Origin of the sequence: Martelella sp. HB161492 (assembly GCF_013184775.1) — a bacterium.
Lineage (GTDB): Bacteria > Pseudomonadota > Alphaproteobacteria > Rhizobiales > Rhizobiaceae > Martelella.
Genome location: NZ_JAATVV010000004.1, coordinates 288,357 through 346,027 on the forward strand (window position 1 = coordinate 288,357; position 57,671 = coordinate 346,027).

The 57,671-nt window shown below is 59.6% G+C and carries 52 protein-coding genes (1 of these 52 only partly in view); 15 read left to right on the forward strand and 37 right to left on the reverse strand.

Annotation, left to right across the window (positions count from 1 at the left end; all coding sequences use genetic code 11):
* Positions 1-42 precede the first annotated feature (42 nt).
* Together HCK86_RS08890 and ttcA are read left to right on the forward strand one after the other, a co-directional pair.
* Entirely contained in the window at positions 43-969 is a 927-nt protein-coding gene (locus tag HCK86_RS08890) for a glutaminase (RefSeq protein ID WP_176084097.1), read from the forward strand.
* A 94-nt stretch (positions 970-1,063) separates the two neighbouring features.
* Positions 1,064-1,972 (forward strand): tRNA 2-thiocytidine(32) synthetase TtcA, encoded by a 909-nt coding sequence (gene ttcA / locus HCK86_RS08895; protein WP_176084098.1) that lies wholly within the window; start codon positions 1,064-1,066, stop codon positions 1,970-1,972.
* A gap of 9 nt (positions 1,973-1,981) precedes the next feature.
* Here ttcA and HCK86_RS08900 read toward each other — a convergent pair whose 3' ends face one another.
* A complete protein-coding gene (locus HCK86_RS08900; RefSeq protein ID WP_176084099.1) occupies positions 1,982-2,965 on the reverse strand; it encodes a zeta toxin family protein in 984 nt (327 codons plus the stop codon).
* Between the two features lie 337 nt (positions 2,966-3,302).
* Here HCK86_RS08900 and gndA point away from each other — a divergent pair, with 337 nt between their 5' ends.
* Entirely contained in the window at positions 3,303-4,739 is a 1,437-nt protein-coding gene (gndA, locus tag HCK86_RS08905; protein ID WP_176084100.1) for an NADP-dependent phosphogluconate dehydrogenase, read from the forward strand.
* A gap of 180 nt (positions 4,740-4,919) precedes the next feature.
* A complete protein-coding gene (locus tag HCK86_RS08910) occupies positions 4,920-5,270 on the forward strand; it encodes a hypothetical protein (protein WP_176084101.1) in 351 nt (116 codons plus the stop codon).
* Positions 5,271-5,308: 38 nt separating this feature from the next.
* Here HCK86_RS08910 and HCK86_RS08915 read toward each other — a convergent pair whose 3' ends face one another.
* The gene (locus tag HCK86_RS08915; RefSeq protein ID WP_176084102.1) at positions 5,309-6,403 is read right to left on the reverse strand and encodes a diguanylate cyclase; all 1,095 of its coding nucleotides are present in this window, start codon (positions 6,401-6,403) and stop codon (positions 5,309-5,311) included.
* Positions 6,404-6,682: 279 nt separating this feature from the next.
* Between HCK86_RS08915 and HCK86_RS08920 the strand changes: the two genes are divergently transcribed.
* From HCK86_RS08920 to HCK86_RS08930, 3 genes are read left to right on the forward strand one after another with little or no spacing between them, the layout of a single operon-like run.
* Entirely contained in the window at positions 6,683-7,372 is a 690-nt protein-coding gene (locus HCK86_RS08920) for a fumarylacetoacetate hydrolase family protein (protein ID WP_176084103.1), read from the forward strand.
* A 23-nt stretch (positions 7,373-7,395) separates the two neighbouring features.
* Positions 7,396-7,932: a gamma carbonic anhydrase family protein gene (locus tag HCK86_RS08925; RefSeq protein WP_176084104.1), complete on the forward strand. Its 537-nt coding sequence runs from the start codon at positions 7,396-7,398 to the stop codon at positions 7,930-7,932.
* Positions 7,933-7,935: 3 nt separating this feature from the next.
* Positions 7,936-9,207: a diguanylate cyclase gene (locus HCK86_RS08930; RefSeq protein WP_176084105.1), complete on the forward strand. Its 1,272-nt coding sequence runs from the start codon at positions 7,936-7,938 to the stop codon at positions 9,205-9,207.
* A gap of 89 nt (positions 9,208-9,296) precedes the next feature.
* Here HCK86_RS08930 and HCK86_RS08935 read toward each other — a convergent pair whose 3' ends face one another.
* From HCK86_RS08935 to HCK86_RS08945, 3 genes are read right to left on the reverse strand one after another with little or no spacing between them, the layout of a single operon-like run.
* A complete protein-coding gene (locus HCK86_RS08935; RefSeq protein ID WP_176084106.1) occupies positions 9,297-9,701 on the reverse strand; it encodes a Fur family transcriptional regulator in 405 nt (134 codons plus the stop codon).
* A 1-nt stretch (position 9,702) separates the two neighbouring features.
* Positions 9,703-10,518, reverse strand: coding sequence for a metal ABC transporter permease (locus HCK86_RS08940; protein WP_176084107.1), 816 nt, complete (start codon positions 10,516-10,518; stop codon positions 9,703-9,705).
* Positions 10,511-11,365 carry a metal ABC transporter ATP-binding protein gene (locus HCK86_RS08945; protein ID WP_176084108.1) on the reverse strand — a complete coding sequence of 285 codons (855 nt, stop codon included), beginning with the start codon at positions 11,363-11,365 and terminating at the stop codon, positions 10,511-10,513. The genes HCK86_RS08940 and HCK86_RS08945 overlap by 8 nt, the downstream gene beginning before the upstream one ends.
* 96 nt (positions 11,366-11,461) lie before the next feature.
* Here HCK86_RS08945 and HCK86_RS08950 point away from each other — a divergent pair, with 96 nt between their 5' ends.
* Complete coding sequence (locus HCK86_RS08950; RefSeq protein ID WP_176084109.1) at positions 11,462-12,475, forward strand: zinc ABC transporter substrate-binding protein; 1,014 nt, start codon at positions 11,462-11,464, stop codon at positions 12,473-12,475.
* A 175-nt stretch (positions 12,476-12,650) separates the two neighbouring features.
* On the opposite strand, the gene HCK86_RS08955 is transcribed toward HCK86_RS08950, so the two are convergent.
* The 10 genes from HCK86_RS08955 to HCK86_RS09000 form a co-directional block, all read right to left on the reverse strand.
* Positions 12,651-13,112, reverse strand: a complete 462-nt coding sequence (locus HCK86_RS08955; protein WP_176084110.1) for an RcnB family protein — start codon at positions 13,110-13,112, stop codon at positions 12,651-12,653.
* 10 nt (positions 13,113-13,122) lie between these two features.
* Entirely contained in the window at positions 13,123-13,380 is a 258-nt protein-coding gene (locus tag HCK86_RS08960) for a hypothetical protein (RefSeq protein ID WP_176084111.1), read from the reverse strand.
* 148 nt (positions 13,381-13,528) lie between these two features.
* Positions 13,529-14,581, reverse strand: a complete 1,053-nt coding sequence (gene mgrA, locus HCK86_RS08965) for an L-glyceraldehyde 3-phosphate reductase (protein WP_176084112.1) — start codon at positions 14,579-14,581, stop codon at positions 13,529-13,531.
* Between the two features lie 190 nt (positions 14,582-14,771).
* Positions 14,772-15,905 (reverse strand): Gfo/Idh/MocA family oxidoreductase, encoded by a 1,134-nt coding sequence (locus tag HCK86_RS08970; protein ID WP_176084113.1) that lies wholly within the window; start codon positions 15,903-15,905, stop codon positions 14,772-14,774.
* An 11-nt stretch (positions 15,906-15,916) separates the two neighbouring features.
* A complete protein-coding gene (locus tag HCK86_RS08975) occupies positions 15,917-16,678 on the reverse strand; it encodes a sugar phosphate isomerase/epimerase (RefSeq protein WP_176084114.1) in 762 nt (253 codons plus the stop codon).
* A gap of 35 nt (positions 16,679-16,713) precedes the next feature.
* Complete coding sequence (locus HCK86_RS08980; protein WP_176084115.1) at positions 16,714-19,179, reverse strand: glycoside hydrolase family 2 protein; 2,466 nt, start codon at positions 19,177-19,179, stop codon at positions 16,714-16,716.
* 156 nt (positions 19,180-19,335) lie between these two features.
* Positions 19,336-20,427 (reverse strand): ABC transporter ATP-binding protein, encoded by a 1,092-nt coding sequence (locus HCK86_RS08985; RefSeq protein ID WP_176084116.1) that lies wholly within the window; start codon positions 20,425-20,427, stop codon positions 19,336-19,338.
* 3 nt (positions 20,428-20,430) lie between these two features.
* Positions 20,431-21,327, reverse strand: coding sequence for a carbohydrate ABC transporter permease (locus HCK86_RS08990; protein ID WP_176084117.1), 897 nt, complete (start codon positions 21,325-21,327; stop codon positions 20,431-20,433).
* Between the two features lie 8 nt (positions 21,328-21,335).
* A complete protein-coding gene (locus HCK86_RS08995) occupies positions 21,336-22,229 on the reverse strand; it encodes a sugar ABC transporter permease (protein ID WP_176084118.1) in 894 nt (297 codons plus the stop codon).
* 88 nt (positions 22,230-22,317) lie between these two features.
* Positions 22,318-23,556 (reverse strand): ABC transporter substrate-binding protein, encoded by a 1,239-nt coding sequence (locus HCK86_RS09000; protein WP_176084119.1) that lies wholly within the window; start codon positions 23,554-23,556, stop codon positions 22,318-22,320.
* 519 nt (positions 23,557-24,075) lie between these two features.
* Between HCK86_RS09000 and HCK86_RS09005 the strand changes: the two genes are divergently transcribed.
* Positions 24,076-25,131 carry a LacI family transcriptional regulator gene (locus tag HCK86_RS09005; protein ID WP_176084120.1) on the forward strand — a complete coding sequence of 352 codons (1,056 nt, stop codon included), beginning with the start codon at positions 24,076-24,078 and terminating at the stop codon, positions 25,129-25,131.
* A gap of 117 nt (positions 25,132-25,248) precedes the next feature.
* On the opposite strand, the gene HCK86_RS09010 is transcribed toward HCK86_RS09005, so the two are convergent.
* The 3 genes from HCK86_RS09010 to HCK86_RS09020 all read right to left on the reverse strand — a co-directional run bounded on the left by HCK86_RS09010 (position 25,249) and on the right by HCK86_RS09020 (position 30,982).
* Positions 25,249-25,623: a YbaN family protein gene (locus HCK86_RS09010; RefSeq protein WP_246739516.1), complete on the reverse strand. Its 375-nt coding sequence runs from the start codon at positions 25,621-25,623 to the stop codon at positions 25,249-25,251.
* Between the two features lie 105 nt (positions 25,624-25,728).
* Positions 25,729-29,409 carry an AsmA family protein gene (locus HCK86_RS09015; RefSeq protein WP_176084122.1) on the reverse strand — a complete coding sequence of 1,227 codons (3,681 nt, stop codon included), beginning with the start codon at positions 29,407-29,409 and terminating at the stop codon, positions 25,729-25,731.
* Between the two features lie 169 nt (positions 29,410-29,578).
* Complete coding sequence (locus tag HCK86_RS09020; RefSeq protein ID WP_176084123.1) at positions 29,579-30,982, reverse strand: FAD-linked oxidase C-terminal domain-containing protein; 1,404 nt, start codon at positions 30,980-30,982, stop codon at positions 29,579-29,581.
* Between the two features lie 116 nt (positions 30,983-31,098).
* Here HCK86_RS09020 and HCK86_RS09025 point away from each other — a divergent pair, with 116 nt between their 5' ends.
* The 3 genes from HCK86_RS09025 (at position 31,099) to HCK86_RS09035 (ending at position 34,109) form a co-directional block, all read left to right on the forward strand.
* A complete protein-coding gene (locus tag HCK86_RS09025; RefSeq protein WP_176084124.1) occupies positions 31,099-31,905 on the forward strand; it encodes a fructosamine kinase family protein in 807 nt (268 codons plus the stop codon).
* A gap of 114 nt (positions 31,906-32,019) precedes the next feature.
* Positions 32,020-33,027 carry a Gfo/Idh/MocA family oxidoreductase gene (locus HCK86_RS09030; protein WP_246739532.1) on the forward strand — a complete coding sequence of 336 codons (1,008 nt, stop codon included), beginning with the start codon at positions 32,020-32,022 and terminating at the stop codon, positions 33,025-33,027.
* Positions 33,028-33,035: 8 nt separating this feature from the next.
* A complete protein-coding gene (locus HCK86_RS09035; protein WP_176084125.1) occupies positions 33,036-34,109 on the forward strand; it encodes a Gfo/Idh/MocA family oxidoreductase in 1,074 nt (357 codons plus the stop codon).
* A gap of 166 nt (positions 34,110-34,275) precedes the next feature.
* Here HCK86_RS09035 and HCK86_RS09040 read toward each other — a convergent pair whose 3' ends face one another.
* The gene (locus tag HCK86_RS09040) at positions 34,276-34,431 is read right to left on the reverse strand and encodes an entericidin (protein ID WP_176084126.1); all 156 of its coding nucleotides are present in this window, start codon (positions 34,429-34,431) and stop codon (positions 34,276-34,278) included.
* Positions 34,432-34,791: 360 nt separating this feature from the next.
* Here HCK86_RS09040 and HCK86_RS09045 point away from each other — a divergent pair, with 360 nt between their 5' ends.
* Complete coding sequence (locus HCK86_RS09045; RefSeq protein ID WP_176084127.1) at positions 34,792-35,421, forward strand: exopolysaccharide biosynthesis protein; 630 nt, start codon at positions 34,792-34,794, stop codon at positions 35,419-35,421.
* A gap of 9 nt (positions 35,422-35,430) precedes the next feature.
* Here HCK86_RS09045 and HCK86_RS09050 read toward each other — a convergent pair whose 3' ends face one another.
* Entirely contained in the window at positions 35,431-36,336 is a 906-nt protein-coding gene (locus tag HCK86_RS09050; RefSeq protein WP_176084128.1) for a LysR substrate-binding domain-containing protein, read from the reverse strand.
* 114 nt (positions 36,337-36,450) lie between these two features.
* Here HCK86_RS09050 and HCK86_RS09055 point away from each other — a divergent pair, with 114 nt between their 5' ends.
* Positions 36,451-36,615, forward strand: coding sequence for a hypothetical protein (locus HCK86_RS09055; protein WP_176084129.1), 165 nt, complete (start codon positions 36,451-36,453; stop codon positions 36,613-36,615).
* A 207-nt stretch (positions 36,616-36,822) separates the two neighbouring features.
* Positions 36,823-37,857 (forward strand): GlxA family transcriptional regulator, encoded by a 1,035-nt coding sequence (locus tag HCK86_RS09060; protein WP_176084130.1) that lies wholly within the window; start codon positions 36,823-36,825, stop codon positions 37,855-37,857.
* 63 nt (positions 37,858-37,920) lie between these two features.
* Here the strand turns inward: HCK86_RS09060 and HCK86_RS09065 are convergent, their stop codons facing one another.
* The 17 genes from HCK86_RS09065 to murG all read right to left on the reverse strand — a co-directional run.
* Positions 37,921-38,802: a 50S ribosomal protein L11 methyltransferase gene (locus HCK86_RS09065; protein WP_176084131.1), complete on the reverse strand. Its 882-nt coding sequence runs from the start codon at positions 38,800-38,802 to the stop codon at positions 37,921-37,923.
* Positions 38,803-38,868: 66 nt separating this feature from the next.
* Positions 38,869-39,468, reverse strand: coding sequence for an SCO family protein (locus tag HCK86_RS09070; RefSeq protein WP_176084132.1), 600 nt, complete (start codon positions 39,466-39,468; stop codon positions 38,869-38,871).
* A gap of 90 nt (positions 39,469-39,558) precedes the next feature.
* Positions 39,559-40,035, reverse strand: a complete 477-nt coding sequence (locus HCK86_RS09075; RefSeq protein ID WP_176084133.1) for a GFA family protein — start codon at positions 40,033-40,035, stop codon at positions 39,559-39,561.
* A 36-nt stretch (positions 40,036-40,071) separates the two neighbouring features.
* Complete coding sequence (locus HCK86_RS09080) at positions 40,072-40,560, reverse strand: CreA family protein (protein WP_176084134.1); 489 nt, start codon at positions 40,558-40,560, stop codon at positions 40,072-40,074.
* Between the two features lie 87 nt (positions 40,561-40,647).
* Entirely contained in the window at positions 40,648-42,804 is a 2,157-nt protein-coding gene (gene ligA, locus HCK86_RS09085) for an NAD-dependent DNA ligase LigA (protein WP_176084135.1), read from the reverse strand.
* A gap of 105 nt (positions 42,805-42,909) precedes the next feature.
* Positions 42,910-43,707 carry an endonuclease/exonuclease/phosphatase family protein gene (locus tag HCK86_RS09090; RefSeq protein ID WP_246739517.1) on the reverse strand — a complete coding sequence of 266 codons (798 nt, stop codon included), beginning with the start codon at positions 43,705-43,707 and terminating at the stop codon, positions 42,910-42,912.
* Between the two features lie 95 nt (positions 43,708-43,802).
* Entirely contained in the window at positions 43,803-45,248 is a 1,446-nt protein-coding gene (locus HCK86_RS09095; RefSeq protein WP_176084137.1) for a phospholipase D-like domain-containing protein, read from the reverse strand.
* A gap of 122 nt (positions 45,249-45,370) precedes the next feature.
* Positions 45,371-47,044: a DNA repair protein RecN gene (gene recN / locus HCK86_RS09100; protein ID WP_176084138.1), complete on the reverse strand. Its 1,674-nt coding sequence runs from the start codon at positions 47,042-47,044 to the stop codon at positions 45,371-45,373.
* A 37-nt stretch (positions 47,045-47,081) separates the two neighbouring features.
* Positions 47,082-47,933 (reverse strand): outer membrane protein assembly factor BamD, encoded by an 852-nt coding sequence (locus HCK86_RS09105; protein ID WP_176084139.1) that lies wholly within the window; start codon positions 47,931-47,933, stop codon positions 47,082-47,084.
* Between the two features lie 212 nt (positions 47,934-48,145).
* Positions 48,146-49,084 (reverse strand): UDP-3-O-acyl-N-acetylglucosamine deacetylase, encoded by a 939-nt coding sequence (lpxC, locus tag HCK86_RS09110; RefSeq protein ID WP_176084140.1) that lies wholly within the window; start codon positions 49,082-49,084, stop codon positions 48,146-48,148.
* A gap of 306 nt (positions 49,085-49,390) precedes the next feature.
* Complete coding sequence (ftsZ, locus tag HCK86_RS09115; protein WP_176084141.1) at positions 49,391-51,061, reverse strand: cell division protein FtsZ; 1,671 nt, start codon at positions 51,059-51,061, stop codon at positions 49,391-49,393.
* Positions 51,062-51,119: 58 nt separating this feature from the next.
* Positions 51,120-52,448 (reverse strand): cell division protein FtsA, encoded by a 1,329-nt coding sequence (gene ftsA / locus HCK86_RS09120; RefSeq protein ID WP_176084142.1) that lies wholly within the window; start codon positions 52,446-52,448, stop codon positions 51,120-51,122.
* Positions 52,445-53,362 (reverse strand): cell division protein FtsQ/DivIB, encoded by a 918-nt coding sequence (locus HCK86_RS09125; protein ID WP_176084143.1) that lies wholly within the window; start codon positions 53,360-53,362, stop codon positions 52,445-52,447. The genes ftsA and HCK86_RS09125 overlap by 4 nt, the downstream gene beginning before the upstream one ends.
* Positions 53,359-54,282 carry a D-alanine--D-alanine ligase gene (locus HCK86_RS09130; protein WP_176084144.1) on the reverse strand — a complete coding sequence of 308 codons (924 nt, stop codon included), beginning with the start codon at positions 54,280-54,282 and terminating at the stop codon, positions 53,359-53,361. Before HCK86_RS09130 ends, HCK86_RS09125 begins: the two co-directional genes overlap by 4 nt.
* 347 nt (positions 54,283-54,629) lie before the next feature.
* On the reverse strand, positions 54,630-55,598 hold the full coding sequence (gene murB / locus HCK86_RS09135) for a UDP-N-acetylmuramate dehydrogenase (protein ID WP_176084145.1): 969 nt from the start codon (positions 55,596-55,598) through the stop codon (positions 54,630-54,632).
* A gap of 13 nt (positions 55,599-55,611) precedes the next feature.
* A complete protein-coding gene (gene murC, locus HCK86_RS09140) occupies positions 55,612-57,012 on the reverse strand; it encodes a UDP-N-acetylmuramate--L-alanine ligase (RefSeq protein ID WP_176084146.1) in 1,401 nt (466 codons plus the stop codon).
* Positions 57,009-57,671 carry the 3' portion of an undecaprenyldiphospho-muramoylpentapeptide beta-N-acetylglucosaminyltransferase gene (gene murG / locus HCK86_RS09145; protein WP_176084147.1) on the reverse strand. The gene runs 450 nt beyond the window's last position, so the window shows 663 of its 1,113 coding nt (coding positions 451-1,113); its start codon lies off the right edge, out of view; its stop codon occupies positions 57,009-57,011. The genes murC and murG overlap by 4 nt, the downstream gene beginning before the upstream one ends.

The window sequence follows — 57,671 nt, forward strand, 5'->3', positions numbered from 1 at the left end:
CCTGCGCAATGATCGGCAGCAGCGGAAACCCGGGGGCATGGCATGGATCTTCAAAGTCTGGTCGACGATATCGTCCGCGAGCTTTCGCCACGCCTCGGCGAAGGTTCGGTGGCCAATTACATTCCGGAGCTCGCCAAGGTCGACCCGATGCAGCTGGGGATCGCCATCACCACGGTTGACGGCACCACCTACAGGGCTGGCGATGCTGATACCTCCTTCTCGATCCAGAGTATTTCCAAGGTCTTCATGCTGACGCTGGCGCTGGGCAAAACCGGCGAAGCGCTGTGGAAACGGGTCGGGCGGGAACCTTCAGGCTCTGCATTCAATTCGATTGTCCAGCTGGAACACGAACACGGCATTCCGCGCAATCCCTTCATCAATGCCGGCGCCATCGTTGTCACCGACATTGTGCTTGCCGGCCACAAGCCACGCGAAGCCATTGGCGAATTCCTGCATTTCATGCGGTTCCTGGCCGATGACGAGACCATCGTCATCGACGAGAAGGTGGCCCGCTCGGAGCAGCATACCGGCTTTCGCAATTTCGCGCTCGGCGACTTCATGCGCTCCTTCGGCAATCTCGTCCATCCGACCGAACTGACCCTCGGCGTCTATTTTCACCAATGCGCACTGGCGATGAACTGCGTTCAGCTCTCCCATGCCGGGCTGTACCTCGCCAACCGCGGCACCAATCCGATCACCGGCCTCTCGGTTGTCTCGCCACGCAGGGCGCGCCGCATCAATGCGCTGATGCTGACCTGTGGCCATTATGACGGATCGGGGGATTTCGCCTATCGTGTCGGCCTGCCGGGCAAGTCCGGCGTCGGCGGCGGCATTCTCGCCATTGCGCCCGGCAAGGCCTCGATTGCGGTCTGGTCGCCGGGCCTCAACGAGGTCGGCAACTCGGCCCTTGGTGCCGATGCGCTGGAAATGCTGGCCGCTCGCACGGGCTGGTCCGTATTCGGCACTTGATCTTGGCGCCATGAAAGGGCATGTGCCTCGACAGAGCATCAGACGATAGCGATTGATCGCCCGATGCGACGGATTAGCGACGGCGGAGTTAACCATGGACCTGATGATGCACATCGATGAAAGCGGCGAGAGTGAAGACAGCAGCTCGCCAGCCATCTTTGCCGATGCCCCCTCCTCCGTCTCCTTCAACAAGCTGCGCAAGCGGCTGATCCGCCAGGTGCGTCAGGCGATTGCCGACTTCGACATGCTGAAAGGCCAGAAGCGCTGGCTGGTGGCACTTTCCGGCGGCAAGGACAGTTACGGCCTGCTCGCGGTGCTGATGGACCTGAAATGGCGCGGCCTGCTGCCGGTCGAGCTCGTTGCCTGCAATCTCGATCAGGGTCAGCCGAACTTTCCCAAACATATCCTGCCCGACTATCTCGAACGGATCGGTGTGCGTCACCGGATCGAATATCAGGATACCTATTCGATCGTCACCGACAAGCTTGCACCCGGCTCGACCTATTGTTCGCTCTGTTCGCGCCTCAGGCGCGGCCATCTCTATCGCGTCGCCCGCGAGGAAGGCTGCGACGCGCTGGTGCTCGGCCATCATCGCGAAGACATTCTCGAAACCTTCTTCATGAACCTGTTCCATGGCGGCAAGCTTGCCACCATGCCGGCCAAGCTGTTGAACGACGAAGGCGATCTGATGGTGTTGCGACCGCTCGCCTACGCAGCGGAAGACGACCTGGCGAAATTCGCCGAAGCCATGGCTTTTCCGATCATTCCCTGCGATCTCTGCGGCTCGCAGGACGGTTTGCAGCGCAATGCAATGAAGGCAATGCTTGCCGATATGGAAGCCCGCATGCCCGGCCGCAAGGAGGTCATGCTGCGCGCGCTCGGCCACGCCAACCCATCGCATCTGCTCGATCCGAAGATCTTCGATTTTTCAGCACTGACGAAACAGAGCTCCAGCAAGACAGACCTCACCGAAAGCAGCAACGTCACAACGTCTGACGATTAACCGCTGCCCTCATCGGGGTTTACGCATGTCAGGAAGAGCGTCGAAGATCGCTCTGAATTCCGATTCAGTGCCACCACGGTTCACCAGATCCAGAAAGACACGGCGAAATTCGATACTGCTCTGAGCGAAGTTGTCGCATTCGAAATGAATGCCGTTTCGATCAAGGATAACCGCCTTGCCAATACGCCTGGACAGTTCCAGCGAATGCAGCTGGGAGACGCAGTCGCGGTAATGCATGAAACGATCCAGACTGTCGGCATCCGTCATTCTGCGCGGGCCATTCGCATGGCTATTCTTGAAAGCATCCGTGTCTTCAGCAAAGGCATTCAGCTGGTTCTCATAGCGTACATAGGTCGAGAGACGGCTGATGTCCGCAGGCGTTGCCAAGGCCCAGAGCTCCACGACCGGAAACCGGTCGCCTAACAGGCCCGGTATGTCTCTGGCAGCACTCTTCATCGGAAATGTATTCTCAAAAACGACATTCCGCCCCTCCTCTGCAGCCAAACCAATCACCGCCTCACGCATGCGCGAGGCGAAACTGTAGACCTCATACATCCGCTCGTGGCGAAAGGGTGCGCTGTAGCCCTTTGTGGTGAGCTCATAATAGTTGGGGTGATAGGTCATCAAGGTATCATAGCTGGCGTCGACACACCCCTCCTCACCGAATTGCTGGCGCAGATGCGACATTGCCGATGTCTTTCCTGCTCCGGGTTGGCCGACGAGAAGCACGAATCGAGGATTAGCACTCCGTACTGTACCGGCGAAAAGATCGTTCTTGATCCTGACTTGCAGCATTTCCTGCGCCTGTCGCTCATCGATCGTTTCAAATCGCCCGATGCCACAATTTTTCTCGCGGCTATCAACATGTCCTATTGCAGAGTTACTGCGCCTGATGATGCCTTTAGGTTCACATCCATCGGCACCCTGAATTGAACCCCGACTTAATTCTTTTTCAGCCCCGCCTGAACCACTTCTATATATTTTATCAATCATATACCAAACACATCCTTCGCATATAGAATAAAAGTATACTCTACTTTTGAATTTACCACGTGAAACAAACAATGTTTTACAACCAGACATTAATCTATAATTTAAATTACATTGTTGAAATAGATTTCGATTATGGAATGATTGACCAACAAATTAATATAGAGACGATAAACTGATTTTTTCGGAAATGGATTGGGTGGTGACTTTGACGCTGATGGAAACGCAATTGCACATGCCGGCGCAATGAACAAAACAAACCGATTTGGGCGCTTGAGCCTTGCCGTTTCCGATTTGCAATGCGAAAAAGCCGTAACCATCAAGCACTGGAGGTGACGACGTGGAAAAGGCTGAAATCGGATTGATCGGACTCGGTGTCATGGGCTCGAATCTCGCCCTTAACATCGCCGAAAAAGGCAACAAGATTGCCGTTTACAATCGCACCGTCGACAAGACACGCGCATTTTACAACAATGCCGGCGCACTTGCCGACCAGATCATCCCGACGGAAACCCTCTCGGAATTTGTGGCAGCCATCCGCCCGCCGCGGCCGATCATCATCATGATCAAGGCCGGCGAAGCTGTTGATCAGGAAATCGAAAAGCTCCGCCCCTACCTTGGTAACGGTGACATCCTCATCGATGCCGGCAATGCCAACTTCCATGATACGCGGCGGCGCTTCCAGGAACTGGACGGCACCGGGCTGACCTTTATCGGCATGGGTGTATCCGGTGGTGAAGAAGGTGCGCGCCACGGCCCCTCGATCATGGTTGGCGGCACGGAAGATTCCTACAAGCGGGTCGAGAAGGTGCTGACCTCGATCTCCGCCAAATATGCGGACGATCCGTGCTGCGCATGGCTGGGTCCGGATGGCGCTGGCCACTTCGTCAAGACCGTCCATAACGGCATCGAATATGCCGACATGCAGATGATTGCCGAAATCTACGGCGTCCTGCGTGATGGCCTGAAAATGAGTGCGCCGGAAATCGCCCATATCTTCGGCGAATGGAATCACGGCCGGCTCAACTCCTTCCTGATCGAGATCACCGAAAAGGTGCTGCTGGCGACCGACCCGCATACCGGTGCGCATATGCCGGACGTGATTGTTGATGCAGCCGGACAGAAGGGTACCGGCCGCTGGTCGGTCATCGAGGCGCAGCAGCTTGCCATCCCGGCCACCGCCATCGAGGCCGCCGTTGCCGCCCGGTGCCTGTCGTCCATGCGTGGCGAGCGCAAGGATGCAGAACATCTGTTCGGCAAGAACAATCTTGAATTCGCCATCGCCCCCGGCCCCTGGCTGAACAAGGATCTCGAACTGGCCCTTTTTGCCGCCAAGATCGCCGCTTACGCTCAGGGCTTCGCGGTCATGGCCGGTGCTTCGCAGGAATATGGCTGGAAGCTGCCGATGCCGGAAATCGCCCGTATCTGGCGTGCCGGCTGCATCATCCGCTCGCAGTTCCTGGATGAAATCACCAAGGCCTTCACCGAAACGCCCGATGTGGCGAACCTGATCGTCACACCCGCCTTCTCGGCCATGGTCAAGGAAAGCCTGCCATCGCTGCGTCGTATCGTTTCGGCGTCGACCGCTGCCGGTATTCCGGTTCCGGGGCTGGCATCGGCACTGACCTATTTCGACGCCTATCGTCAGGGTCGCGGCACCGCAAACCTCATTCAGGCGCAGCGCGATTTCTTCGGCGCCCATGGCTTCGATCGCCTGGATGGTCTTGATGTGCACCACGGCCCCTGGGGTTCAGGTGCCAGCGCCGAACGCGGCTGATCATTTCAGCAACAGGCAATTCTGGCGGCGGCTGTTACAGCCGCCGCTTTTTCATATTCACGGGTTTACCATTGACCCTGACAAGTTATTTCCCAACACTCGGCTCTCCAGACGTGCTGCATGGTCCGATTGCGGCGTAGAACCGTTGCGTGCCTTCCCGCGCGCAGACAGGAGATCCGGATGCGACACAGCCTGCCTATCGTCATCATTGCAATTGCACTTGCCAGCTGCACCCAGCGCCCTGACAGGCTGGTGCCGGTCGCCATTCCACCCTCGAACTACCAGGACCTGAATTGCGACGAACTGATACGGCTTTACAATGACAATCATGAAAGGCTCGAGCAGCAGATCGCCTCACAGAATCAGGCAATCGTCGGAGATGTGCGGATTTTCGGCGCCGACGTCGGAACCGTTACCAATCCGGAGCAAAAAGACCTCTCAGGCGATATCCGCCTGTCCATGGGACGGGTGAATGCCATCGACTACACGATGCGCAAGAAGACCTGCAGCTTGCCCAACGGCGAACGCTGAGCCATTGGCGGCGGCCGGGAGCCATTGCGTGAAACGCCTCAGAGATCCGGCGTGAAAAGGACAACCCGGTTTCGCCCCGCGCCCTTGGCTTCATAAAGGGCCCTATCGGCCCGCTTCAGCACATCATAGATGGTTTCATGGCCGTCACCCGAACCTGCGACCCCGGCGCTGGCAGCAACAGAGACCAGCCCCGAATCCAGCATGATCGGCTCTTCGCAGATCCGCTCCCGGATATTTTCAGCCACACGCTGCGCCTGATCACTTGAGGTCGCCGGCATCACCACGGCGATTTCTTCGCCGCCATAGCGAACGACAAAATCGCTGCGCCGCATCCTGGTATCGATGATCGACGCGATCCGCGACAGCACCAGATCACCCGCCGCATGGCCATGCGTGTCATTGAGCCGTTTGAAGTGGTCAATATCGAAGAGAATCACGGCAAAGCGTTCGCCCGCCAGGCTCGGATCGTCCCGCCACTTGGCCGCGATTGCCTCCAGATAACGCCGGTTATGCAAACGCGTCAGCGGGTCCAGCGAGGCCTCGCGCTTGAAATCGGCAAATTCCTGCTCCAGCCGATCTTCCGATGCAAGCGCATAGCCGATCAGCACGGTGCCAAGAAAATTGCGTAGCACCATGGCCAGTCCCGCCTCGCGCAGGAAAGGCAGGATAACCGCCTTGGGCAGGAAGAGGAGGCTGAACATGCTGAAAGACAGCAGGATCCCGAGCAGCGAAAGCCCCTTAAGATCGCGCCTGCGACCGCTGATCCGGGCGTAGGCAAGGCCAATCAGCGCCGACAGAACGATGCCGACAATGCCGGACGCCGTGCCCGCTCCGCCGAGGTAGATACGGTAGATGATCGTCGCCATTGCGCAGATGGCTGCGGCGGAAACGCCCCCGAAAAGAGCAGCAAGAGCGACCATGACATTGCGCAGATCAACCATCACTCCCGGTGCCAGAGCCACGGGGTCGATCATCACGATCAGGGCAGCAACGGCAAAGACCAGGCCGATCGCCGGTCCGGTCCAGAAGATCGGCATCGTCGAACGCCGGATCACCCGATAGATCAGAATGACCAGGGCGGCGATACCAACCTTTTCAAGCAGCAGGATCATAAGATCGAGATTGGCAGTCATTGCTGCTTCATGCTCCGTTCAGCCGATACAGAAACCGGCACATCAGTTTGCCGCGAACGATCCCGCACAACATTCCGCGTGACGACATGTTGGCATGAACGACGCTCTTTGGCCAGCAAGGCCGGCAGGCCCGACTGCAGAACGGAAATCCGAGAGTGACCGAACGCAGTCTGTTGATTACATTGTTGGTCCGATCACTTGGCTCTAGTCAAGATGTCGTTTATGTCGCAACGATTGATCGACGCAACCCATGCCCAATGCTCCAGGAGCCACGCTCTCATGACCGAGACTGTTTTCGCCCGCCCGTTCAGCCCTGAATTGCCGGTTCAGAGGCTCGATGCTGTCTTTCCGGTTCGCAGGGTCTACTGTGTCGGCCGCAACTACGCGGCCCACGCCGTTGAGATGGGGCATGATCCCGATCGCGAAGCACCGTTCTTTTTCCAGAAGAATCCCGACAATCTGGTTCTGCCCGGCGATGATTTCCCCTACCCGCCCCTGTCGGAAGATGTGCATCATGAAATCGAGTGCTATGTCGCGCTGTCTTCCGGTGGCCGCGACATTCCCGTCAGCGCAGCTCTGGAATGCGTCTACGGCTATGGCATCGCCGTGGACTTCACCCGCCGCGACCTGCAGCAGATCGCCAAGGACAAGGGACGCCCCTGGGAAATGGGCAAGGCATTCGAACATTCTGCCCCCGCCTCCGCAATCACGCGCGCGAGCGTGATCGGCCACCCCGCCGCCGCAGAGATCTGGCTGGATCGCAATGGCGCGCGTGTCCAGACCGGCAATCTCGATCAGATGATCTGGAAAGTTCCCGAAATCATTGCCGAACTGTCGCGCTATGTTGCGCTTGCGGCTGGAGACATTATCCTGACAGGCACGCCATCGGGCGTTGGTCCCGTCCAGCGGGGCGACCGCCTCGTCGGACACATTGAGGGTATCGCCGATCTCAGCTTCAGCGTGATCTGACAGGCACGCCTTGGGAGGAAAAGATGACACTTTATGCGCTTGGAGACCGTCGCCCGACACTTCCCGCCAAAGGGCGTTACTGGATCGCCCCGGATGCGGATGTCATCGGAGATGTCATATTGGGTGAAGATGTCGGGATATGGTTTGCCGCCGTGCTGCGCGGCGACAATGAAGCAATCACGATCGGCGCTGGAAGCAATGTCCAGGACGGCGTCATGATCCATACCGACATGGGCTCCCCGGCGGTGATCGGAAAAAACTGCACCATTGGCCATCACGCCATCATCCACGGATGCAGCATCGGCGACACATCACTCATCGGCATGGGCGCAACGGTTCTGAACGGCGCGCGGATCGGCAATCATTGCCTTGTCGGTGCCAATGCACTTGTCACTGAGGGCAAGGTGTTCCCCGACCGAAGTCTGATCGTCGGTGCGCCGGCCAGAGCCGTGCGCAGCCTGGATGACGAGGCGGTCGCGGCGCTGAGCCGTTCTGCGGAAAATTACAGAGCCAACTGGCAACGCTTTGCCCGCGACCTGGCGCCAATCATGGAAGTCTGAGGCATGCCGGATACATTCGCCCAGCGACTGTCCCGCAAGGACCGGGAACGCGACCGCATGATCGAGGAAAGCCTGACGGCGGGCTATTGCATCTTCGGCTTTCCCAAGCCGCTCGAAAGGCTCTACGCCCAGCGGCGCCACACAGAGAATCGGCGGCAGTTCATAACCGCAGCGCTGTTTTCCGTTCTGCTTTATTGCAGCTTCGGCCTGGTCGACATCATCTTTCGGCCCGAGCTTATGACCCAGTTGCTGGAAATCCGGCTGGTGTTCGTGAGCTATTGCGCTGCTGGGCTTGTCATTATCGTGCTGCGCCCGGCGAACATGCTGCTTCCGGGCCTCTTCTCCTTTTTTGGCATCACACTCGCAAGCCTTTGCGCTGGCTTGATGATGTGGCTGCCCGGCAATCCGATCGCAGTTTTCGAGGCCTACGTCTTCATTCTGATGGCGGTTATCGCCAATATTGCGCTGCCTCTGAGTGCCCCGGTGGCAGCGCTGTCAACCTTTTGCAATTTCGCATTGGCCTGTGTCTTCGTGCTCGGCGATCATCAGCTGATGCCGCATGAACAGGCTTCGCCCCTGATCTATCTCGCCGCAACCAGCGTCCTCACCGTTTTTGCCAATAACCGGCTCAACAATGCCGATCGCCGGGCCTTTCTGTTCTATCTGCGTGAAAAAACCTATGCCGAATATCTTTCGACGGAAAATGCGGCACTCAGCCAGATCTCGCGCACCGACTCACTGACCGGCATCGCCAACCGGCGCAGCTTCAATGGCTTTCTCGGAACGAGCTGGCAGGCGGCGCAGGCGCAAAACCGGACACTCGCGCTTCTGATGATCGATATCGACCTGTTCAAGCAGTTCAACGACAATTACGGCCACCCGGCTGGCGACGAATGCCTGCAACGGGTCGCCGGCGCGCTTGCCGCGGTGTCTGACAACGAAAATGAACTGGTGGCGCGGCTCGGTGGCGAAGAGTTCGCCATTATTCTGTCGGACGGAAACGCCATGAGCGCGAAAACAATGTCCATGCGCGTGCATGCCGCAATTGCCGCCCTGTCGATCCCCAATCGTGAAGGCATTGAGGGCAAGCTGACCGTCAGCATTGGCATCGCCGTCATGCTGCCCGGTGAAACGACCGCGGCCAGCGCCGCACTTGTCGCCGAGGCCGACCGGGCGCTCTACGCAGCCAAACAGGCTGGCCGCAACCAAACCGGATTTGAACCGCAGGCGCCGTTCGACATCACGGAGAAACAGGCTTTCACCACAGCGATCTAGTGGCATGCATCCTTTTGGATGCACGGCGCTCTATCTTGTTGAATCGACGCATCGGCTCGAAAATCGATTCCGATTTTCGAGCCGATGCGCTAGTGATCATCGCGGCAGTTCTCGCACAGGCCGCGAATCTCGATGGTCATCTTTTCCGGCTTGAAGCCCTTTTTCCGGGAAACAGCGACAAGCGCGTCCTCAACCTCGTGGGCATGGAATTCAATCACCTTTTTGCAGCTTTCGCAGATCGCGAAGGCTGTCATGCCATGGCGGCAGCAATCCTCCTCGGGATGCGCACAGGCGACGAAAGCATTCATGCTCTCAAGGCGATGGACAAGGCCGAATTCCGTCAGCTTGTCGAGGGCGCGATAGACCTGAAGCGGCGCTTTGAAACCCTCGCCACGAAGCTGATCGAGAATCGTATAGGCGCTCATGGGTTCGTGCCGGTGTGAGAGGCAATCGAAGACCAGCGACTGATTCCGTGTCAGTTTTGCCGTTGTCATCTCAATTTCCTTCCCTTGACTTCAACCTTGAAAGACCGCCCGCAGGCAGCAGTGTCACCACGAAAAGGGCAACGGCTGCAACGACGATGGATGGTCCCGACGGTGTATCATAATAGAGCGAGGCATAAAGTCCGCAAATGACCGCAATCACGCCAATAAGCGCCGCAGCAACCGCCATGGCCTCCGGCGTGCGTGTCAGCCGTCTTGCGCTCGCCGCCGGGATGATCAGCAGCGACGTGATCAGCATGATACCGACGATCTTCATCGCAATGGCAATCACCAGCGCCATCAGCAGCATGAAGACGAAGCGGGTCGTCTCCGGCTTCAGCCCTTCGGCCTGCGCAATCTCTGTGGAGACCGTGGCCGCCAGAAGCGGCCGCCACAACAGCGTAATGCCGGAGAGCACCACAGCGCCGCCAATCCAGACCACGGCAATATCACCGCGCGTGACCGAAAGAATGTCGCCGAAGAGAAAGCTGATCAGATCGACCCTCACCCAGGTCAGGAAGGAGACGATCACCAGACCGATCGCCAGCGTCGAATGGGCCAGAATGCCGAGCAGACTGTCTGCAGAAAGCGCCCGGCGCCGTTCCAGCGCGATCAGCAGCACTGAAACGAGTGTCGCAACCACAAAGACGCTCGCTGTCAGATTGGTGGCAAACAGCAAGGAAAGCGCAACGCCAAGCAGCGCGGAATGGGCCATGGTATCGCCGAAATAGGCCATTTTCCGCCAGACGATGAAACAGCCAAGCGGTCCGGCCATCAGCGCCACACCGACGCCTGCCAGAAGCGCGCGCGTGAAAAAATCGTCAAGCATGGCTCTGCTCCTCCGACCGGTGGTCAGCATGGGTGTGGCCGCCATCATGATCATGATGGTGACCATCGCCGGGATGGCAATGCGCGGTGATCGTGCCATCGGCATGGCGCACACGTCCGTCGGGCAGATGTGTGTGATCGTGGTGATGGTTGTAGAAGGCCAGTGTCCCCTCGGCGCGGCCGCCGAACAGCGACCGGTAGGCCTCACTTTCACCAACCGCCTCGGGCGTGCCCGTGCAGCAGACATGGCCATTCAGGCAGACGACTGTATCAGTCGAGGCCATGACCACATGAAGATCATGCGAAATCAGCAGGATGCCACAGCCCTCTTCATGGCGGATCCTGGCAATCAGTTCGTAAAGGGCGATCTCGCCACTGTAGTCAACGCCCTGCACCGGCTCGTCCAGCACCAGCAGATCCGGCTTGCGGGCAAGGGCACGCGCCAGCATGGCGCGCTGAAATTCGCCGCCGGAAAGGTTCTGCACTTCCGCCGTCTGCATATGTGCCATCCCCACCTGCTCAAGCGCATGTTCGGCAGCCCCCTTCGGCAGCCTGCCGGTGAGCGTCATCATCCGCTTGACCGTCAGCGGCAGAGAACGATCGATCGCAAGTTTCTGCGGCACATAACCGATCTTCAGATCTGGCTGCCGGATCACACGTCCCTCATCGGGAGCCATCACGCCGATTGCCATCTTGGCGCTGGTTGATTTGCCAGCTCCATTCGGGCCGATCAGCGAAACGATCTCACCACGCGATACCGAGAAGCTCACCCCGCGCACCAGAAAGCGACCGGCGCGACTGACGCCGGCATTCTGCAAAGCCACAAGCGGTGGAGCCTTATTTTCCATATGAGCCAATTTTCAAGATCTCCGTCTTGCGACCTTCTATGTCATACGTTATAGCATTACGCAATTTATGTAATAACATAACAATGCGAGACAAGAATGAGACTTTCGATTTCCGCAGTTCTGGCCACGTCAGTTCTTCTCGGCGCCGGCACTGCCTATGCCGACGGTCCGCTGAAGATTGTCGCGACAATCAAGCCGGTCTACTCTCTGCTCACCGCCGTTACCGCCGGGACAGATGCGAAGACCACGCTTCTGGTCAAGGGTGCATCCTCACCGCATACCTACAGCATGTCTCCGTCGGACGCTCAGGCACTGCAGGACGCCAATGTGATTTTCTGGGTCGGTCCTGCGCTCGAGCACTTTCTGACAAAGCCGCTCGAAGCCCTTGGCGGCAATGCCGAAATCATTACGCTCGAGCAGGCACAGAATGCCGCTCTGCTGCCGACCCGTGATGGCGGCGCCTTCGAAGCAGATGAGCATGATCATCACGGCGAAGCTGACCATGACGAAGCCGGCCATGATGATGCCAGCCATGACGAAACGACCTCAGCCGACGACCACGACCATCTGGCCGAAGACCTCGATGATGATGGCATCGACCCGCATATGTGGCTCGATCCGCAAAATGCGCGGGCCTTCGTCGACGACATCGCCGAGACGCTGGCGGCGGCTGACCCGGCCAATGCCGCACGCTACCGCGAAAATGCCACCGCCGTAGACAAGAAACTCGGCGCGCTGGGCGAGACGGTCAAGGCACAGCTTTCCGCCGAGACCGCCAAGCCCTATATCGTTTTCCACGACGCTTACCAGTATTTCGGTGACCGCTTCGGCGTCGATGCGGCCGGCTCGATCACCGTCAATCCGGAGACACCGCCAAGCGCCAAGCGCATTCGTGAGATTCAGGATAAGATTCAGTCACTTGGTGCCGCCTGCGTGTTTTCCGAGCCGCAGTTCCCGCCAAAGGTCATTCAAACGGTCACCGAAGGTTCCAATGTCTATATCGGCACGCTGGACCCGCTGGGCGCCGATCTGAAGGACGGCCCTGACCTCTACTTCACCCTGATTCAGAACATGGCCGACGGCATCTCTCATTGCTTTACGGCCGAATGAAACCGTTCTGCCCCCCGTCGTTCCGGTTGCGCATGATGCCGGAATGACAAGCCCGCGGATTGCTGGCTGCCATCCGCGGGCACTTTTATCGATATCACGTTCAAAACGCCGGCCTGATGCCATCAGACCGGCGTTCCAATTTATCGTCAGGCCATCTGGCCCTGCCTGATCGTCCTCAGTTTCCGCTGAGGATCGACATGACCAGACCCGTTGCTACGGTCATCAGCACAAAGGTGCCGTTCACCTGATACCATTGCTGGCCGGGCGGCGGTGGCGGAAGATGGTTGCGATTATAGGCTGAGGGCGGGATCGGCTGGCCGCGCTGATCGGGCGGCAGTTTCTGACCCCTTTGCGGGCCCTGATGCGCCTGAGGACCACCCGGCTGACCAGGCTGCCCCTGACGACCGCCGGGCTGACCCGGATTTCCAGGCTGACCAGGCTGACCCTGATGACCGCCAGACTGCCCGGGGTTTCCAGGCTGACCCGGCTGACCGCCCTTGCCCTGACTCGGGCCGCAGTGGCTTGGCTGGCCAGGCTTTTGCGGGCCGCAATTGTCCGGTCCGGGACCGGCCGCATAGGCCATCGGGCTGAAAGCGAGCGCCATGGCGGCAACCGATGTGACGATGATCTTCTTCATCACGATCTCCTTATTTCTTGACGGGCTGTTCAGGCTGGGCGGGAACCGGCTTAGCCGTGGTCCGCGGTGCGGAAGCAGCCTTCTGCGGCGTCTTCTCGGGCGTTTTCTGGGCCTGCTGCTTGCCGTTCTTGTCGACACAAGTGACCGGCTGACCCGGCTTTTGCGGGCCGCAGATCTTCTCGGGCGCTGCCGCAGGTGACGCTGCATAAGCCATGGGACTAAAGGTTAGCGCGATAGCGGTGACTGCTGCTGCAATGAGCTTTTTCACGGCAAACTCCTTTCAAAACTTTCGTAGCGCAGGGATAACGCTCGAAAGCTGAAAGTTGTTTGAACGGAATTATTAAATCTATGTAATCTTGGAAAATACCCGGTGCGGGCGAGACGGCGACGGCCGCCGCTCGGCCCGCAGCGATTGCTTACTTCTTGATGCGTTCCGGGCCGGAACGCTCGGCAGATTTTGCCCAGATATTGATGTTCGCATCGTGAGCGAAGCGGTCAATCTCGGAAAGCTCCTCAGCGCTAAATTCGAGATTGCCGAGTGCCGCGACGCAATCCGTTACCTGTTCCGGGCGGCTGGCACCGATCAGCGCCGTCGTCACGCGGCCACCACGCAGAACCCAGGCCAGCGCCATCTGTGCCAGTGTCTGGCCACGACTTTCCGCAATCGCGTTCAAAGAGCGGATATGCTTGATCGTTTCCTCGTTGAGAAAGCTTTCACGCAGTGACTTGCCTTGCGAGGCACGGCTGCCTTCGGGAATGCCGTTCAGATATTTGGAGGTCAGCATGCCCTGCGCCAGCGGCGAGAACACGATCGAGCCGATGCCGAGTTCTTCGAGCGTATCAAGCAGTCCGTCTTCCTCGACCCAGCGGTTGATCATCGAATAGCTCGGCTGATGGATCACGAAGGGGGTCTTCAGCTCCTTCAGGATCGCATAGGCCTCACGGGTACGCTGCGAATTATAGGATGAAATGCCGACGTAAAGCGCCCGGCCGGACCGCACGATATGGTCAAGCGCCATGCAGGTCTCTTCCAGCGGCGTATCGGGGTCGAAACGGTGCGAATAGAAGATATCGACATAGTCCAGTCCCAGACGCTTCAGGCTCTGGTCGCAGGACGCGATCATATATTTGCGGCTGCCCCATTCGCCATAGGGGCCTTCCCACATGTTGTAGCCGGCCTTGGAGGAGATGATCATCTCATCACGCAATCCGGCAAATTCGTTTTTCAGGATCGAACCGAAGGCAATTTCAGCAGAACCGGCCGGCGGACCGTAATTATTGGCCAGATCGAAATGGGTGATGCCCGCATCGAAGGCAGTCTCGCAGATGGAAACCTTGCGGGCACGCTCGGTGTCATCACCAAAATTGTGCCACAGCCCCAGCGAAATGGCAGGAAGCTTCAGCCCGGACGCACCACAGCGGTTATAGATCATCGTGTCGTAGCGTTTATCAGAAGGGGTCCAGCTCATGGTCATCCTCGTATCGTGCTGCCGGGCGACAAGCCACAGGCAGCGGTTTCTCTGGCCGGGATCCCGGCATCCATTCGGAAAAGCAGGCCGGCGACCCCGGCCCTTACAGCGGATATCCCGTTATAACTGATTTGCCGCAGCGCTCCATGCGTTGCGGCAAATCCGGTTGAAAAAGAACAGATGTCGGCCGTCAGCGCAGCAATTGAGCCGCCTCTTCCATGCCGAGCGCTGCCGGCTGCGTGCAGGTGGTCGAAAGCGTGACGAATGCGCCCGTCTCTCCCGACTTCAGGATTGATGTCATCACATCAACGCCATGCAGTGCCCGGTCAAGCGAGCAGCGCGCATCACGGCCCTCGATCAGCGCCAGCGCCATATCGGCGAGGCCAGCTGTGCGGTAATTGGCGCGCGGCCCCTGCGGGCTTTCCTGATTGGCGATGCCGAAAGGATGCTCCCAGGCAGGAAGCGAAACGATATCGCGGTTACGGCCGGAGGCTTCGACCGTGCCGCCGAAGAAATTCGGATCCGGCACGAAGAGCGAGCCCTCGGTGCCATAAAGCTCCATCGGTCCATGACGATGCGCCCAGACATCCCAGCTCGCGGAAAGCGTGATCGTCGCACCGCTGACGAACTCCAGAAGCGCATGGATATTGGTCGGCGTCTTCACCGGGATCACTGCGCCACGACGCGGCTGACTGGTAATGGTGCGGGTTTCATGCGCCATGGAGGTGAGCGCGCCAACACGCTTCACCGGCCCGATCAGATTGATCAGATTGGCGATATAATAGGGACCGAGATCGAGCACCGGCCCGCCGCCAGGCAGGAAAAAGAAATCGGGATTGGGATGCCACATCTCCATGCCCGGGCTCATCACATGACAAGTCCCCGATGTGATCCTGCCAATCGCACCGCTATCGATATGCGCACGCGCCAGCTGATGCGCGCCACCGAGAAACGTATCCGGCGCGCAACCGACCGAAAGCCCCTTCTCGGCGGCAAGCCTGCCCAGGATCTCTCCTTCCGACAGTGAAAGCACCAGCGGCTTTTCCGAATAGACATGCTTGCCAGCCTCGAGAATGCGCTGCGAAACGGCAAAATGCGCATCGGGGATGGTCAGATTGACGATAACGTCAATCTCGTCATTGTCGAGCAGTTCATCGACCGATTGCTCTGCGACCCCGAATTCCTCGGCCCGCAGCATGGCAGCGGAGCGGTTGATATCGGCGCAGGCCAGCACATTCAGTCCCTTGAAAAGTGGCGCCAGCCGAAAATAGGTCGTCGAAATATTGCCGCATCCGAGGATGCCGACCCCAAGTTCTCTCGTCATGTTGGCCTCTTTCAGAATTTCCGGAATGCCGCGCTGGAACGCTCCAGCATGCGGTCGATATCGTTGGGATTATCGTGCTCGACGACATAGTGACGAACCGGCATCTGGCGCAGCACCTTCATCAGTCCGGGCCAGTCAACGGTTCCGTCGCCGACATCGGCCCAGCCATCTTCATCCTCATTTTCGCCGTCCTCAGCGATATCTTTCACATGCACCGCCGTGATCCGCTCCTTCAGAAACTCGATCCAGAAATAGGGATCGCCACCGCCGCGAATGACCCAGGCGATATCCGCCTCCCAGCTGAGTTCCGGTCCGCCGGCCATGAGATGCGTCATCGGCGCGCTGCCATCGGCAAGGGGCTCGAATTCATAGGCGTGATTGTGCCAGCCGAAGATATAACCCGCCTCACGATAGGGCTTTCCCGCCGCCTGCAGCCGCTCGCCAAAGGCCTTCCAGCCGGCACCGGTCAAAGGCCGCGCCTCCTCGGGCAGGAAGGGGCAGAAAATGCTGTCCATCTTCAGCGCTGCTGCAATCTCCAGCACGCGCTCGCTTTCCTGCTCCAGCATGTCGAGGCTGAAATGGCCGCTTGGCATGGAAAGTCCGATGGTCTGAAGGTCACTGGCAAGGCGCAACAGGCCCGCCTCATCCAGATCATTATAGAGTACGCCATAGCCTTCCACCTCACTGTAACCAGCGGCGGCAAGCTTTTTGAAAATAGCCGAAAACGGCTGATAGTTCCGTGCGCTGTAAAGCTGAAAACCAAGCTTTGTCATTCTGTCCTCCCAGGGCTGCTCCTCAGACCCTTTTGCTATTCATCCGCCTGACTGCCGTAGAGATCGGTAATCCGGAACACCGGCTCACCATCGCTCGCCTCATCGGGCACAAACTGGATCGTGCGCGTCTCTCCGGCGCACAGATCAAACGCATTATCAGTATAGCGTCCCGGCCGGTCAGCTTCGATCATGATATAGAGCGAAAGCCGCTTTGCCTCGATGCGGACCTCGAAGGACCCATCCTCAAGCGGTGTCACGTCGCTCACCAGACCGGAGGGCGCCAGTGCGTATTCCTTGTAGGGCTTCGGCGCATAATGGCCCTCACCCTGGCTCATGTCGGAGGCGGAAAACAGCCAGAACAGCAGCATGTCAGGGCCGAGCGCTTCAAGCGGCAGGCTGGTGACGTCAACCGCGCGATCGGTGGGCACGGTGACACGGTGCTGGCCCGCAAATTCACGCGCGCCATCGACGCCAACCGTGAAAAGATCCAGCAGAAGATCAACCGCCTCATCGGTATCGTTGACCGCGACAAGGCGGATCGACTCGCCATCATCCGATGGAATTGCCGCAACAAAAACCGGCGAAAAGAAGCGGCGCACCATATAATGCATGGCCTTCCAGCCGCCGCCATAGTCGAGGCTCGCCCAGGAGGCGACCGGCCAGGTGTCGTTCAGCTGCCAGTAGATCGTGCCCATGCAATGGGGTTTGAGCGACCGCCAGAATTCCACCGCCGTCTTGATCGCCAGTCCCTGCTGGATCTGGCTCAGATAAACGAAACTCTCGAAATCCTTGGGAAAGCGGAAATAGCGGAACATGGTGGCGGCGATGCGTTCATTGCCGCCGACATTCTTCTGATGCTTCTCCATCACCGGGGCCGCAATATTGAAATCGGCCTCTGCGGCGAAACTGCGGATCACCGGCATCGAGGTATAGGACTGGAAGCCGAATTCGGAGCAGAAACGCGGCCTGATTTCGCGATAATTGGCGAACGGCTTGTTCTCATGCCAGACGGACCAGTAATGCATGTCGCCCGAGCCGTCGGAATGCCAGGCATCACCATAATCGAGATAGCCGGAAGCCGGGCTCGACGGCCACCAGATCGCATCGGCGAACGCGGCCTTCAGCCCTGTCTCGATTGTCCGGTTCAGCCGATCATAGGCAACCAGATAGCGATCGCGGTTCTCGCGCGATTCCTTGAACCAGGTGAGCGCGCCGACCAGCTCATTATCGCCGCACCAGATCGCAATCGAGGCATGGCTGGACAGGCGCTTGACCTGATAGTCGACCTCCTCCGCCACATTGCCAAGGAAATCATCGCTGCAGGGATAGAGATTGCAGGCGAACATGAAATCCTGCCACACCATCAGGCCGAGCAGATCGCAGACATCATAGAACCAGTCAGCCTCGTAGAAGCCGCCGCCCCAGACGCGGATCATGTTCATATTGGCGGCAACGGCAGAGGTCAGGAGATCGACGGTCTTTTCCGGACTGGTGCGGGAGAAAAGCGCATCGGCCGGGATCCAGTTGGCACCGCGGCAGAAGATCTCCCGGCCATTGACCCGGACCGCGAAGCGGCTGCCGGCTTCATCCGGATCGGTCAGGAGTTCGATGGTGCGAAAGCCGATCTGGCGCGATACGGTTTCGCCGCCTGCCGTTACTTCCAGCAGCGAGAGCGCCTGTTCGCCATGGCCCGCCGGCCACCAGAGTTCCGGCTCGTCCACCTCAAAGACATGGGAAACGCGGGTCTCACCGGCGACAACGGCGCAGTCCAGCACCTCTTCATCGCCATCCAGCTCAAGCCGCATCCGGGCAACGCCCGGTTCATCGGCATAAAGGGTGACATCCACTTTCAGCGCCACCGAACCATCGTCGCGATGGGTCTGCGCAGTCTGGATATGCTCGATCCGCGCGTCCTTCAGCTTCTTCAGCGCAAAGCTGCCATAGGCGCCGAAGGGTGCGAGCGCGATATTCCAGTCCCAGCCGAAATGACAGGGTGGCTTGCGCAGCATATTGCCATTGGCAAGCGGCGCATTTTCAAAATGATAGGGCACGAAGAAGGGCTGCTTTTCCTGCCGCGCCGCGCCTTCGGCAATGGCGGAGCGAAAGAAGATCCGGACCGCATTTTCCCCGCTCCTGAGCGCGCTGCTGACATCGGGACGATAGCGGCGAAAGCAGTTGTCCGCCTCCAGCACGACCTGACCATTGATCAGCACGGTCGCCACCGTATCGAGATTGTCAATGTCGAGATACCAGCTACCCGACGCATCCTCGAGCATGAAATGACGCTCGGCAATCCAGTCGCTTTCACCGACCCATTGCACGACATCCTCATTCTTGCCGATATAGGGGTCGGGAATGATGCCCGCCGCCTGCAGGGCACTGTGGCCATCACCGGGAAAGCTGATCGGGCAGGAATGGACACCGTCGACAGAGGTGAGAGTCCAGATGCCCGTCAGGTCGACAGACGCGGTTTCGTCAGCGAGGACCGGTTCATGTGTCATGGCAACACCCTGAATGAGAAAAGTCTGAGGGAAAGCGCCGCGTCCATCCTCCCGAGACATCAGCCAGCGCCAGAACTGTAACGATACAGTTAGCCCCATATCGTTGATTTGGCCAGCCCCGCGACCGGGGCAAGGCCGAAATTTGGTGCTGCGGCACTACAGCCGCAACTCGCTCTTCGCATCGAAGAGCGACGCAAGATCCATGTTGAAACCGAGCTTGATTTTCTGACCCGTCTTGTAGCGGCGGTTGCCGCCGACACGCACCGAAATCAGATGGCCGGCATGTTTCAGCCAGAGCAGATTGTCAGCGCCCATCGGTTCTTCAAGGTCGACGATGGCATCATGGGTTTCATGCCCCTCGGGGATCTCCTCATCGACCATGATATGCTCCGGACGCACACCAAGCGCGACATCGCGCTCGCCTGGCAGTTCGCCGCTGGCATCATAGCCATCAAGGGCGAAATCAACGTCATGCGTGGCAAAGACACGCCGTCCGCCCTTCACCACCAGACGTCCGTTGAGGAAATTCATCGATGGCGAGCCGATAAAGCCGGCAACGAAGCGGTTGACCGGGCGGTTATAGATCGTGATCGGATCATCCAGCTGCTGGATCACACCGCTTTTCATGATGGCGATGCGATCGGCCAGCGTCAGCGCCTCGATCTGATCATGGGTCACATAGATCATCGTGTTGCCAAGCGACTGATGTAGTCGCTTGATCTCGACACGCAGCTCCGAGCGCAGCTTGGCATCGAGGTTCGACAGCGGCTCATCGAACAGAAAGACATCGACGTCGCGGACAAGGGCACGGCCGATCGCGACGCGCTGGCGCTGACCGCCGGAAAGCTCCGCCGGCTTGCGTTTCAGCAGCGGTTCGATCTGCAGGATACCCGATGCACGTTCGACGCGGGAGCGGATCTCGTCCTTCGGCACTTTCGCCACCTGCAGGCCAAAGGACAGGTTCTTCTCCACCGTCATCTGCGGATAGAGCGCATAGGACTGGAACACCATGCCGATGCCGCGATCCTTGGGCTCCTCCCAGGTGACATTCTTGCCCTTGATGAATATCTGGCCCTGCGTGGCCTCCAGCAGGCCGGCGATACAGTTCAAAAGCGTGGACTTGCCGCAGCCCGACGAACCGAGCAGCACCAGAAACTCGCCTTCATTGATCTCGAGATTGAGGTCCCTCAGCACCTCGATGGCGCCGAAGGAGAGCGACAGATCCTTGATCGATACACTTGTGGTCATGGTTTACCCTTTCACGGCGCCGGCGGCGATGCCGCGCACAAAGAGCGGGCCGGAAATGAAATAGACAATCAGGGGAACGAGGCCGGTCAGAAGCGTTGCCGCCATGTTGACGTTGTATTCCTTCACGCCCTGAACCGCGTTGACGACATTGTTCAGCTGCACCGTCATCGGATAGTTCTGCTGGCCGGCGAAGATCACACCGAAGAGAAAGTCGTTCCAGATGCCGGTTGTCTGGATGATCATGCCGACGACGAAGATCGGCAGCGACATCGGCAGCATGATGCGGAAGAAGATCTGCCAGAAGCCGGCGCCATCGACGCGCGCAGCCTTGAACAGTTCGGGCGGCAGCGAGGCAAAGTAGTTGCGAAACAGCAGCGTCAGGATCGGCATGCCAAAAATCGTATGAACCAGCACAATGCCCGGAAGCGTGGAGAAAAGATGCAGTTCCCGCAGGATGATCACCAGCGGATAGAGCATCACCTGATAGGGAATGAAGGCACCGAACAGCAATACGGTGAAGAAGAACTCCGAGCCCTTGAACCGCCAGTTCGCCAGCGCATAGCCATTGACCGAGGCAACGGCGATGGAAACGATGATGCCCGGAACCGTGATCTTCACCGAGTTCCAGAAGCCGACGCGGATCCCCTCGCAGTAAAGGCCGGTGCAGGCCTGGCTCCAGGCCTTGACCCAGGGTTCGAACGTGATCTCGACCGGCGGCGCGAAAATATGCCCCAGGCGGATCTCTGGCATGCCCTTCAGCGAGGTGACGACCATCACATAAAGCGGCAGAAGATAATAAACGGCGACAACGAAAAGGATGCCATAGAGCATGATGCGCTTCGGGGCGAAGCGGCGTTTTGGTTTGGGGCCGAAGGGTTCGGCTTCAGACAGGCTGGTCATGCCGCCTCCTATTGTTTCTTCTGCCGGAACTCCATCAGAGCCCACGGCACGAGAATGATGAAGACGGTGACAAGCATCACGGTGGAGGCGGCCAGCCCCTGACCGATATTGCCGCGCTGGAACATCAGGTCATAGACATATTTCGCCGGCACTTCGGAGGCGAATCCGGGACCGCCCTGCGTCATTGCAACCACGAGATCGTAAACGCGGACGATGCCCGAGGCGACAATCACCAGTGTCGTGACAAAGACGCCGCGCATCATCGGAATGACGATGAAGAGATAGGTCCGCCAGGCCGGAATGCCGTCAACGCGGGCCGCCTTCCAGATCTCGTTGTCAATGCCGCGCAGCCCCGCCAGCATCAGCACCATGACAAGGCCAGTGCCCTGCCACAGACCGGCGATCACAAGCGCATAGATCACCGTATGCTTGTTGCCGAGCAACGCCAGATTGCCGCCGGGAAGCCCCATATCATCGAGAAATTTCGGCAGACCGAGCGTCGGATCGAGAATCCATTGCCAGACAAGGCCGGTAACGATGAAAGACAGCGCGAAGGGATAGAGGAAGATCGTGCGGAATGTATTCTCGAAGCGGATTTTCTGGTCCAGCAGCGTGGCGAGTACAAAGCCAACAACGAAGGAGAAGACCAGACTGAGGCCGCCATAGATCATCAGATTGATGATTGCCGTGTTCCAGCGGGTGGTATTGAACAACCGCACATACTGGGCAAAACCGACGAAATGCTCGCTCGGCAGCAGCTTCGAATTGGTAAAGGAATAGACGACCGTCCAGGCGGTGCAGCCGATGAAAATGACGACAGCCGTCAACATCATCGGAATGGCCGCGATCTTGGCGTTCAGATTCTTGAACAGACCAAAGGGACGGCGAGCAACTGAAGACATAGCGCTCCCCTCTCTTCTTCAATGTTTTTGGATGCCAAGTCCGGCGGAGCGGAACCCAGGCCCCGCCCCGCCGGTCCGGCCACACCCGTTACATGGCCTGTTCGATGATGTCCTTCTGGCGCTGAAGCGCTTCATCCACCGTCATGTCGGAGGAGAAGAACTCGACCGACAGATCCTGCAGCTGCCCCTGCGTATCGGAATCGAGCAGCATCTCGTTCGAGGGCAGGACGTTGTCGGGGTCCTTCAGGATTTCGAGCCCCTTCTTCATGCAGGCATTGGCAGCATCGAGATTGACGTCGCCTCGGACCGGCAGCGAGCCTTTCTTCAGGTTGAAGGCCACCTGCGTGTCCGGCGAGATCAACATGGAGGCAAGCTCCAGCTGCGCCGCCGTGATTGCCGGGTCGGAATTTTTCGGGAAGTAGAAGGCATCCCCGCCGGTTTCCAGGAGCGGTGCAAGCCCCAGCCCCGGCAGGCAATCATAATCAACGCCGGCAACCTGCCCGGCAAGCGCGAACTCGCCCTGCGCCCAGTCACCCATGACCTGGGCGGCCGCCTTCCCCTGCATCACCATATTGGTGGCGACATTCCAGTCGCGGCCCGAATAGGCATCATCAACCAGCCCGCGCGCATCGGCCATGGCCTCCCAGACCTTGCGGTTTTCCGGACTCATCACCGCATCGGCATTCTTGTCCTGATTGATGGCAATGAAATTGGCCTTGCCGCCAACCGAATCCTGCAGCACGACGCGCAGACCTTCGACCTGCCAGGGCTGGCCGATGGCGAGCGGAATGATGCCGAGCGCCTGCAGTTGCGGCGCGGTCGCGACAAACTCATCCCAGTTGGTCGGCACCGCAAGCCCGTTATCTTCATAGACATGGCGATTGAGCCACATCCACTGCCAGGAATGGATATTCAGCGGCACACAATAGATCTTGCCGTCATAATCACAGGCATTGAGCAGGTTGGCCGGGCGGATGATATCCTTCCAGTCTTCCTTTTCGGCAAGATCCGTCAGATCCAGCATCAGACCGGCCTTGATCAGCTCCTCAGCATCGCGGCCGGTATTCATCTGGGTCGCACCCATCGGGTTGCCGCCAAGAATGCGGCTGACGATAATCGGGTTCGCCGTCGAACCGGAGCCGGCAATGGCACTGTCGACCCAGTGATTATCGCCAAGCGCGTCGTAATTTTCGGCCAGAACCTTCACCGCAGCCGCCTCTCCGCCCGACGTCCACCAATGGGTGACCTCCAAATCAACCGCATGGGCACTGGCAACAGGCATGGCTACGCCGGCCGCAAAAGCAGCCGCCAAAAGCGTTCGTTTCATGATGTCCTCCCAAACTGAAACGTTACCGGAAAACGGTAAGCGAAACGGAATCATCACGCAATAGATTTCGCGATTTTTCATCTATCTCCGGCGAAATCGAGACCGATATACTGCTGCGGCGCGGCTCGACCCGCAGTGCAAAATTTTGATAATTTCATGTTTTATCTGCATATATTTAAACATTTTTCTCCCAACCGGTCACAGTATTCGCAATCGCAGAATAAGTAGGGTCTTTTTCAATTATCTGCGTTGAGATATTGCTGCTTCCGCCACGCGCTTTCTGCTGGACAAGCACCCTGTATCGTTACAGAATTCTTCAAGCGCACCACGTGCAGCAGTTCTGCCAGCCGCAATTGGCCCAATCTTTCAGGCTTCAATCGGTTCGCATGCATCCGGGCGCGCAAACATGCGCTAACGCCTTGAAAGAACGCCCGTTCGAAAGGAAAAGTTTTCCGTTTTGAGGGCTGATGCGTTAAGCATGAGAGGGCGTAGGGAGCAGTCGACGTGAACAAAAATGACATGAGATCAGGCCAGGGCAAATCTGATCCGAGCAGAGAGCGCCCGACCCTGAAAACCATCGCCTATATGACAGGCCTTGGCGTCACCACTGTCTCACGCGCCCTCAAGGACGCTCCGGATATTGCCGAACACACCAAGGAGCGCGTTCGTCTCGTTGCCAAGCAGCTGGGCTACATGCCCAATCGCGCCGGCGTCCGTCTCAGGACAGGCAAAACCAACGTGATCGCGCTGGTGCTCAGCATGGAAGAAGAGATCATGGGCATGTCAGGCCAGATGATCTTCGGAATTTCCGATATCCTTGCGCCAACGCCCTATCATCTTGTCGTCATGCCCCAGCCGATCCAGAGCGATCCGATGGTGCCGATCCGCTACATTCTCGACACCGGCTCTGCTGACGGCGTGATCATCTCGAGGATTGCGCCCAATGATGCGCGGGTCAGACTGCTGCTTGATCGCGGCATGCCGTTTGCCGCCCATGGCCGAATGGAAGACGACACGGCCTTTCCCTATCATGATTTCGACAATGAGGCCTACGCCTATGAGGCGGTGGAGAAGCTGGTGCAGCGTGGCCGCCGCCAGATTGCGGCCCTTCAGCCACCGGCCCACCTGACCTATTACCGTCATTTCCGCAGCGGATTCGAACGGGGCCTGCGCGACTTCAATGCGACCGAAGTGCCGCTTACCGCCACCAATACGGATGCACCGCTGGCGCCGATACGCGCCGCCGTTTCCCGATTGCTGACCTCGCCATCACCACCGGACGGAATCATTTCCTGTTCCTCCAGCGGAGCCATTCCGGTGATGACCGCCATTAACGCCACCGGACACAGGCTCGGCCGCGACATTGACCTGGTCGCCAAGCAGCCGGCTGATCTTTTGAACTGGATCAGCCCGGAAATCATCACGATGAGTGAGGATTTCCGCCATGCAGGGCGGGAACTGGCACGCGCAGTGCTCGACCGTCTGGAGGGGGAAAGCCCGGAAAACCTGCAGAACATCTCGTCACCGGTCTGGACTGATCCGGCACCAGACACCTTTGGCGCAATCGCGAAATAGAGCGTTGCTGAAACTCGCCCCCCCGGCGTGACGGCCCTGCTCCGCGGTCTTCTGGCCTAACCGGGAAAAGTGCTGTCTGCCTGGCACCGAAGCGTGCTGGCTCAGCCAGCCAAGATCTCAGGCAACAGCCACGACCGGGCGCGGCCGCGTGACAACGAAGACCGCACTTGAGAGCAGAACCGTTCCCAAGACCAGCAAAACGACGAGCGGCATCTCGGCGAACAGCAGCACGGATGTGAAGCTTCCCGCCATCGCCGTGACGGCCAGAAGCTTGGCCGGCATGGAGATTGCCCCATGCTTGCGCCACTGAACCAGTGACGGCCCGAAATGCTTGTGGTTCATCAGCCTTGCCTCAAGCTCCGGTGAAGAACGGGCAAAAAGGGCGGCAGCAACGATCAGAAAGGGAACCGTCGGCATGATCGGCAAAACGGCGCCGATAACACCGAGGCCGACCATCAGCCAGCCACCCGCAAGCAGCAAAAGACGTCGCATGGACACTCCTTGGAACGGATACGTCATTCAGGATCTGAGATCCGTCAATTCCAGCGTCTTTTTATGCCGTCCGAAGCGGGCGATTTCAAGACATGCAATGCGCCATCAATTGCTGGCAGGCTGTTCAGGTGCGGTCTGGGTGTTTTGCGCAGCCTTGCCGGCCGCGGGCGGATTGGCATCGCCGGCGGCCGGCGGTTCGCCTGCCGCAGCAGATCCATTCTTGCCATCGGCATTGGCCGCAGCGGCCGCCGCCTCTTCAGCCGCCTTGCGCGCCGCCTCTTCGGCTGCCTTCTTCGCTTCCTCAGCCTTGCGGCGCTGGTCATCATTATACTGATAGAGCGCCGCTTCGCGTCTGAGGCGCTGCTTTTCCAGAACATCGGCCTGAAGCCGCTCGACCCGGCGTCGCTCGCGCTCGACCGCGCGCAGTGACAGGAAGTTGTTGAGATCCGTCGTGTCCAGCGAAACGGCGGGCGCAGCCAGAGGACCGGTGAAGTTCAGAGCGAAATCGGGACTTGCACCATTATCCTCATCCTCGCCAAGCTTCAGCGTCGTCTGCAATGCGGCATCGATCGTCTGCTCCCGCAGATCGAGGCTCAGACTGCCATAGAGCTGGGCGATGGGCAGATCGACAATGACATTGCGCGCCTGCAGGACACCGCCGGAAAGGCTGAAGGGAATATCGACCTTGCCAAGCTGGACGCTCGCGTCGCCGAAAAGACTGGCCGAAACGGCGGCAGGCACGGCCGCATTCTTGATCTCCGTGCCCTGATCCGTCGCCCAGGACAGAAGCTGCGTTCCGATGTCGAGATCGAGACCGTTCACCGTCGGGTTCTTCAGCGTCAGCATGCCCGAGCCGCTGGCCTTTTCCACCAGTGCCTTCAGCGATCCGCCCGTGGTTTCGCAGACAAGGCCGAGATCGAACCGTCCGTCAATCACCGGCTTGCCGTCACTGCGCCAAGCATGATCGGCCAGCGCGCCATTCTTGACGTTCAGCTGCGTCTGCACATAACCCGAGCCGTCATTGTTGCCGAGCCGCAGGGCGCCCGAAACCGTGCCGCCAAGCCAGGCACCACTGATATCGTCGAGCTCAAGCCCGCCGCCGCGAAAATGCACTTTCGTGCTCAGTCCCGTCACCGGCTCCAGCAGGCCGGGATCAAAACTGGCGGCCTGCAGATCAATATCAGCCTCGCCAGTGCCGAAATAGGCCTTGCCGATCGGCGCATCGGACACCCCGGCCGAGGTGTCGGCGGCATCCGGTCCGAACACGGTCTCCAGCAGCCAGTCGAGATCGAGCTGATCGACGGACAGCGCACCGCTCACCCGTGCGACCGGCTGATGGCGCGCCAGTGCCAGACGGCCGGAAACCGCATTTCCAGCAAGCGAGCCGGACAGTGCCGACAGCGCGAAACTGTCCCTCGTCACGTCGAGCGTCCCTGACAGATTGACAGGAAGGCCAAGGCCCGTGCCCGGCACGACCAGAGTGTTCATGGCCAGATAGGGCTCGAGATCAGGACTTTTCAGCGTCAGAGACATTGTGCCATCGAGAAAATCGGCCGCGTCAAACGCCACCCTGCCCTTGCCGCCCAGGCTGGTGTCACCGCTGGCGAGACGGAAGGTAACATCCCCCTTGCCGTCATCGGCAACATTGTCGACATTCAGCGACAGTTGTGCGCCAGCCGGTGCCGGCAGCGGCAGAGGATCAAAACCCGCTTGACCGAAAATCACCGCTGCATCCGGGTTGGACACCTGGATCTGCCCCGTCATCCCGGCGAGCTGGCCGAGCGTCTTCAGCCGCCACGAGCCATTCAGCTTGCCGCCATTGACGGTGCCGCTCAAAAGCGCGGAGAGATCCTGACCGTCGCGCCCGAATACGAGATCCGCCGTCAGATCGGTGTCCTGATACCAGACCGCATGATCTTCCAGCATCCCCGTGAGCGGATGCGAGGGCAGCCGCTTATCCAGCAGCGCCAGAAAAGCGCTGGGATCGGCGGCAGCAATATGCACCCGTCCGGAACCGGACAGGCCGTCATTGCCGCCGACACCGCTCTGCGCCTGACCGGAAATCTCAACCCTGGCGCCAGCGATATCCTGAGCGTCGAACCGGTTCACCGTCACGCTGCCCGCCTGAACCGCGAAATCGGCCGAGACGCCGTTGGCGCTGACGCCAAAGGCATTCAGCGTATCGGCGTTGAGCTTTGCAGTGATCGCGTGGGCCGCAAGGCCGCTCTTGACGTCGCTGCCGACGGCAAGCCCGGTCAGCGCAGACAGGGTTGAATAATCGATGACATTGCCGGAAAGAGTGAGCGACAGTTTCGGCACCTGACCTTCCGGTGCCTCACGATCGGCAGAGCCCTTCAGCGACGCATCACCGGCGATGATCTCGAGATTATCGAATTTCTGGCTGTTGCGGGTCAGGACAACATCAGCGGAAAACCCTGCCCGGGTGATCTGGCGGATTTCCGGCGCCACATTGCCGGTGAGCCAGTTGGCAAGGCCTGTCGGCTGCTGCGAGGCGACAAGCAGATTGCCGCGGAAGGCGGTGTTGTCATTATCTCCGAGGGTCAGGCGGCCGGAGGCCTCGACCTGCGTGCGGCCGGGCAGAATCGCAATACCCTTTTCGATCTGCCAGCCATCGCCATCGGGATGCGCTTCAAGCTGAACCGAACGGATCGTGGTATCGCCAGCCACGACGGCCGGCAGCTGGAACACGACCTTGCCCGGTACCTGCGGAATGGGAATGCCACGCAGGAAGGAGATCAGCGAATCAAGCCGCTTGCGCGCACTCGTTCCCGTCACCCGCGCCGACTTGCCGTTGGACGCACTGCCTGTGCTCAGCCGTTCGACATCGAATTGCTGGCCATTGGCCGTCAGCAGAAATGCACCACCCGGGCTGGTGTCGAAATTCCCCTCGCCCTCAATCACATATGGATCGGTGCGTGAACCGATCTCGAGCCGGTAGGACGGCAGTGCAAGACTGGCATTGGTCAGCTCGAACTTGCCGCTGGCCCGCGGCGGTGGCGGACTATCGGGATCAGCATCGTCGCCCGTTTCCACGCGAAGCCGGAAATCACCGCGATAGGCCGGTTTGCCGTCATCCAGGGCCACATCGCCCTCCAGATCGGCTGACACCGGCCAGGCATCAGGCACCAGGCTGGCACGTAATCTCATCTGCCCGGTGGCGGGATCAGGACGCCCGGTCTGAATGGTGAAGGTGCCGGAATAACCATCCAGCGCCGCCGTCCCATCCATATGCCACGGACCATCGATTGCGGTGGAAGAAAGCTTCGCCGTGATATCGGATATCACGCGGCTGTGGCCGGTCGCATCGTCGCTCAGCCGCACCGTACCGTTGCGCACTTCGACATCCTCGAAGACGACATTGCGGGCCGCCAGGTCACTCTGGCCGGTCTTGAGCCAGTCGAGCGTACCGTCAGCCTTGAGATGCAGATTGATCTCCGGCTGGTCCAGTTCCATCTTGAAGATGCGGGCTTCACCGCTCAGGAACGGGGCAAGCTCGGCATCCATCGAAAACTGCGCTGCCGTTGCCAGCGGTTTGCCATTGGCATCGCTGCCGACACGCACATCATGCATGGTGACGGAGGGAAACGGCAGAAAGCGCACCTGAACATCACCGGCAACCTCGACCTTCTTGCCGAGAACGCGGCTCGCCTGTGTCTCGAAATTGCGCCTGAAATCGCTCCAGTCGACGAAATAGGGAACGATGAGGGCGGCAAACAAGATCAGGACCAGAAGTCCACCGAGGAAAACCAGTATTCGTCCAAGCACTCGTCCGCGCCCCTGTCTCAAAAATCATGAGCCTGCCGATGCGGCAGAATAAACATAGGCCGCGCGGACACGAAAAAGCGCGCCGCGCGCAGCTGCAACATATACCTCTTCTAGCACGCCCCGCGCGCTTATTCGACCCCGACGGTGTGACGGCGGCAAAGGCCGTTCATCAAAAGATCTTGCCAGGATTGAAGATCGAATCCGGATCCAGCGAAGCCTTGATCGACCGCATCAGATCGATCGCCGCGCCCATTTCCTCGCCGACAACGCGCTTCTTGCCCTGGCCAACGCCGTGTTCGCCGGTGCAGGTGCCATCCATGGCAAGCGCCCGCTTGGCCAGACGGTCGGTGAAGGCCTCGACACGGGCAATCTCGTCCGGGTCCTTGTCGTTGAACATCAGCAGCAGATGGAAATTGCCGTCACCGGCATGTCCGACGACGGGGGCCAGAAAGCCCTCCTGCTTCAGATCGGCCTGCGTCTCCATCACACATTCGGCAAGCCGTGAGATCGGCACGCAGACATCCGTGGAAAAGCCGGCCAGCTCCGGCGCCAGAGCCCGTCCTGCCCAATAGGCATTGTGACGCGCCTTCCACAGCCTGTTGCGTTCCTCGGCATCCGCCGTCCATTTGAAATCGTCGCTGCCGCATTCGGAGGCGATTTCGCCGAACAGTTCCGACTGCATGGCGACAGAAGCCTCGCTGCCGTGAAACTCCACCAGCAGCAACGGCTGTTCGGGGAAATCGAGGTTGGAATAGGCATTGCAAGCGCGCACCTGCAGATCGTCGAGCAGTTCGATCCGGGCGACTGGAATGCCCATCTGGATCGTCATGATCACCGCATTGCATGCCGATTCCAGATCCGGGAAGGAGCAGACGCCGCCGCCGATCTTCTCCGGAATGCCCGCCAGCCGCAGTGTGATCGAGGTGATAATGCCAAGCGTGCCCTCGGCGCCGACGAAAAGCCGTGTCAGATCATAGCCAGCCGAGGATTTCTTCGCGCGGCGGGCGGTGCGGATCTCTTCGCCATTGGCAGTGACGACCGTCAGCGACAGGACCATGTCCTTCATCGTCCCGTAATGCACGGCATTGGTGCCGGAAGCGCGCGTCGATGCCATGCCGCCGATCGAGGCATTGGCGCCGGGATCGATCGGAAAGAACAGGCCGGTATCACGCAGATACTCATTCAGCTGCTCGCGGGTCACGCCCGGCTCGACCCGGCAATCCAGGTCCTCGGCATTGACTTCGAGAATGCGGTTCATCCGCGACAGATCGACCGAGATGCCGCCATTCGGCGCATTGACCTGCCCTTCCAGCGACGAACCGGTACCGAAGGGGATCATCGGCACCTTGTGTTCGGCGCAGATCTTCACGGCTTCCTTCACATCGTCGCTCGTCTCGCAGAACAGAACCGCATCGGGCAGCTGCGCGGGCAGATAGGTGGTGGAATGGCTGTGCTGCGTGCGGAAGGCTTCGCCGGTCTGCAGCTTCTCGCCGAAACGCTGCTTCAGGATCGAAATGACCTGGCCGATTGCTTCTTCGTTTCTGGGCCCTGCCTTGACGTCCTGTAAAGCCACTTTTTTCTCCATACGCTTCTCTGCCCTTGATCTCGGGCATTCGTTTGACGGGCTTTCTATGCGACGATTGCCAGCGTCTGTCCAGAGCCCGGACGGGCTGGCAGCAGGAGAACCGATTGATCGATCTATCCGCCAATGTCGCAAGGCTTCTCGGTCTCGACACGATTTCACTTGCCTGGTTTGCGAGCGGCGACCTCTCCGCGCTTTACCGGGCCACCCTGCCGGATGGCCGCCATATCATCGTCAAGGGCGGCCCGGCACCGATGCTGGAGGCCGGCATGCTGCGGGCGATTGCGGTGACCGGCGCGCCGGCACCCGCGGTCATCGCCGCAGACGAAACCGTCTTGCTGATGGAGGAGGTTGCAGGGCGCAGCGGCCCCGGCAATGCTCAGGCCGATCTTGGTTCGGCGCTCGCCAAGCTGCACGCACCGACGGACCGCCACTTCGGCTGGCCGGATGACTACGCTTTCGGCCGCGTGGCAATCCCGAACCGGACCGCGCCGTCCTGGGTTGCCTTCTGGCGTGAGAACCGCATCGTCAACAATCTGCCCCATGTCCCGCGTGATATCGCCCGCCGGCTTGAACGGCTTGCCGGCGATCTTGGCGACATGATCCCCGACCGGCCGCCAGCGGCGCTCGTTCACGGGGACCTCTGGTCCGGCAATGTCATGTCGGCCGGCGATCGCATCACCGCATTGATCGACCCCGCCAGCTATTACGGCGATGGCGAGGTCGATCTTGCAATGCTGTCGCTTTTCGGCCGCCTCGACCGGGCCTTCTTCGCCAATTACCTGCCGCTGGAGCCGGGTTTTACCGAACGTCAGCCTGTCTACAGCCTGTGGCCGGCGCTTGTTCACCTCAGGCTTTTCGGAGAAGGATACCGCTCCATGGTTGAGGGATTTTTACATGCTACCGGGCACTGAATCTGCATCTCTGCTTGACGAGAAACATGGTTCACTGCGCGAATCGCCCTATGATCGCCATCCGTGTCAAACCGCACCCGCCCCTTGAGGATTGCATTGCCCAAGCCCCTTCTGATGGCCGTTATCGGCATCAATCACTCGCATATCTATGGTCAGGTGGACGTCATGCGTGCCGCAGGCGCCACGCTTGGCTGTTATTTCGCGGCCGAAGATCACCTCGCCGGACGCTTTGGAGAAACCTATCCCGATGTGCCGCGGGTCGATGATATGGCGCGCATTCTGGAGGACCCGGCCATCGGGCTGATCGTCAGCGCCGCCATCCCGAGCCAGCGCGTCGATATCGCGATTGCCGCCATGCATCACGGCAAGGATGTGCTGCTCGACAAGCCGGCTGCAACCACGCTTGAAGATCTGGAACGGCTGCGGGCCGTGCAGCAGGCGACGGGACGCATTGTTTCCGTGCGCTACAGCGAACATCTGGAAAGCCGTGCCACGATTAGGGCGGGTCAGCTGATCCGTGACGGCGCCATCGGTTCGCTCGTCCATATGAGCGGCTTCGGGCCGCACCGGCTGCGGCGGCCCACTCGCGACCCCTGGTTTTTCGATCGCAGCGCCTATGGCGGCATTCTGGTTGATCTGGCATCGCATCAGACGGAGCAGTTCCTGTTCTTCACCGACAGTCTCGACGCTGAAATCCTGTCGGCGACGGCCCAGAACCGGGCCAATCCCGCCGATCCGGGCCTTCAGGATTTCGGCGATATTCACATGCAAAATGCGGTCGCGACCGGCTATGCACGCGTTGACTGGCTGACCCCGGACGGGCTGCCGGTCTGGGGCGACGGGCGGACTTTTCTCGTTGGGACAGAGGGTTACATTGAACTGCGGAAACATATCGATATCGCCGGGCGGCCGGGAAAAGATCATCTGTTCCTTTCCGATGGAAGCGAGACTCGTTATATCGATTGCAGTGATGTTGCGATCAGCTACGGACGGGATCTGATGGCAGACATTTCAGACAGGACGGAAACCGCAATGCCGCAAACGCGTTGTTTCAATGCCATGGCGCTGGCACTGAAAGCGCAGGCTCGGGCGGAACGGTCCTTGGGACAAGGGATGGAGTAAAGGGTGGAATGACCAGGAAATTGAAGGTCGGGATTGTCGGTCTGGGTTTTGGGCGGACGCATATTGAAACCGGCTACCGCACCAATGAGGCGCTTTTCGAGGTTGTGGCGATCTGCGACCGCAACGAGGCGCAGCGCGATGTCTGCGGAGATGAATTCGGCATCGAACGCCGCGTTGGCAAGTTCGAAGAACTGCTCGCCATGGATGATATCGACATCATCGATATCTGCACGCCGCCCGGAACGCATTATGACATGATCCTTTCAGCGCTGGCGCACGGAAAGCATGTGATCTGCGAAAAGCCGCTGGTTGCCTCGCTCTCCGCCATGGATGACATCATGGAAGCTGAATCGCGCTCGACTGGCCGGGTGCTGCCGATCATGCAGTATCGTTTCGGTCACGGCGTGCAAAAGGCCAAGCGCATCGTTGAGGCAGGTCTGGCCGGCAAGGCCTATGTGGCGACGGCGGAGACCCACTGGCTGCGCGGTGCTGATTATTACGCGAAGGAATGGCGCGGCCGCTGGGAAACCGCCGTTGGCGGCACATTGCTGACCCATGCCATCCACATCAACGACCTGCTTTTCTATCTGCTGGGCCCGGCCCGCTCGCTATTTGCCCGTATCGCAACGCGGGTCAACCGGATTGAGGTTGAGGACTGTGCCAGCATCAGTCTTGAAATGAAATGCGGCGCTCTGGCAACCATCTCAGCCACCACCGGCTCACAGGAACAGATCAGCCGACTACGCTTCTGCTTTGAGAACGTTACCTTTGAAAGCGCACATCTGTCCTATCATCCGGGCGGTGATCCGTGGAAGATCATCCCGTCAACCCCGGAAGCCGGCGCCAAGATCGATGCTTTGCTGGCCGATTTCGATCCCGGCCCCGAGCGTCTTTCCGGCCTGATGGCCGCCTATCACGAGGCGATCTGCCAGAAAAAGCAGCTGCCCGTCACGCTCGCCGATGCCCGCCAGGCGCTCGATCTTGCCACCGCCAGCTACTGGTCTGCCAAGACCTACAGCGCCGTTGCGCTGCCAGTGATGGCGGATCACCCCTTCTATCACGGCTGGCAGAACGCCCTTTGAGACGCCGGGCCAGATAGCGGCAACCCATCGAGCGGAAACACAATGAAAAGCCGTCAGGGCCACAGACCCCGACGGCTTTTTTCCGGCAAAGCTCAGCTCGAGAGCGCCGTGCGTCCCTCTGGACGCACGGCGCTCTATCTTGTTGAATCGACGCATCTCGCGGTGATCAGCGCTGCGCAGCGTGCTGGACATTCTCGCCCGCATTCTGCGTCGCATCAATCGCACTCGCAGTATCCTGTCCCATGCCGCGGATGGTATTGCCACAGGATGACACAGCCAGACCGACCAGGAAAAGCGATACAATTGCCAGTGACTTACGCATAAGGTTCTCCCTTTTTGCTTTAAGAATTATCTCTGGCAATAAAACGCCCGGGCAGCGACTTGGTTCCGCAGCAAATCATAACAAGTGAGAGCAGCTGCGGTGCGAAACGGGACATCCAGAGAACATTCACAGATCATCCACATCTTTATCCACAGGATGTCCACAGATTGATCCACAGTTCGGCGCGACATGTCAGAACATTCGCGATTGCCCCGGCCGATCGCCAGAAGCCGCGCGGAACGAAATGAAAAGGCTGAAGTTGAACCGCCCGATCCGGTATTGCACCGGACCGATTTCGCCCCCATCTCAGGGGAGAAACTGCATTTCGGCAATTTTCACAGCTTGATCGGAAATCCCCCCATGGACGAGGCCGCCGACCAGACGAACAACAGTCAGCCCAGATTCGAACGGTTCTCTGATCTGCTGGAAAGCATCAGGCCCGACGCACGCGGACGCGTGAGTCTGCGTCAGTTTGACGAAAGTCTGGCCGACCGTTCATTCGGCACATTTCTGGTGCTTTTCAGCCTGCCCAATCTGGTGCCCATGCCGCCCGGTGCAACGCTGGTGCTCGGCTTGCCGCTGATCTTCGTCACCTGGCAGATGATGGTCTCACGCCGCAACAGCATTTGGCTCCCCGAAAGCCTTGCGCGGCTCTCTGTGGAGGGCCGCCGCTATGAAGTCCTGCTCGCCCGGCTCCTGCCCGCCCTCAGATGGCTGGAACAGGCCGTCAGGCCGCGCGCCTGGTTCTATGCCAGCCGCCGGGCTGAGCGCCTTCTCGGTGCCTTCTGCCTGCTGCTGTCGATCATCGTCTTCATTCCGATCCCGTTCGGCAACTGGCTGCCGGCGCTTGCACTCGCCATCATTGGTCTTTCGGTCACCGAGCGCGACGGGCTCGGCGTAGTTGCTGGCGCCATTGTCGGTCTGGTTTCAATCGCCGTGGCCGGGCTGGTTGTCTTTGCTGCTGGCGCGCTTCTGGCAATGCTGCTCTGATCCTCCGCGTCAAGCCGCCTGCATATGCGCGCCGGCACCACGGAAGGTGTAGCGCACGGCTTCCGCCACCGCCTCGATGACAGGTGTACGCCGTTCGCCAAATACCAGGTGGATCTCATATTCGCCAAGCCGCGGCAGGCCGTGTTCTTCGCCGAGAACATCCATGTCATCGCCGACATAGTAGCGCGCCATCGGCGCCACCGCGAGGTCGGACTCCACGGCCACCCGCTGAACCATGGTCGAAGCACTGAGATAAGCGAGCCGGTAGGGCCGCCCTGCCGCCTCCAGCTGGCGCACAGCCTCGCGGCGCCAGGCACAGCCCTGATCCCACATCGAGACCGGCAGGGGATCCTGCAGATAGGCAGCGCCCCCCTTGGCACCGACCCAGACCAGCCGTTCGGCCATCAGCACCTCATGGTTCATCGATTGCAGGCTGTCGCAACCCGAATTGACCAGTGCAAGATCTATCCGCTGTTCGCGCAGACGCGGGTAGAGCCCGATACTGTTGTCAATCGTGACGTCGACCGTCACCCCGGGATAGACTTCGGCAAAGCGCTTGAGCATACCCGGCAGAATCCGTTCGCCGATGTCATCCGTCGCTCCCAGCCGCACGACCCCCTCGATATCGGGCGTGCGAAAATGCGCCATCGCCTCGTTGGAGAGCGCCAGCATGCGGCGGGCATAGCCCAGCAGGCGTTCGCCACCCTGCGTCAGCCGCACGGAGCGCGCCTCACGCAGAAACAGCGTCGTGCCAACCTGTTCCTCCAGCCGCTTGATCTGCATCGACACCGCAGACGGTGTTCTGAAAACGGCTTCCGCTGCGGCGGCGAAGCTGCCGGTTTCGGCAATCGCGACGAAGGTGCGCAGTATGTCATTGTCGAGAACACCGACGGGACGTGTATCGCGGAGATCCATGCATCGCTCCTCAGTTCAAATTAATTGACTTCAGACATAATAATGTTTCGTTTGATTGATTGTCAAACAGGGCCCACCTTCAGTGCAACTTATTGCTGAAGAGAGGATGAGACGATGTTTCTGGCTGTACTTTCCCTTATTTTCCATCCGATGGGCACTGCGCTTGCGCGTTACCGGCTCGCAAATGACCGCAAACATCTCGATCGTGAGCTTTCGCGTCTGCCGTGTCACCTGCTGGACGACCTTGCCGGCGACGACCGCCCCTGGCGCCGTGACTGAAGGTCAGCACATCCCCGCCAAGGCATTCCGGATGGCTGGCGGGGTAAAAATGGGTGCTGTCGCAAAAAAATCATCAAATTGGCAGGTAAGCTCTTTCCTGACGCATTTGCCCATGTCAGTGTCGTAAACAGACAATTAAGGTGCCCGTTTCTTGACAAAATGAAGTTACGGCTTGTGTGTTTCTCTTCTGTTTTCGGCGGTGCAGGAATGAGATCTTTTGTCTTTTATCTAGTCCCGAACTTTTCACTTCTGCCATTCACGGCTGCGGTGGATGTGCTGCGAATTGCCAACAGAATGCTGGGCTATCAGGCCTTTTTCTGGCGGATTGCTTCTGATGACGGCGGCAGGGTCACATCCTCGACCGGAATTGCTGTTGATGCTGAGACCTCCCTTGCCGAAGAGCGCAAGGCGCTCACCGGTGAGAAGCGGCCGGATATCGTCATTGTCTGTTCCGGGCTCGATGTCGAAGATTACTTCAACCGCTCCTTCAATGCCTGGCTGCGCGAGCTCAACAATCGCGGTCGCAGCATTGGCAGCATGTGCACGGCAACACATCTTCTGGCGGAGGCTGGCCTGCTGAATGGACGCCGCTGCGCGATTCACTGGGAGAACCTGCCCGGCTTCACCGAAGCCTTCCCGGATATCGACGCCCATGCCGACCTTTATGAAGTCGACCGGAATATCTATACCTGCGCCGGCGGAACCGCCTCGCTGGACATGATGCTGCATCTGATCGGCCGGGAATTCGGCGATGGCCTGGTCAACATGATCTGCGAGCAGGCGCTGACCGATCGCGTCCGCTCGTCTTCGGATCGCCAGCGCCTGCCGCTCAAGGCGCGGCTCGGCGTGCAGAATGGCAAGGTCATGCAGATCATCGAGCTGATGGAGGCCAATCTGGCCGAACCGCTGTCGCTGATCGATATTGCCGATGCCGTCGGCCTGTCGCGACGCCAGATTGAACGGCTGTTCCGCCAGGAAATGGGCCGGTCTCCGGCTCGCTATTATCTCGAGATCCGGCTGGATCGCGCCCGCCACCTGCTGGCGCAGTCAACATTGCCGGTCGTGGATGTGGCGGTTGCCTGCGGTTTCGTTTCCGCATCGCATTTTTCCAAATGCTATCGCGAAATCTACTCCGCCTCGCCACAGCAGGAACGCGCGCGGCGACGCCTGGCCCGCGCGGCCACACCCGTGCCGCCGCCGCTTCCGGTCATGCATGAGCACAGCTATTCGCTGGTCAGCTAGCGCATGGGCTTATCGAAGATCCGCTGACAGCCTTGCGCCCGACGCTCTGACGCATGTCAGGGATCAGCCCTTGAGAAGCAATGTCACCCAGCCATTGCGCCACAGCGTTTTCACATGGCGCAGGCCCTGGCCATTATAAGCCGCAAGCACCTTGCGACGCTGCTCTGCCAGAATGCCCGACAGGATCACCGTGCCGCCCGGCGTGAGCTGGCGCGCGACATCGGGGGCCATCTTCATCAGGGGACGGGCCAGGATATTGGCGATGATGAGATCAAAAGGTCCGTGCTCGGCAAAGGCGCGATGATGAAAGCCAGGCGCCGTGGCGAAGGCAATCCCTGACGTGATCTGGTTGAGGCGGGCATTGTCGCGCGCCACCCGCGTCGCCACCGGGTCAATATCGGTTGCCAGCACCGGGATCTTGCGCAACTTGCGCACGGCCATGGCGAGAACCCCGGTTCCCGTGCCGAGATCAAGCGCATTGCGCGGCTCTTCCGCCCGCAGCACGGCATCGATCATTTCGAGGCAGCCGATCGTCGTCCCGTGATGACCGGTTCCGAAGGCCTGCCCGGCATCAATCTCAATCGCCAGTTCGCCGGGGCGGCGCATGGCGCGGTCATGCGAGCCGTGAACGAGAAACCGCCCGGCGCGCACCGGCTTCAAGCCTTCAAGAGATTTGGCGATCCAGTCGATATCCGGGATAACCTCCATCTCGACGGGAAGCAGGGCCTCACCAAAGGCAAGCGTGACAGCGCCTTCCATCAGCGGACGCATCTGATCTTCCTCATCCGCAGGGCAATAAAGCGAGGCTTCCCAGATATTGGCCTTTTCGTCGACTTCCATCGTCGCGATGGCATATTCACTTTCGCCAAGCAGCTCCGACATGGCGTCAAGCATCAGCCCGGCGCCATTTTCATTGGTGGTGATATAAAGGCGAATCTCGTTCAAGGCCGGTCTCTTTCATCGAAACGGCGCTGCAGACAGGCAGCACTTCGGAACATCAGAGCGGTCTTGTCACTCTTTGATCAGATTTTCAAGCTTCTGCACGGCAACATCGGGCGCTTCGCCATAGGCGATCGAACCGACAAGCTGGCCACCATGATTGAGCAAGAAGACCGACGCCGTGTGATCCATGGTGTAATCGCCATCCGGTTCATCGGGATCCAGCGGCACCTTCTTGAAATAGATGCCAAAGCCTTTCGCCATCGCCCGCACCTTATCCGGATCGCCGCTGATGCCGACAATGCGGTCGGTGACATTGGAAAGATAGTCCCGCATCATCTCCGGCGTATCGCGATCAGGATCAATCGAGACCCAATAGGCATCGATCTTGTCGCCGTCGGGATCAACCTGATGCAGCCAGCCGTTCAGCTCGTAGAGCGTTGTCGGGCACACTTCCGGGCAATGGGTGAAGCCGAAGAAAAGCGCGGTCGGCTTTTCTCGGAAGGCCTCCTGGGTAATCGGCTGACCGGTATCATCGGTCAGGGCGAAGTCAACGCCCAGAGGCCGCTCCATCATCGCCTGATTGCTCTGACCGATCTGCCAGACCAGAAAGCCGATCAATGCGCATATGACGATGACCGCCGCCCACAGCACCCTTCGGAATGTCTTCACCTTATGCTCCCCTTGCCCGCCTCGGGCGCGCGCAACATAAAGCGGGCACGGCGCAGAGGCAACCGCTACAATTCAGCACAGCTGCCGGTATCATGCATCCTCAAGCAGTCCCTTTGCGCGATGCCATTCCTCAATGGAAAGCGCAGGATAGCCATCAAAATGCACATGGCTCGGTCCGTCAGGCACGAAGACCCATGGCGCCTTGTGCGCCAGCATGATGTGAACGGTCTCAGGCGGCACCGGCAGCGTCGTATCAATGGCAGACGCCATCGGGTGGACGAGTTCCGGCCAGCGCGGATCCCAGAGATAAAGCGATGTTCCGCAGCGACCGCAGAAGTGCCGCTCGCCGGGGCTTTCGCCTTGCTCGGTCATCGCATGAAAATGCCGTTTATGTTCCTCCCCCTCGACCACAAGGCTTTCAGCCTCCGCCATGATGTTGATGGCATAGCCCCCGCCGCCGCCGGTCTTGCGACAGATGCTGCAATAGCAGCGCTGGTAGGGATAGGGCGTCCTGCTCTCGGCAGAAAAGCGAACCCAGCCGCAGGAGCAGCTTCCTTCAAGCCTCACGACCGTCCTCCTTTGATCTTTGAGCCAATATCGTCGTCAAGGCGCGCCGTTCTTCCAGCTTACGGTCTGGTCGTAAAGCGGCACGGTCGACAGCGACATCTTGGCGGAGCCCTCGGCCACCTCGCGCGAATGCGCAAGATAGATCAGCGTGTCGTTTTCCTTGTCGAAAATGCGGTTGATGACCAGTTTCTTGAAAATCAGCGACCGGCCCTGCTTGAAAACTTCCTCGCCATCCTCGCCGAGATCGATATCGCCAATGGTGATCGGGCCGGTCTGGCGGCAGGCAATCGAGGAATTTGACGGATCCTCGAACCAGTTGCCATTTGACAGCCGGTCAAACATCGATCGGTCGAAATAGGCGATGTGACAGGTTACGCCCTCAACCTCGGGATCATGCAGAGCCTCGATGACAATGTCATTGCCGACCCAGTCGACACCAACACGGCCGACCTCGTCCGCAACAGCGCTGCCCGCCGCCAGGAGAAGCGCTGCCCCTGCCAAAACTGAAATCATCTGCCGCTGCATTTCGTCCTCCGGTCGTGATCAGGTCTTACCGGAAGATAGGAAGGCTCCAGAACGAAACAAGGCGGCCGGCCCGAGGGTCAGGCCGTATCAACCGCCGATCAGCGCCAGCCATTCATCCTCGTCCATCGTGGTGATGCCGAGTTGCTGCGCCTTGGCGAGCTTGGAGCCAGCCCCCGGCCCCGCCACGACGATATCGGTTTTCTTCGACACCGAGCCCGCCACCTTGGCGCCCAGGCTTTCCGCTCGTGCCTTGGCCTCATCACGGGTCATCTTTTCCAATGAGCCGGTGAAAACCACCGTCTTGCCCGCAACCGGGCTGCTGTCATCGACCTTGTGCGCATCATCAAGCGGCGTCACCTCTTCGAGAAGCTTGCCGATCACATCGAGATTGCGTTTCTCGCCAAAAAAGTCGGTCAGCGCCTTGGCGACCACAGCGCCGATGCCGTCAATATTGTTCAGCTCATCCCAGGCTTCGCCCGTTCCTGCCGATGCCTCGGTCATCGCCGCGAAGAAATGCTGATAGCTGACATAGGAGCGCGCCAGGAGCTTGGCCGTCGTCTCGCCGACATGGCGGATACCGAGCGCGAAGATGAAGCGGTGAAGGGCAATTTCACGCCGCGCGTTGATGGAGGCGTAGAGATTGGTCACCGAGGTCTTGCCCCAGCCGTTGAAATTCTCAAGCTTTGTCAGTGTGCTTTCCTGCTGGCGCCGTTCCAGCGTGAAAATCTCCGGCGCCGTGCGGATAGCAAGCGCCTCATCCTCCTGCTCGAAGAAGAAATCGACCTGCTTGGTGCCAAGCCCTTCGATATCAAAGGCATTGCGGGAAACGAAATGCTTCAGATGCTCCACGGCCTGCGCCCGGCAGACAAAACCGCCGGTGCAGCGACGCACGGCATCGAGCTTGCCGGTCTTTTCATTGACGTCACGCACCGCATGCGAACCGCAGACCGGACACACGGTCGGAAACTCGAACGCCTTTGCATCTTCGGGCCGCTTTTCCGGCAGGATGTCGACAATCTGCGGGATGACATCGCCAGCGCGCTGAACGATGACATAATCGCCGATGCGAATATCGCGCCCGTCGCGGATCGGCTCGCCATTGCCGCCCTTGCCGAGAATATAATCCTCATTATGCAGCGTCGCATTGGTCACCACCACGCCGCCGACCGTCACCGGCTCCAGCCGCGCCACCGGCGTCAGCGCTCCGGTACGCCCGACCTGGATATCGATCCCTGTCAGTCGCGTGATCGCCTGCTCGGCCGGAAATTTATGCGCTGTTGCCCAGCGCGGGCTGCGCGAACGGAACCCCAGCCGCTGCTGCAGGTCGAGCCGGTCGACCTTGTAGACAACACCGTCAATGTCATAATCGAGATCGCCGCGAATAACGCCGATTTCGCGGTAGTGATCCAGCAGCGCCTCGACACTTGCAAGCCGCCGGGTCAGCGGATTGACCGGAAAGCCCCAGCTTTTGAATGTCTCGACCATGCCGCTCTGTGTGTCTGCTGGCATCGCCGACATTTCGCCCCAGGCATAGGCGAAGAATTTCAGCTTGCGGCGTTCCGTCACTTTCGCATCGAGCTGGCGCAGCGAACCGGAGGCGGTGTTACGCGGGTTCACATAGGTCTGCTTGCCGTCCGCCGCCAGCTTCTCGTTCAACGCGGCAAAATCGCTTTTCGCCATGTAGATTTCGCCGCGCACCTCGACCACATCCGGCGCATCTTCGGGCAGCCGGTCGGGAATCTCGGCAATGGTGCGAACATTGGCGGTGACATTTTCGCCCGTCGTGCCGTCACCGCGCGTCGCACCGGAAACGAGCACCCGGTTCTCATAGCGCAGCGACATCGACAGGCCGTCAATCTTCGGTTCGGCGGTAAAGGCAATCGACTGATCCGGCATCTGGCCGAGGAAGCGATAAACCGAAGCGACAAAATCCTGCACGTCCTCGTCGGAAAACACATTGTCGAGTGACAGCATCGGCACGGCATGGACGACCTGCGCAAAGGTCTCGGACGGGGCTGCACCGACACGCTGAGACGGGCTGTCCGTGCGCACCAGATCGGGAAACCGCGCTTCGATCGCATCATTGCGCCGCTTGAGTGCATCATAATCGGCATCGCTCAGCACCGGCTGATCCTTGCCATGATAGAGCATGTCATTGCGGGCAATCTCGGCGGCAAGCCGTTCGAGCTCGGCCTGAGCCTCTTCTTTCGTCAGCGCATCGACGGCAATCGTGTCCGTGCCCATTTTTCTCATTCCCTGAAAGCAAAACCTATCCGCCGCGATCGCTTCTCGCAGCCGACAGCATCAAATCACAGGCGGTCTTAGCGTCTGACTATGGCGGCGACAAGCTTAACCCGCCGACGAAAGTCTGGTGTCGATTTCTACCTGGGGATCAAGCTGCTTGGTATCAATCAGCGCCGTCAGCGGCAGGTGATCGGAAGCAAGCCGCGACAGCGCCGAATCATGCACGGCAAGATCACGGACAATGCCGCTGCGATTGGAAATGATGCGATCCAGCGCCAGAACCGGCCAGCGCGCCGGAAAGCTCGCCCGGGCCGGCGGCAGATCGCCAAAGGCACGCTCGAACCGGGTCAGCGCCGAACCATTGCCGAGCCGCCATTCATTCATGTCGCCCATGATCAGTGTTGCCGCCTCGTCGCGCCGGGAAAGCAGCGACAGGATGTGTTCGGCCTGCTGGCGCCGTGCCCAGCGCAACAGCCCCAGATGCACGGCGACAATCCTGAGCGACACCCCGCTATTGAGAAGGATCTCGGTCAGGAGTGCCCCACGCGGCTCAAGCCCGGGAAGCGGTTCGCGCAGGATATCGCGCACCGCACCATCACGCACCAGCACCAGATTGCCATGCCAGCCGTGGGCCTTGGCACTGGCGCGCACCGGCACGGCGACAAGGCCGGTCTCCACCTCGATCCGCTTCAGATCCAGAAGCCCGGTCCGCTCGCCGAACCGCGTATCCGCTTCCTGCAGCGCAATCAGATCGGGATTGATTTCACGGATGACCTGAAAGGTCCGGTCGGGATCGAACTTGCGGTCGGTCCCGACGCATTTGTGGACATTGTAGGTCGCGACCCTGAGCCCCTCACCCTCAAGCCGCACAGCGTGTTCCGGGCGCCGCCCGTTCTCGCGCATTGACCGCATCACTGAATCTGCGAGGTTTGGTTTCTTTGTCTTCATTGCATTGCCGAAGCTGATTTTCCGAAATGGCTGAGGATCGCCCGGCAATATTAGAGATAGGGCAGCCCCAACCACAACAGGCGATCGCGCAATTTACGCAAATAATGACGGCTTGCCAGCATCTCACGCGTCACCTGTCGCGCGCGTTCCCGCGCGGCGGTGATGCGGCTGGCAATATCGGCGGCAAAGGCTTCATCAAACACTTCCAGATCCGTTTCAAAATTCAGCCGCAGCGAACGCGAATCCATGTTGGTCGAACCGAGATAGGACCACTTCCCGTCGACCGTCATCAGCTTGGAGTGATTGAAAGGCCCGAGATCACGCCAGATCCGGCTGCCATCACGAATGATCTCGTCGAACTGCGCCGTCATCGCATGATCGACCGTCTTCAGATTGTTGTCGTCCGGCACGACGATATCGACGATGACGCCGCGCCGCGCCGCTGTTGCAAGCGCGGAAACCAGATCGCGGTCCGGGAGGAAATAGGGCGACATGATCATCACCGTCTCTTCCGCCACGGACAATGCCCCGATGATCATCTTGTTGTTATTGCCGACATTGCGGTCCGGACCGGACGGCACGACCCGGGCAATCACGCCCCTGCCCTCCGGGTGGTTGTCGACCACGCGCCAGGCATCCCCGGAAAGAAGCTCCTTGGTCTCGGAGAACCAGTCCTCCGCAGTCACCGCGAAATAATCCGCCACGGCCGGGCCTTCCAGCCGGAAATGGGTATCATGGGCTGCATCCGGACCGGTAAAGGCTGCACGGATATTCATGCCGCCGGCAAAGGCAATGCCGCCATCGATGACGAGAATCTTGCGGTGCGTCCTCAGATTGGCATAGGGCAGCCGCATGCGCAGCAGCACCGCGCCGTTGAAGGTGGCCGTACGGACATTGCGTTCGCGCAGCAGGCCGACAATTGAGGGGCGCGAATAGCGCGCACCAACCGAATCGACCAGCACCCGAACCTCAACCCCGCGCTTGACCGCATCGGCCAGCGCATCGACGAATTTGCGGCCGATACTGTCGGAATCGAAGATATAGGTTTCCAGCAGGATCGAGCGTTCGGCCTTCTCGATCGCCGCAATCATCGCCGCATAGGCTTCATCGCCGGATGAAAGCATCTGCACATGATTGCATTCCGTCGCCGGCACGCCGGCAACCTTCGTCCCGAGCCGCCACATCGCCACCATGCGCGGCCCGAAGCCAGACATGATGTCGGCGTTGCAGACGCCGTGAAGCTCTTCCTCGCGACTGATCTCGTCGCGCAGATCGCTGCGCCTATCGGTAATGGAAGCGCGCCGCATCCGGTTGATGCCGGCAATTGCATAAATGAACGCGCCGAGGATCGGCGACAGCATGATCACCCCGACCCAGCCGATGGCAGCACGGACCTCGTCCTTGGTCATGGCCGCATGGATGGCCGCCGTCGCGCCAAACACGAAAGACAGAACGGCAAGAATATGAGGCCAGTAATGAATCAGGAAATCATGCATTGAAAAACGCTTTCAGGGCAATGCGAAACAGGTTCAACCGAAAATAGAGGCTAACCCAATTGTTGTGAAAGCGTAATCCCTCGCGCCAAACGAAAGCGTGCCGTCCCCGGAAGTTTCACATATCAGCCGTCGTCCGACAGCAGCTTGGCTGCGGCAGCCCTGGCCTCTTCAGTGATCCGCGCACCGGCCAGCATGCGGGCGATCTCCTCCTGGCGCGCATCGGGCCCGATGATCTCGACCCGGGTCACGACAGCATCGTGACCATCCTTGGTCATGCCCTTGGAGATGAGGAAATGACCATGGGCACGCGCAGCCACCTGCGGTGCATGGGTGACGGAGAGCACCTGCACCTTTTTCGACAGCCGCTTCAGCCGCTGGCCGATTGCATCCGCCACCGCCCCGCCAACGCCCGTGTCGATTTCGTCAAACACCAGCGTCGGCGCCGAGCCCTTGTCGGTAAGCGCCACCTTCAGCGCCAGCAGGAAGCGCGAAAGTTCGCCCCCCGAGGCAACCTTCATGATCGGTCCGGCGCGCGAGCCGGGATTGGTCTGCACCTCGAAGGAAACCGTGTCGATGCCTTCAGCACTGGCCCTTTCCGCATCACTTTCGAGCGAGACCATGAAACGGGCGCGCTCGAGCTTCAGCGCCGGCAGTTCCGCCATCACGGCAGCCGCCAGCTGCTCACCGGCCGCGCGCCGTTTTTCCGACAGCTTTTCTGCAGCCGTGAAATAGGCGTTTCGCGCCACCGCGAGCTCCTCGCTGAGTGCGACCAGGCGCGCTTCGCCCTGATCGAGATCCTCAAGCGCGGCCACCATATTGGCAGCAAGTGCGGGCAGTTCTGCCACCGCAACGTTATATTTCCGTGATGCGCCGCGCAGCGCGAAAAGTCGTTCTTCCACCTGCTCCAGCACTTTCGGGTCAAAGGCAGTCCGCTCCAGTGCGGCTTCGACTTCCATCTGCGCGTTGGACAGATGCTCCAATGCGCTGTCCAGCAGATTGACCGATGTTTCCAGCAGCCCGGGCACCTCATGCGACTTGCGCTCAAGCCGGCGCACCAGCGAGGCGATCATCGGCACGGGCGAGCCATTGCCATTCAGGAATTCCAGCGCCTCCGAGATATCACCGGCAATCCGCTCCGATTTCATCATCGTCGCGCGGCGTTCCGCCAGTTCCTCTTCCTCACCGTCAATGGGAGCCAGGGCCTGCAGTTCCTCAACAGACGCTCGAAGATAATCAGCCTCACGGGCAGCCTCCTCGACGCGCGCACGGTGCTGTTTCAGGCGTCGTTCGACATCACGCCAGCCGCGATAGAGACCTGAAAGCGCCTCGGCCTCTTCGCCAAGCATGCCGAAAGCATCCAGAAGGCGGCGATGGCCATCGGTATCGATCAGCGCACGCTCGTCATGCTGTCCGTGAATTTCCACCAGCATATGGCCGGCCTGACGCATCAGCTGGACACTGACCGTCTGGTCGTTGATGTATGCACGGGTCCGCCCGTCCGCTGACTGCATCCGCCGGAAGATCAGATCGCCGTCATCATCAAGCTCGTTCTCGCGCAGGAAGTTGCGGACGGGATGACCAGGCGGCACATCAAAGACCGCGATCACCTGCCCCTGATCCTGGCCATGCCGAACCAGCCCGCCATCGCCGCGCGCGCCGAGCGCCAGCGACAGGCTGTCCAGCAGGATGGATTTGCCTGCCCCGGTCTCGCCCGTCAGCACCGAAAGACCGCCCTCGAGATCAAGCTCGAGGCGGTCAATCAGGACGATATCACGGATGGTAAGCTGGACGAGCATCCCTGTGCGCTCCGCGTGAAGGGCAGAGGCAGTCGGCTCAGCTCTTCGCGGCCGGCGCTGCCGTTGCCTTGGCTTTCGGCTCGATCCCCTTCGAATTCAGCAGCTTGTAGGCACGCTGATACCAGGGACTGTCCGGATAGTTGTGACCCAGAACCCAGGCTGCGTTCTGCGCCTCGGAAATGACACCCATTGCATAATAGGCTTCAACGAGACGCTCAAGCGCTTCTTCGATCTGGTTGGTGTCAGAATACTTGTCGACGACGACGTTGAAGCGCGAAATCGCCGCAACATAGTCCTTGCGCTCAAGATAATAGCGGCCGACCTGCATTTCCTTGCCAGCCAGCTGGTCGCGGGCGAATCGGATCTGCTCACGGGCCTGATCGACATAGTCCGAATCAGGAAACTGATCGATCAGCTCTTCCATCGCATTGATGGTGCTTTCGGCTGCCGACTGGTCCTGCGTCACATTGGCGATCTTTTTGGCATAGGACATGCCAACCATGAACTCCACATAGGGAATATCCTTGGAGTTCGGATAGGTCTTCAGATATTTCTGACCAGCCGTAATTGCCGCATCGAACTTGCCGATACGATATTGCAGGAAGGTCTCCATGACCATCGCCTGACGCGCCTGATCAGACAGCGGAGCCTGCTGCTCTATCGCGGCGAACTTGCGCAGCGCTTCCCTGGTATTGCCGGCCTGGATATTGGCCAGCGCCTCGTCATAGAGTTTCTGCGGCGAGTCACCCTCATATTGCAGGGTGGTGATGTCCACATCCTTGTCTCTCGAGCAGCTTCCCAGGGTAAAACCAACCCCAAGAATGATCGCTGTCGGAATTGCTGCTGCACGCAGCGTCGAGATGAGCGTTCTGCTTTTCGAAAGAATCATTCCTATGCCCTGTCCGCGCCCGACACGAAGCGCCTCTGCCTTATGCTGACGTTTTACGCATATACCACGGGTGAGAGCAACGTGGTGCGGGCAAAAACGAACATTTTTGTGGCCGAACGCTATAGTTTCGTTAGTAGACTATACCCGTATCAGTTGTCAAAGAACTTATAAACAACCTGATTGGAATTCGACAACGATCGTTTTGCAATTGTTCAGGAAAGCGAGGCCGATGCAACGAGCTGAATGGAATGACGCTCTTTCAGGCCACCGACTTCCGGCGCGACAAAAACACAGGCACCGGGTGTTTCCAGCAGGGCGCGAACAGCCATGGCATTCAGCTTGTGGCCACCGCGATAGGACCGGAAGGCACCGGCAAAGCGGCTGCCCATCATGGCCAGATCACCAACGGCATCCAGCGTCTTGTGGCGCACGAACTCGTCAACGAAACGCAGACCTTCCGGGTTGATGACCTTGTCATCATCGGAAATGACAACCGAATTTTCGAGCGAGGAGCCGAGCGCAAAGCCCTGCGCCCACATCGGCTCAACATCCCGCATGAAACCGAAAGTGCGCGCACTGGCCAATTCGCGGCGGAAGGTTTCCGGCGTCATGTTGCCCTGCCACTTCTGCCGTCCGATCGCGGGCGAATCAAAATCGATCTCAACGTCGAAATGCGTCCCGTCATAGGGGCTGAACTCCGCCCAGCCGGCACCCTTCTCGACGCGAACGGTCTTGAGAACGCGGATATAGCCACGGCGCTCAGCCAGCTTCACAATGCCGGCATCCTTCAGCGCATTGACAAAAACCCGTGAACTGCCGTCCATGATCGGCATTTCACCACCTTCGACGGCAATGCGGAGATTGTCGACACCGAGCGCGTAGACAGCTGCCATCACATGCTCAATCGTGGCGATCCATTCATCCGGCCGGCTCCCGAGAACGGTGCACAGGTCAGTGGGGCCGACATTTTCAGAAATCGCTTCATAGGCGCTGACGACCCGGCCATCGCGAAGACGCTCAAAAACGATACCAGCGCCAGCAATGGAAGGATGAAAAGTGATCGCGACAGGCTTTCCCGAATGAACGCCAATACCCTCCACGCGCATGCTGTGCGTGATCGTCGTCTGTTGTCCCACAAAAGCTGTCGGCATTTTCAAAACCCTTAAAACTCAAAAACCTTGAACGCTGCTGCTGGAGACATCCGGGAGAGCCTCCGAGAAATCAACGGTCCGGGCGATGCCTGCAAAAAGCGTTTTACATTGCGGACGCAAACACCCGTACGAGTCGCAACAGCATCTCGTTGATCGTGTTTTACGGATAAGAGCGCGACAAACCAAATCACTGTTTCTTTCGCTTTGTTACGAAAGCCGCAAAAGGCCCGGCTGCGGGGTCGCAGCCGGGCCTTTTCGTCGGGAGAAGAAACGTTATAGGCGGTTTTTCTTCACGATCCCTTCTGGTCAGTTTGCCTGGCGACGCAGGAAGGCCGGGATATCGAACTGATCGTCATCCTGGCGTGCACGCGGCTGCTGCGGTGCAGCCTGCTGCGGCTCGGCCCGACGCGGAGCATAGGGATTATGCTGCGGCGCAGGAGCGGGTTCTGCCTGGCTGTTGTCGTAGCTTTCATCGATACGGCCAAGCGAGTGGCTGATCTTCTTGAACAGGGCCTTGGGGCCGCGCTCTTCATGTTCGACACGACGTTCCGCCTGGACGCGGTGATCCATCTCGGCCTGAACCATCGGCGGGAAATCGGTGACTTCCGGCATGCGGCGGGTCTGCACGGGTTCGTGATGCATCGGCTGCTGCTGGGCCGGCTGCTGCTGGACCGGTGCCTGCTGCACATTAACCTGCGGACGCGCCATTGACGGCTGCGGCTGCGGAGCGGCTTGACGGGGTGCTTCACCGCCGAAGAGCTGGCTCTTGGGGGCAAAGGCATCCTGGCGCGGCTGCGGCTGCTGCGGCTGGGCCTGCGGCGCACGGTTCACGGCCATCTGCAGCTCACGTTCCATCTCGGCTTCGGCCGAGCGGATCGTGTCAGCAATCGGGTCATGACGCGGCTGCGGCGCAGCGGCGATCGGCGCAGAGGTCGGTGCAGCGTTGCTGGAGCGGATTTCCGGGCGGGTTTCGCGGCGGGTCTCCGGTCCGTCCGAATCGGATTCGACGCCAGCGCGATCGATACCGGTGGCAACCACGGAAACGCGAATAATGCCTTCCAGATCTTCGTCGAAGGTTGCGCCGAGGATGATGTTGGCGTCCGGATCGACTTCTTCGCGAATGCGCGTAGCGGCTTCATCAACTTCAAACAGGGTCAGGTCGCGGCCACCGGTGATGGAGATCAGCAAGCCCTGCGCGCCGCGCATGGAGGTTTCATCCAGCAGCGGATTGGCGATTGCAGCCTCAGCGGCCTGCATTGCGCGGCCTTCGCCCGAAGCTTCACCCGTACCCATCATGGCGCGGCCCATCTCGCGCATCACCGAACGAACGTCGGCGAAGTCGAGGTTGATCAGGCCTTCCTTGACCATCAGATCGGTGATGCAGGCAACACCGGAATAGAGCACCTGGTCGGCCATCGCGAAGGCGTCGGCAAAGGTGGTCTTGTCATTGGCGATCCGGAACAGGTTCTGGTTCGGAATGACGATCAGCGTATCGACGGACTTCTGCAGTTCCTCGATACCGGAATTGGCGAGCCGCATGCGACGCGCGCCTTCGAACTGGAACGGCTTGGTGACAACACCGACCGTCAGGATGCCCTTGTTGCGGGCGGCCTGGGCAACGATCGGAGCAGCGCCAGTGCCGGTACCACCACCCATGCCGGCGGTGACGAAGCACATATGCGTGCCGTTCAGGTGATCGATGATTTCATCGATGCATTCTTCGGCAGCAGCGCGACCGACTTCCGGCTGCGATCCGGCGCCAAGACCTTCGGTGACGCCGACACCAAGCTGGATGACGCGTTCGGCCTTGGTCATGGTGAGCGCCTGAGCATCGGTGTTTGCGACAACGAAGTCGACACCCTGCAGGCCTGCGGTGATCATGTTGTTGACCGCATTGCCGCCGCCGCCGCCGACGCCGAAAACAGTGATCCGAGGCTTCAGCTCGGTAATATCTGGCTTTTGAAGCGTGATTGTCATGTTTACCGTTCCTTCTCGCTAAGGCCGCACCGCCAAGTCGGCCAATTCCTTGTGTTCGTTAAAAGCTTTCCCGGAGCCATTGGCCGACCCGAGCGAGTCGTCCACCGCCTCCCGATACGGCAAAACCGCGCTGGTCCCGGCCGTAGAATTCATTCTCCGCCACCTGCGGATAGATCAGCAGTCCGACTGCGGTCGAAAATGCCGGTCCCTTGGCCGCCGGGGGCAATCCGGCAACGCCCATGGGGCGTCCGATCCGGACATTGCGGCTCAGGATCCGCCGGGCCAGTTCGCTGAGCCCGATAAGCTGGCTCGCCCCGCCTGTCAGCACGACGCGCTTGCCAACCACCGAGGAAAGCCCCGAAAGCTGAATACGGTCGCGGATCAGTTCCAGCGTCTCTTCCACGCGCGCCTTGACGATGCGCGAGACGAGCGCCTTGGAAAGCTGGCGCGGCTGATCGCGCTCATCCTCGCCGATCGGCAGGACGGAGATCAGTTCACGCTCGTCCAGGCTCGAGGCAATTGCCGAACCGTGAACGCATTTCAGCCTTTCTGCATCTTCCATCCGGGTCGAAAGACCGCGGGCGAGATCTGTCGTCACATGACGTCCGCCAAGGCTGATGGCGTCGGTATGAACCAGCTTACCCTCGGCAAAGACCGAGATCGTCGTCGTGCCGGAGCCCATATCGATCGCCGCGCAGCCAAGCTCGACTTCATCATCGACAAGCGCGGCCAGACCGCTGGCATAGGGCGTTGCGACCATGCTTTCGACCGACAGATGCGCACGGTTGACACACAGCTCGAGATTGCGCAGCGCCAGGCGTTCCGCCGAGACGACGTGAAGATCGACGCCGAGATTTTCGCCATACATGCCGAGCGGATCGCGGATGCCGCGTTCACCATCCAGCGTGAAGCCCGTCGGCATTGAGTGCAGAACCTGGCGTTCCTCGCTCATCGAACGGCGCGAAACCGCCGACAGGACCCGCTTCAGATCCGAGGAGTCCACTTCCTGACCGCCGAGATCGATGGTGGCGGAATAGGTGTCGCTGGTCAGCCGTCCGGCCGAAACATTGACGAGCAGGCTGTCAACCGTCAGGCCCGCCATCCGCTCTGCGGCGTCGACGGAAAGGCGGATGACATGTTCAGCCGCGTCCAGATCAACGATCACGCCGTTCTTGATGCCGGCAGAGCGCTGATGGCCGATACCGATCACCTCGATCGCATGGGTGCGGCCGGGTAGAACCTTGCTCTCGCTGCGCGGGGTCAGCCGGGCGATCATGCAGACCACCTTAGAGGAGCCGATATCCAGCACGCTGACAATGTGGGTACGCTTCGACGACGGCGCGCGAACACGTGGCAGACCCGATTGAGAGGAGCCGAACAAGCTCATAGACGCACTCCCTTGTTCTTGAAGCTTTTCTTGAGCTGCTCAACCTCGGCGTCGCGGCGCTCCAGCGCGTCCGGCGTCAGCTGAATGGCAATGCGGTCGTCGAGACGCAGATCGATTGCGGCGATCTCGCGCTCGAGAATCTGACGGGTCTCTTCCAGCGATTTGAGCCTTGCGACCGCAGCGTCCGTGCCCGTCTCCGGCAGTTTCACAATCATGCCGTTGTCGAGATAGATATCCCAGCGGCGGCCGTCGATACGCTTGTAGGCGCGAACCCGGTTTGAAAGTTCCGGCCAGCTGGTCAGCAGGCTGTCGAGATCCTTCGCCGCCAGATTGGCGCCCTGCCCCAGAACCAGAGGCAGGCGACGGAATTTCGCTTCGGTGAGTGCACCGATGACATTGCCGCTTTCCTCGATCATCAGCAGGCTGCCATCTTCCTGCTGCCACAGCGCATAGGGCTTGCGCTCTTTCAGCGAGATTTTCAGCGTGTTCGGATAGATCTTCCGGATATCGGCATCGGCGACCCAGGGCAGATTGAGAAGCTGGCCACGGGCGCGGTCGATATCCAGACCATGCAGCGAAATCGATGTATCGAGATCCAGGCTCTGCAGCACGGCAATTTCGGAGGTCTCGACATTGCCGGAGATCTGGATGTCGTCGATCGAGAAGCCGCTGAGCTCGATGGCAGCGCGCGACAGCTGTTCGCCATTGCCGGCAACCATCACGGCATTGACGCCGCAGGCGGCAAAGAACACCACGGCCACGACACTGCCGAGATGGCGCGGGATCGGCGTGCGGCCGGTTGCAAGGTTCGACAGCGACCGTGCAACACGGCGAGCCGGACGCGGCAACGACCGGGCGCCATCGGGCGCTGCGGAGCGTTCCGTGCGGTCATATCCGCCTTGTTTGCCGGTCATCGCGAACACGAAGCGTCCTCCACCATCCACCGAAGAAAAGAACCAAATGCATAGCCGCCATGGGCGGCCATTTCCGGAACAAGCGAGGTCGGCGTCATGCCTGGCTGGGTGTTGACTTCGAGCCAGATGAGACCTTCATCGCCAAGGCTTTCGTCAAAGCGGAAATCCGAACGGGATACGCCGCGGCAACCGATAGCCTTGTGTGCCTGAACTGCGAGTGTTTGAATCTTTTGGTAAATATTTGGTTTAAGATCCGCCGGAAGAATGTGTTTTGACCCGCCAGGACGGTATTTTGCATCAAAATCATAGAAGCTGTGGCCCTGCGGCACGATCTCGGTGACACCGAGCGCCGCGTCCCCCATGACACCGCAGGTGAATTCACGGCCGGCAACATAGCGCTCCACCATGACGCGGTCACCATAGGGCCAGTCGGATGCGGTCACGGATTGCGGGACCGTTTCCTGATCTTCACGGACAATCAGCACACCGAAGGATGACCCTTCATTCACCGGCTTGATGACGTAAGGCGGCTGAATGGGATGCTCGGGGCCGATATCGAAACGCATCATTTCACGGTCTTCGGCAACCGGTACGCCCGCGGCCTTGACGATCCGCTTGCTCTGCACCTTGTTCATCGCCAGGGCGGAGGCCAGAACGCCGGAATGGGTATAGGGGATTTCGAGATATTCAAGAATGCCCTGAACCAGACCATCCTCGCCGAAGGGGCCATGCAATGCGTTGAAAGCGACGTCGGGTTTCAGTGCACTCAAGACGGACGCGATGTTGCGATCGACGTCAATGCGGCTGACGCGGTAACCTTCCGCCTCCAGCGCATCGGCGCAGGCCTTTCCCGAAGAGAGGCTCACCGGCCGCTCCGAGGAAAATCCGCCCATCAAAACTGCAACATGCAAGGCGTTCATGCCCATCCCCAAGCCCATGCAACGGTGTCTCCGCTGCCTGAAATCAGCACCCTGCACGAAGCAGGAAATTCATGAGACCAGTAGTGCCTCAGGATGGTTAATGAAGCGTTTACTTTGGTTAACCGGTGACGGCTTCGATTTGCGGGATGACAGTTTTCGGCCATGCCGCCATGCGGCAAAAGCCCGGCGCCATATGGCTTTCTTCCTTCGCAGACAGGTATTCGGGCGGCGCGAAAAAAAATATTAATCTTTCGCCGATGCAGCATCGCGCCGGAGCTGGCCGACAGCGACAGGCATGCATGTTTTCAATATGTTAGCGCATGCATATCGCCGTGCCGCCTAGCGCATCAGACAAGCTTGTCAGGACCGAAAGGCTTGACCGCCCGACCCGGCAGAAAATCACCGATCCGCTTGATCTCCCATTCAAGCAGAATGCCGGAATGGCGATAGACCTCTTCGCGCACGGTCTCGCCGAGATATTCCAGATCATAGGCCGAGGCATGACCGAGATTGATCATGAAATTGCAGTGCATCGGCGACATCTGGGCACCGCCGATCATCAGCGCCCGGCACCCGGCCTCATCGATCAGCTCCCAGGCAGACTTGTCGGGCGGGTTCCTGAACGTTGAACCACCGGTCTTCTCGCGGATCGGCTGAACCGCTTCACGGTGCTCGCGCACCGCATCCATTTCCTCGCGGATAACGTCACGGTCTTCTGCATGACCTTCAAACAGCGCACCGGTGAAAATGACATCCTCCGGTGGCTCGGAATGGCGGTAGCCATAATGCATATCCGCTTTCTTGATGGTCACCTTCTCGCCCTTGCGATTGACGCCGTAGATTTCCACAAGAACCGCCGCGGTTTCACCGCCATTGGCACCGGCATTCATCTTCAACGCCCCGCCGATGGAACCGGGAATGCCATAAAAGAAGGACAGTCCGCCGATGCCCTGATCCATGGCAAAGCCGGCCAGATGCTTGTCAGGCGTGATTGCGCCAACACGGATCGCCGTCTCACCAACGCGCTCAACCGCTGAAAAACCCTTGGCCGAGAGGCGCAGGACAACACCTTTCACCCCGCCATCACGCACCAGAAGATTGGAGCCGACGCCAACCACGCTCAGTGGTACATCGTCTGGCAGTGCCTTGAGAAACGTGCTCAGATCATCCTCATCAAGCGGCTGAAACAAGAGTTCGGCCGGCCCGCCGGCGCGAAACCAGGTGATGCGGTCCATCGGAGCATTGGGAACCAGTTTTCCACGCAGATCAGAAACAGCGGGGCCGAGACGATCGATCAGCGCTTTGCCGTCAAGCATTGTCTGTTATCCTTCACGCAATATCAGCAAGCGCAGCCGGCAATTTCGCCGCCCAGGTGGTGATGCTGCCTGCGCCCAGCAAAACGACAAAATCGCCCGGTTTTGCAAGCTTCGCAACCTCTGAGGGCAAATTGTCTGCCGATAGCAGAACATGCGCATCGCGGTGACCGGCCGCACGCATGCGCGCCACCAGCGCTTCGGCATTTGCGCCCTCGATCGGATCCTCGCCGGCGGCATAGACCGGGGCAATGAAAACCGTATCGGCATCATTGAAGCAGCCGATGAATTCTTCGAACAGACTTGAAAGCCGCGAATAGCGATGTGGCTGATGTACGGCGATGATCCGGCCTTTGCAGGCCTCCCGTGCTGCTCTGAGCACCGAACGGATTTCGACCGGGTGATGGCCATAATCGTCGAAGATCTGCGCTCCATTCCATTCGCCGACCAGCGTGAAGCGGCGCTTGACGCCGCCAAAGCCGGCAAGTCCCTTGCGGATTGCATCTTCGGGGATATGCAGCCGGTCGGCGACGGCGATGGCCGCTGTGGCATTGGAAACATTGTGGCGGCCGGGCATCGGCAGAACGAGATTTTCAAGCCGCGCCGAGGGCCGGCGGCGGCGGCGGATATCAACGTCAAAAGTGGTGCGCGTTCCATCCATGCGGATATTGGAAAAGCGCACATCGGCCTGGGGGTTCTCACCATAGGTGACAACGCGGCGATCCTCGATCTGGCCAACGAGGCTCTGCACTTCCGGGTGATCGAGACACATCACGCCGCAGCCATAGAAGGGAACGTTTTCGACGAACTGGCGAAAAGCCGAACGGACATTGTCAAAGGAGCCGTAGTGATCGAGATGCTCCGGATCGATATTGGTGACGACGGCAATTTCAGCGGGCAGTTTCAGGAATGTGCCGTCGGATTCGTCGGCTTCCACCACCATCCACTCTCCCTCGCCCATGCGCGCATTGGTGCCGTAAGCATTGATGATGCCGCCATTGATCACCGTCGGGTCGAGACCGCCCGCTTCCAGCAGCGTTGCCACCAGCGAGGTCGTGGTTGTCTTGCCATGGGTGCCGCCAATGGCAATCGCATCGCGAAAGCGCATCAGTTCGGCCAGCATCTCCGCGCGCCTGACGATCGGCAGCAGCCGCTCGCGCGCGGCCGCCAGTTCGGGATTGGTCCGGCGGATCGCCGACGACACGACAACCACCTCGGCATCCTTCAGATTTTCAGCGGCATGACCAATGGCAACGTCGATACCCTTCTCCCGCAGGCGCTGAACATTGGCGCTCTCTGCCTGGTCCGATCCCTGGACGCGATAGCCGAGATTGTTCAGCACCTCGGCGATGCCGCTCATGCCGATGCCACCGATTCCGATGAAATGGACGACACCGATCGACTGCGGCATTTTCATTTTTCTGTTCCTTCAAGTGGTGCGCCGCTGGCCAGCGCCTCGGCGAGATCGGCCAGGCGCTTGGTTGCCTCTGGCTTGCCGGCCGCCCGCGCCGCTGCCGCGGATTTCTGCAGTTTCTCCGGATCATTCACAGCCTTGGTTAACAAATCCGAAAGAATGCTGACGGAAAGCTCCTCCTGGCGAATGACCCGCGCCCCGCCTGCCTGCTCCATCCGGGCTGCATTGGCCGCCTGATCATGATCGAGTGCATGCGGATAGGGCACGAAAATGGCCGGGCGTCCGATCACACTAAGCTCGCTCACAGTCGATGCGCCGGAGCGCGAGATCACCAGATCGGCCTCGCCGATCAGTTCGGCCATATTGTTGAAGAAAGGCGTTACGGCAGCCTTGATGCCGAGCGCCGCAAAGCGCGCCCTGACATTGTCGAGATCTTCCGGTCGGGCCTGCTGGGTAACGACGATCCGCCGCCGGACCTCATCTTCTAGGGCCGCAAGGGCCGAAGGAATGGCATCGGCGAAAAAATGCGCGCCCTGACTGCCACCGAAGACCAGGAGATGAAATTCATCCTCCGGGTGGCGCTGGCGATAGGGTTTAGCCGCAGCCTCCAGAACCGCAGGCCGGACCGGGTTCCCGGTCTCGAAAATCTTTGCCCCGAATTG

Coding starts and splice junctions, on each gene's coding strand:
- HCK86_RS09045 (WP_176084127.1), top strand. CDS start 34,792: ATGGACGAGGCCGCCGACCAGACGAACAACAGTCAGCCCAGATTCGAA.
- HCK86_RS08980 (WP_176084115.1), bottom strand. CDS start 19,179: ATGACACATGAACCGGTCCTCGCTGACGAAACCGCGTCTGTCGACCTG.
- HCK86_RS08975 (WP_176084114.1), bottom strand. CDS start 16,678: ATGACAAAGCTTGGTTTTCAGCTTTACAGCGCACGGAACTATCAGCCG.
- HCK86_RS08950 (WP_176084109.1), top strand. CDS start 11,462: ATGAGACTTTCGATTTCCGCAGTTCTGGCCACGTCAGTTCTTCTCGGC.
- HCK86_RS09090 (WP_246739517.1), bottom strand. CDS start 43,707: ATGCGCGAGAACGGGCGGCGCCCGGAACACGCTGTGCGGCTTGAGGGT.
- ftsA (WP_176084142.1), bottom strand. CDS start 52,448: ATGAGCTTGTTCGGCTCCTCTCAATCGGGTCTGCCACGTGTTCGCGCG.
- HCK86_RS09105 (WP_176084139.1), bottom strand. CDS start 47,933: ATGATTCTTTCGAAAAGCAGAACGCTCATCTCGACGCTGCGTGCAGCA.
- HCK86_RS09050 (WP_176084128.1), bottom strand. CDS start 36,336: ATGGATCTCCGCGATACACGTCCCGTCGGTGTTCTCGACAATGACATA.
- HCK86_RS09030 (WP_246739532.1), top strand. CDS start 32,020: ATGGCCGTTATCGGCATCAATCACTCGCATATCTATGGTCAGGTGGAC.
- HCK86_RS09005 (WP_176084120.1), top strand. CDS start 24,076: ATGAGATCAGGCCAGGGCAAATCTGATCCGAGCAGAGAGCGCCCGACC.
- HCK86_RS08915 (WP_176084102.1), bottom strand. CDS start 6,403: ATGACTGCCAATCTCGATCTTATGATCCTGCTGCTTGAAAAGGTTGGT.
- HCK86_RS09095 (WP_176084137.1), bottom strand. CDS start 45,248: ATGCATGATTTCCTGATTCATTACTGGCCTCATATTCTTGCCGTTCTG.
- HCK86_RS09000 (WP_176084119.1), bottom strand. CDS start 23,556: ATGAAACGAACGCTTTTGGCGGCTGCTTTTGCGGCCGGCGTAGCCATG.
- HCK86_RS09040 (WP_176084126.1), bottom strand. CDS start 34,431: ATGCGTAAGTCACTGGCAATTGTATCGCTTTTCCTGGTCGGTCTGGCT.
- ttcA (WP_176084098.1), top strand. CDS start 1,064: ATGGACCTGATGATGCACATCGATGAAAGCGGCGAGAGTGAAGACAGC.
- ftsZ (WP_176084141.1), bottom strand. CDS start 51,061: ATGACAATCACGCTTCAAAAGCCAGATATTACCGAGCTGAAGCCTCGG.
- HCK86_RS08985 (WP_176084116.1), bottom strand. CDS start 20,427: ATGACCACAAGTGTATCGATCAAGGATCTGTCGCTCTCCTTCGGCGCC.
- HCK86_RS08935 (WP_176084106.1), bottom strand. CDS start 9,701: ATGACAACGGCAAAACTGACACGGAATCAGTCGCTGGTCTTCGATTGC.
- HCK86_RS08945 (WP_176084108.1), bottom strand. CDS start 11,365: ATGGAAAATAAGGCTCCACCGCTTGTGGCTTTGCAGAATGCCGGCGTC.
- HCK86_RS09080 (WP_176084134.1), bottom strand. CDS start 40,560: ATGCAGCGGCAGATGATTTCAGTTTTGGCAGGGGCAGCGCTTCTCCTG.
- HCK86_RS09010 (WP_246739516.1), bottom strand. CDS start 25,623: ATGCGACGTCTTTTGCTGCTTGCGGGTGGCTGGCTGATGGTCGGCCTC.
- murC (WP_176084146.1), bottom strand. CDS start 57,012: ATGAAAATGCCGCAGTCGATCGGTGTCGTCCATTTCATCGGAATCGGT.
- HCK86_RS09125 (WP_176084143.1), bottom strand. CDS start 53,362: ATGACCGGCAAACAAGGCGGATATGACCGCACGGAACGCTCCGCAGCG.
- lpxC (WP_176084140.1), bottom strand. CDS start 49,084: ATGCCGACAGCTTTTGTGGGACAACAGACGACGATCACGCACAGCATG.
- HCK86_RS09055 (WP_176084129.1), top strand. CDS start 36,451: ATGTTTCTGGCTGTACTTTCCCTTATTTTCCATCCGATGGGCACTGCG.
- ligA (WP_176084135.1), bottom strand. CDS start 42,804: ATGGGCACGGACACGATTGCCGTCGATGCGCTGACGAAAGAAGAGGCT.
- HCK86_RS09060 (WP_176084130.1), top strand. CDS start 36,823: ATGAGATCTTTTGTCTTTTATCTAGTCCCGAACTTTTCACTTCTGCCA.
- HCK86_RS08970 (WP_176084113.1), bottom strand. CDS start 15,905: ATGACGAGAGAACTTGGGGTCGGCATCCTCGGATGCGGCAATATTTCG.
- HCK86_RS09035 (WP_176084125.1), top strand. CDS start 33,036: ATGACCAGGAAATTGAAGGTCGGGATTGTCGGTCTGGGTTTTGGGCGG.
- HCK86_RS08920 (WP_176084103.1), top strand. CDS start 6,683: ATGACCGAGACTGTTTTCGCCCGCCCGTTCAGCCCTGAATTGCCGGTT.
- HCK86_RS09130 (WP_176084144.1), bottom strand. CDS start 54,282: ATGAACGCCTTGCATGTTGCAGTTTTGATGGGCGGATTTTCCTCGGAG.
- HCK86_RS08930 (WP_176084105.1), top strand. CDS start 7,936: ATGCCGGATACATTCGCCCAGCGACTGTCCCGCAAGGACCGGGAACGC.
- HCK86_RS08900 (WP_176084099.1), bottom strand. CDS start 2,965: ATGATTGATAAAATATATAGAAGTGGTTCAGGCGGGGCTGAAAAAGAA.
- HCK86_RS08910 (WP_176084101.1), top strand. CDS start 4,920: ATGCGACACAGCCTGCCTATCGTCATCATTGCAATTGCACTTGCCAGC.
- recN (WP_176084138.1), bottom strand. CDS start 47,044: ATGCTCGTCCAGCTTACCATCCGTGATATCGTCCTGATTGACCGCCTC.
- HCK86_RS08890 (WP_176084097.1), top strand. CDS start 43: ATGGATCTTCAAAGTCTGGTCGACGATATCGTCCGCGAGCTTTCGCCA.
- HCK86_RS08995 (WP_176084118.1), bottom strand. CDS start 22,229: ATGTCTTCAGTTGCTCGCCGTCCCTTTGGTCTGTTCAAGAATCTGAAC.
- HCK86_RS08925 (WP_176084104.1), top strand. CDS start 7,396: ATGACACTTTATGCGCTTGGAGACCGTCGCCCGACACTTCCCGCCAAA.
- HCK86_RS08955 (WP_176084110.1), bottom strand. CDS start 13,112: ATGAAGAAGATCATCGTCACATCGGTTGCCGCCATGGCGCTCGCTTTC.
- HCK86_RS08990 (WP_176084117.1), bottom strand. CDS start 21,327: ATGACCAGCCTGTCTGAAGCCGAACCCTTCGGCCCCAAACCAAAACGC.
- HCK86_RS08940 (WP_176084107.1), bottom strand. CDS start 10,518: ATGCTTGACGATTTTTTCACGCGCGCGCTTCTGGCAGGCGTCGGTGTG.
- murB (WP_176084145.1), bottom strand. CDS start 55,598: ATGCTTGACGGCAAAGCGCTGATCGATCGTCTCGGCCCCGCTGTTTCT.
- mgrA (WP_176084112.1), bottom strand. CDS start 14,581: ATGAGCTGGACCCCTTCTGATAAACGCTACGACACGATGATCTATAAC.